The sequence below is a fragment of the Marinilactibacillus piezotolerans genome (genome assembly GCF_900114235.1).
GTDB lineage: Bacteria > Bacillota > Bacilli > Lactobacillales > Carnobacteriaceae_A > Marinilactibacillus > Marinilactibacillus piezotolerans.
Window position 1 is genome coordinate 1 of the sequence record NZ_FOSJ01000003.1, and the last position, 57,671, is coordinate 57,671.

At 36.4% G+C, this 57,671-nt stretch carries 45 protein-coding genes, 1 pseudogene and 1 other annotated feature (1 of these 47 running past the window's edge); of the genes and pseudogenes, 13 read left to right on the plus strand and 33 right to left on the minus strand.

All coding sequences use genetic code 11. The features are described 5' to 3' along the window. The first annotated feature begins 155 nt into the window (after positions 1–155). A complete protein-coding gene (locus BM212_RS12380) occupies positions 156–368 on the plus strand; it encodes a hypothetical protein (protein WP_143744887.1) in 213 nt (70 codons plus the stop codon). Positions 369–440: 72 nt separating this feature from the next. On the opposite strand, the gene BM212_RS01410 is transcribed toward BM212_RS12380, so the two are convergent. The 3 genes from BM212_RS01410 to BM212_RS01420 form a co-directional block, all read right to left on the minus strand. Further along, positions 441–941, minus strand: coding sequence for a DUF5626 family protein (locus BM212_RS01410; protein ID WP_091895542.1), 501 nt, complete (start codon positions 939–941; stop codon positions 441–443). Positions 942–1,223: 282 nt separating this feature from the next. Next, positions 1,224–1,949, minus strand: a complete 726-nt coding sequence (locus BM212_RS01415; RefSeq protein ID WP_072693878.1) for an amino acid ABC transporter ATP-binding protein — start codon at positions 1,947–1,949, stop codon at positions 1,224–1,226. Next, a complete protein-coding gene (locus BM212_RS01420) occupies positions 1,942–3,393 on the minus strand; it encodes an ABC transporter substrate-binding protein/permease (protein WP_072693876.1) in 1,452 nt (483 codons plus the stop codon). The genes BM212_RS01415 and BM212_RS01420 overlap by 8 nt, the downstream gene beginning before the upstream one ends. Positions 3,394–3,739: 346 nt before the next feature. Here BM212_RS01420 and BM212_RS01425 point away from each other — a divergent pair, with 346 nt between their 5' ends. From BM212_RS01425 to BM212_RS01435, 3 genes are all read left to right on the plus strand, one after another. Beyond that, positions 3,740–5,365 (plus strand): alpha-glucoside-specific PTS transporter subunit IIBC, encoded by a 1,626-nt coding sequence (locus BM212_RS01425; protein WP_072693874.1) that lies wholly within the window; start codon positions 3,740–3,742, stop codon positions 5,363–5,365. Positions 5,366–5,392: 27 nt separating this feature from the next. Further along, complete coding sequence (locus tag BM212_RS01430; RefSeq protein ID WP_091895604.1) at positions 5,393–6,736, plus strand: 6-phospho-alpha-glucosidase; 1,344 nt, start codon at positions 5,393–5,395, stop codon at positions 6,734–6,736. A 409-nt stretch (positions 6,737–7,145) separates the two neighbouring features. After that, entirely contained in the window at positions 7,146–7,910 is a 765-nt protein-coding gene (locus tag BM212_RS01435; protein WP_091895607.1) for a MurR/RpiR family transcriptional regulator, read from the plus strand. A 63-nt stretch (positions 7,911–7,973) separates the two neighbouring features. Here BM212_RS01435 and BM212_RS01440 read toward each other — a convergent pair whose 3' ends face one another. The 14 genes from BM212_RS01440 to gnd form a co-directional block, all read right to left on the minus strand. Further along, a complete protein-coding gene (locus tag BM212_RS01440; protein WP_143744888.1) occupies positions 7,974–9,593 on the minus strand; it encodes a glycoside hydrolase family 13 protein in 1,620 nt (539 codons plus the stop codon). 13 nt (positions 9,594–9,606) lie between these two features. Continuing rightward, complete coding sequence (gene pgmB / locus BM212_RS01445; protein ID WP_091761671.1) at positions 9,607–10,269, minus strand: beta-phosphoglucomutase; 663 nt, start codon at positions 10,267–10,269, stop codon at positions 9,607–9,609. Between the two features lie 35 nt (positions 10,270–10,304). Then, complete coding sequence (locus BM212_RS01450) at positions 10,305–12,584, minus strand: glycoside hydrolase family 65 protein (RefSeq protein ID WP_091895613.1); 2,280 nt, start codon at positions 12,582–12,584, stop codon at positions 10,305–10,307. 9 nt (positions 12,585–12,593) lie between these two features. Further along, entirely contained in the window at positions 12,594–13,418 is an 825-nt protein-coding gene (locus BM212_RS01455) for a DUF1189 family protein (protein ID WP_177206267.1), read from the minus strand. Positions 13,419–13,455: 37 nt separating this feature from the next. Next, positions 13,456–14,313, minus strand: coding sequence for a sugar ABC transporter permease (locus BM212_RS01460; RefSeq protein WP_091895618.1), 858 nt, complete (start codon positions 14,311–14,313; stop codon positions 13,456–13,458). Position 14,314: 1 nt separating this feature from the next. Continuing rightward, a complete protein-coding gene (locus tag BM212_RS01465; RefSeq protein ID WP_091895714.1) occupies positions 14,315–15,580 on the minus strand; it encodes a carbohydrate ABC transporter permease in 1,266 nt (421 codons plus the stop codon). A gap of 148 nt (positions 15,581–15,728) precedes the next feature. Further along, on the minus strand, positions 15,729–17,012 hold the full coding sequence (locus BM212_RS01470) for an extracellular solute-binding protein (RefSeq protein ID WP_091895620.1): 1,284 nt from the start codon (positions 17,010–17,012) through the stop codon (positions 15,729–15,731). A 119-nt stretch (positions 17,013–17,131) separates the two neighbouring features. Next, positions 17,132–18,886 carry a glycoside hydrolase family 13 protein gene (locus BM212_RS01475; RefSeq protein WP_143744889.1) on the minus strand — a complete coding sequence of 585 codons (1,755 nt, stop codon included), beginning with the start codon at positions 18,884–18,886 and terminating at the stop codon, positions 17,132–17,134. Positions 18,887–18,916: 30 nt separating this feature from the next. Then, positions 18,917–20,806 carry a glycoside hydrolase family 13 protein gene (locus BM212_RS01480; protein ID WP_091895624.1) on the minus strand — a complete coding sequence of 630 codons (1,890 nt, stop codon included), beginning with the start codon at positions 20,804–20,806 and terminating at the stop codon, positions 18,917–18,919. Positions 20,807–20,820: 14 nt separating this feature from the next. After that, positions 20,821–22,509, minus strand: a complete 1,689-nt coding sequence (locus tag BM212_RS01485; RefSeq protein ID WP_091895626.1) for a glycoside hydrolase family 13 protein — start codon at positions 22,507–22,509, stop codon at positions 20,821–20,823. 139 nt (positions 22,510–22,648) lie between these two features. Beyond that, the gene (locus BM212_RS01490; RefSeq protein ID WP_091895628.1) at positions 22,649–23,608 is read right to left on the minus strand and encodes a LacI family DNA-binding transcriptional regulator; all 960 of its coding nucleotides are present in this window, start codon (positions 23,606–23,608) and stop codon (positions 22,649–22,651) included. 542 nt (positions 23,609–24,150) lie between these two features. Next, positions 24,151–24,300 (minus strand): hypothetical protein, encoded by a 150-nt coding sequence (locus BM212_RS12560; protein WP_177206268.1) that lies wholly within the window; start codon positions 24,298–24,300, stop codon positions 24,151–24,153. A 186-nt stretch (positions 24,301–24,486) separates the two neighbouring features. After that, on the minus strand, positions 24,487–26,028 hold the full coding sequence (gene gntK, locus BM212_RS01495) for a gluconokinase (RefSeq protein WP_091895630.1): 1,542 nt from the start codon (positions 26,026–26,028) through the stop codon (positions 24,487–24,489). A gap of 141 nt (positions 26,029–26,169) precedes the next feature. Continuing rightward, positions 26,170–27,066, minus strand: a complete 897-nt coding sequence (gene gnd, locus BM212_RS01500) for a phosphogluconate dehydrogenase (NAD(+)-dependent, decarboxylating) (RefSeq protein WP_091895632.1) — start codon at positions 27,064–27,066, stop codon at positions 26,170–26,172. A 148-nt stretch (positions 27,067–27,214) separates the two neighbouring features. On the opposite strand from gnd, the gene BM212_RS01505 reads away from it, so the two are divergent. The 4 genes from BM212_RS01505 to BM212_RS01520 all read left to right on the plus strand — a co-directional run bounded on the left by BM212_RS01505 (position 27,215) and on the right by BM212_RS01520 (position 31,964). Beyond that, positions 27,215–28,066, plus strand: a complete 852-nt coding sequence (locus tag BM212_RS01505) for a MurR/RpiR family transcriptional regulator (RefSeq protein ID WP_091895634.1) — start codon at positions 27,215–27,217, stop codon at positions 28,064–28,066. 19 nt (positions 28,067–28,085) lie between these two features. Further along, positions 28,086–28,841 carry a MurR/RpiR family transcriptional regulator gene (locus BM212_RS01510; RefSeq protein WP_091895637.1) on the plus strand — a complete coding sequence of 252 codons (756 nt, stop codon included), beginning with the start codon at positions 28,086–28,088 and terminating at the stop codon, positions 28,839–28,841. A 161-nt stretch (positions 28,842–29,002) separates the two neighbouring features. After that, positions 29,003–30,610 (plus strand): PTS transporter subunit EIIC, encoded by a 1,608-nt coding sequence (locus BM212_RS01515; RefSeq protein ID WP_091895640.1) that lies wholly within the window; start codon positions 29,003–29,005, stop codon positions 30,608–30,610. A 25-nt stretch (positions 30,611–30,635) separates the two neighbouring features. Further along, positions 30,636–31,964 carry a 6-phospho-alpha-glucosidase gene (locus BM212_RS01520; protein ID WP_091895644.1) on the plus strand — a complete coding sequence of 443 codons (1,329 nt, stop codon included), beginning with the start codon at positions 30,636–30,638 and terminating at the stop codon, positions 31,962–31,964. 200 nt (positions 31,965–32,164) lie between these two features. Here BM212_RS01520 and BM212_RS01525 read toward each other — a convergent pair whose 3' ends face one another. The 3 genes from BM212_RS01525 to BM212_RS01535 all read right to left on the minus strand — a co-directional run bounded on the left by BM212_RS01525 (position 32,165) and on the right by BM212_RS01535 (position 37,090). Further along, on the minus strand, positions 32,165–33,985 hold the full coding sequence (locus BM212_RS01525) for an ABC transporter substrate-binding protein (protein ID WP_091895647.1): 1,821 nt from the start codon (positions 33,983–33,985) through the stop codon (positions 32,165–32,167). 60 nt (positions 33,986–34,045) lie between these two features. Then, complete coding sequence (locus BM212_RS01530) at positions 34,046–35,509, minus strand: ABC transporter permease (protein WP_072693864.1); 1,464 nt, start codon at positions 35,507–35,509, stop codon at positions 34,046–34,048. A gap of 18 nt (positions 35,510–35,527) precedes the next feature. Then, positions 35,528–37,090, minus strand: a complete 1,563-nt coding sequence (locus BM212_RS01535; RefSeq protein WP_218149674.1) for an ABC transporter permease — start codon at positions 37,088–37,090, stop codon at positions 35,528–35,530. Continuing rightward, positions 37,065–37,354 (minus strand) — a binding site (T-box leader). It overlaps the preceding gene by 26 nt. Before the next feature lie 201 nt (positions 37,355–37,555). Between BM212_RS01535 and BM212_RS12980 the strand changes: the two genes are divergently transcribed. Next, positions 37,556–39,274, plus strand: coding sequence for an ABC transporter ATP-binding protein (locus BM212_RS12980; protein ID WP_091895650.1), 1,719 nt, complete (start codon positions 37,556–37,558; stop codon positions 39,272–39,274). A gap of 159 nt (positions 39,275–39,433) precedes the next feature. Here BM212_RS12980 and BM212_RS01545 read toward each other — a convergent pair whose 3' ends face one another. From BM212_RS01545 to BM212_RS01565, 5 genes and pseudogenes are all read right to left on the minus strand, one after another. Next, positions 39,434–40,177: an amino acid ABC transporter ATP-binding protein gene (locus BM212_RS01545; RefSeq protein WP_072693861.1), complete on the minus strand. Its 744-nt coding sequence runs from the start codon at positions 40,175–40,177 to the stop codon at positions 39,434–39,436. A 15-nt stretch (positions 40,178–40,192) separates the two neighbouring features. Then, positions 40,193–40,894, minus strand: a complete 702-nt coding sequence (locus tag BM212_RS01550) for an amino acid ABC transporter permease (protein WP_072693860.1) — start codon at positions 40,892–40,894, stop codon at positions 40,193–40,195. 89 nt (positions 40,895–40,983) lie between these two features. Next, entirely contained in the window at positions 40,984–41,856 is an 873-nt protein-coding gene (locus BM212_RS01555) for a transporter substrate-binding domain-containing protein (protein WP_198033986.1), read from the minus strand. A 196-nt stretch (positions 41,857–42,052) separates the two neighbouring features. After that, positions 42,053–43,720 (minus strand): annotated as a pseudogene (locus tag BM212_RS01560) (glycoside hydrolase family 13 protein); the annotation flags it as partial. Positions 43,721–43,867: 147 nt separating this feature from the next. Beyond that, a complete protein-coding gene (locus BM212_RS01565; protein ID WP_072693854.1) occupies positions 43,868–45,172 on the minus strand; it encodes a DUF2399 domain-containing protein in 1,305 nt (434 codons plus the stop codon). 294 nt (positions 45,173–45,466) lie between these two features. Between BM212_RS01565 and BM212_RS01570 the strand changes: the two genes are divergently transcribed. Beyond that, a complete protein-coding gene (locus BM212_RS01570; protein ID WP_091895656.1) occupies positions 45,467–47,698 on the plus strand; it encodes a S8 family peptidase in 2,232 nt (743 codons plus the stop codon). Positions 47,699–47,761: 63 nt separating this feature from the next. Here BM212_RS01570 and BM212_RS01575 read toward each other — a convergent pair whose 3' ends face one another. The 3 genes from BM212_RS01575 to BM212_RS01585 form a co-directional block, all read right to left on the minus strand. Continuing rightward, positions 47,762–48,094, minus strand: a complete 333-nt coding sequence (locus tag BM212_RS01575) for a hypothetical protein (protein ID WP_091895659.1) — start codon at positions 48,092–48,094, stop codon at positions 47,762–47,764. A 115-nt stretch (positions 48,095–48,209) separates the two neighbouring features. Then, complete coding sequence (locus BM212_RS01580) at positions 48,210–48,917, minus strand: hypothetical protein (RefSeq protein WP_091895662.1); 708 nt, start codon at positions 48,915–48,917, stop codon at positions 48,210–48,212. A gap of 521 nt (positions 48,918–49,438) precedes the next feature. Beyond that, entirely contained in the window at positions 49,439–49,927 is a 489-nt protein-coding gene (locus tag BM212_RS01585; RefSeq protein ID WP_091895665.1) for a GNAT family N-acetyltransferase, read from the minus strand. Between the two features lie 122 nt (positions 49,928–50,049). Between BM212_RS01585 and BM212_RS01590 the strand changes: the two genes are divergently transcribed. From BM212_RS01590 to BM212_RS01600, 3 genes are all read left to right on the plus strand, one after another. Then, on the plus strand, positions 50,050–51,018 hold the full coding sequence (locus tag BM212_RS01590; RefSeq protein WP_091895668.1) for an ABC transporter ATP-binding protein: 969 nt from the start codon (positions 50,050–50,052) through the stop codon (positions 51,016–51,018). Further along, positions 51,018–52,538 (plus strand): ABC transporter permease/substrate-binding protein, encoded by a 1,521-nt coding sequence (locus BM212_RS01595; RefSeq protein WP_091895671.1) that lies wholly within the window; start codon positions 51,018–51,020, stop codon positions 52,536–52,538. Before BM212_RS01590 ends, BM212_RS01595 begins: the two co-directional genes overlap by 1 nt. A 284-nt stretch (positions 52,539–52,822) precedes the next feature. After that, positions 52,823–54,475 (plus strand): peptide ABC transporter substrate-binding protein, encoded by a 1,653-nt coding sequence (locus BM212_RS01600; protein WP_072693847.1) that lies wholly within the window; start codon positions 52,823–52,825, stop codon positions 54,473–54,475. 95 nt (positions 54,476–54,570) lie between these two features. On the opposite strand, the gene BM212_RS01605 is transcribed toward BM212_RS01600, so the two are convergent. The 5 genes from BM212_RS01605 to BM212_RS01625 all read right to left on the minus strand — a co-directional run. Further along, positions 54,571–55,065 (minus strand): GNAT family N-acetyltransferase, encoded by a 495-nt coding sequence (locus tag BM212_RS01605; protein WP_072693846.1) that lies wholly within the window; start codon positions 55,063–55,065, stop codon positions 54,571–54,573. 9 nt (positions 55,066–55,074) lie between these two features. Beyond that, positions 55,075–56,250, minus strand: a complete 1,176-nt coding sequence (locus tag BM212_RS01610) for a M20 family metallopeptidase (protein WP_072695956.1) — start codon at positions 56,248–56,250, stop codon at positions 55,075–55,077. 113 nt (positions 56,251–56,363) lie between these two features. After that, the gene (locus BM212_RS01615; RefSeq protein ID WP_091895674.1) at positions 56,364–56,549 is read right to left on the minus strand and encodes a hypothetical protein; all 186 of its coding nucleotides are present in this window, start codon (positions 56,547–56,549) and stop codon (positions 56,364–56,366) included. Between the two features lie 479 nt (positions 56,550–57,028). Beyond that, positions 57,029–57,481, minus strand: coding sequence for a PTS sugar transporter subunit IIA (locus BM212_RS01620; RefSeq protein ID WP_072693844.1), 453 nt, complete (start codon positions 57,479–57,481; stop codon positions 57,029–57,031). A gap of 6 nt (positions 57,482–57,487) precedes the next feature. After that, a protein-coding gene (locus BM212_RS01625) for a hypothetical protein (RefSeq protein ID WP_072693843.1) crosses the window boundary here: on the minus strand, positions 57,488–57,671 show its final stretch. It continues 698 nt past the right edge of the window; 184 of the gene's 882 nt are visible here — the last part of the coding sequence; its start codon lies beyond the right edge, outside the window — the gene reads right to left on this strand; its stop codon occupies positions 57,488–57,490.

The window sequence follows — 57,671 nt, forward strand, 5'->3', positions numbered from 1 at the left end:
CTTGTGATTAAAGTAACAATATATAAAAATCATTTATTCTAAGTTTTATGCAACACTAGTGATTAAAATTAATTAATTTTAATATTATTGCTATATTTCTGATCGCTCTATTTCCTGTTGTCTTGCATCCTGCCTTTTTACTCATTTCTTTTCCAATGGCCATTTTGGCTCTTCGTTATAGAAGAAAAAAAATATTTTACACAGTAACGGTTGTTGCATCGCTACTATTGATCACTCTTACTGCTTATGGGTACATGGGTTCGAAGTTTGGCTGGTTCACAGATGTGGAAGTCATTCCTCTTGAATCAGATTTGCCAGCTGAAGAAAAACAATCTGAGAATAGCATCCTTGAAGAACTCAATGAATGATCACGAAACTATTAAATATTAAATAGAAATAAGCTGGCCTATGATTTATTAATCATGGTCAGCTTATTTTAATTAATTATGTGTAACAATTAAATTATTTCCACTAATGGTTGAGACTAATTGAACCGTTCTGACACCACCGATCCATTGATCAATTTTGAACTCTAACGAAGCTTTTTTCTTGGTACTGAACAATTTTAATTTACTATAATAAACTCGACCTGTTGGAGATGAAGCTTTGGCATCACTTGCTTTAGTAATTAATTTATTATTTACTAAAATTTTAAAACTAGCATTCCAAATAAGAGCTTGAGAGCCTTTTATCAAATAGGATTTATTTTGTACGGTAGCAAAAGTATGAAACCCATTGCTTATATTAGTTTGAGATAAACTTGCAGGGACTTCTTCAACCGTTAATGTAACATTTGCTCCATCTGGCATTTCAATATTCCCCGATTGTTCTCCACCCTTTTCCAGATCATATGTAAAATTCTCTGCCGCTTCTGCAGATTGATTAAGTGACCAAATACCTATTCCCATTATCCATACCAATACAACAAAATATTTTTTCATATTCGTAATCTCCTTTTTATTTTTATTATAACTGTTATTTTTATTATGGCAAATAGGAACCGCTTTATTTACTTTTTCAAAATTAATTAACTACTTTTTATTAGCATTTTTACATTCTCAACTTATAGTTACTTTTAGAAAAAAAGTAAAAAGGACTAGTGAAAAGTAAAATACCACCAAATCCAGGTAATTCCAACCTTTGTTTGGCGGTATTTATATTTACTTACCCTTATATAATTTCAGCTATAAAAGGCTTACGTTCAAACTTCTCTCTTATTACACTTATAAAATTTTGGCCAAGAAATCTTGAGTTCTCTGATTTTTAGGGTGTTTAAAGATTTCTTCAGGAGTTCCTTGTTCAACAATATGCCCGTCATCCATAAAGAGTACTCTGTCTGCTACCTCTCTTGCAAATCCCATCTCATGCGTTACAACAACCATTGTCATTCCGGATTTAGCTAGTTCATTCATAACATTCAATACCTCTCCAACCATCTCTGGGTCTAATGCAGATGTCGGTTCATCAAACAGCATGACGTCTGGATCCATTGCAAGTGCACGTGCAATTGCAACACGTTGTTTCTGACCACCAGAAAGGCTAGATGGATAAGCATCCAGTTTATCCCCCAGGCCAACTTGTTGCAATAGTTGGGCAGCTTTACTATCTGCTTCGGATTGACTGATTTCTTTTGTTTGAACAGGAGAGATGGTCAAGTTTTTTTGAACAGTCATATGTGGAAAAAGGTTGAATTGCTGGAACACCATCCCCATTTTCTGACGCAGCTGATTAAGCTTTTGCTCATTCAAACCTGTTAATGATGTCCCTTCAAATACAATCTCCCCATCTGTGGGTTCTTCCAGTAAATTTAGACACCGCAGAAAAGTGGATTTCCCAGAACCAGATGGGCCAATGACAACTACAACTTCTCCTTGGCTAATTTCCTCGTTAATATCCTTTAATACTTCATTTTTTCCAAATGATTTTTTTAAATGTTTGACACTAATCATGATTCATTCTCCCTTCAAAATAATTCAATATTTTTGTCAGTGTAAAAGTCAGGAAGAAATAAACCAGCATCGTTATAAATAATGGTAGAATCCCTTTAAATGAGATCGAACGTACAACTCTTGTCTGGAAAATCAATTCTCCAACACCAATTACAGAAACAATAGAAGATTCTTTTATAACAGTAATAAATTCATTTCCTAATGCTGGCCAGATATTTTTCAACGCTTGTGGGAAAAGAATATATCTCATGGACTGACGCTTGCTCATACCCAAACTTCTTGCTGCCTCAGCCTGTCCACTATCGACAGAATTTAATCCACTACGGATAATTTCACAGATGTAAGCTCCACTATTTAAGGAAACAGCAATTATACCAGCTGTCAATGCAGGTAAATCAAAGAATACTCCTGCTCCAAAGTAAATGAACATTACTTGAATCATCAGAGGAGTACCTCTAACAAATTCTACATAAGCCGAACCCAGGAAACGAAGTAGTTTATTTTGAGTTAACCTCATAAGAGAAAGAATAAATCCAAGAACCATTCCCACTAATACACCAATAGCTGAAATCATGATTGTGACGAGCATTCCATCTAAAAAATATGACCAGTAAGTAGAAGCAAACCCGGTATCTGTCTCTTCTGCCATATACTCTCCAGCTACTGCAAGATAATCTTCTGTCAGATTATCCTGTTTAATTTCAGCAAGGCTTTCATTCACAGCTGCAACAAGAGAATCTTCCCCTGGTCTGATTGCAATTGCTGAGCCTTGGTCTTGTTCATCAAGCTCAAAATCACCTTCGAATGTATATAAGGAATTATCATTACCAGCATGAGCTTCTGCATTCGGACCCTGCATAACAATTGCTTCAATACGATTTGTCTGTAAAGCTAACAGCAGATCATTAATATTCCCTAGTTGCATCAACTCTACATCAGGAATCTGTTGTGCAAGCTCTTCTTGTAACGATCCCGTCTGCACTCCGACTGTTTGTCCAGCTAATGAATCAATAGAATTATAGATTTCCTTATCTTCTGCTCGAACCATAATATTCTGGAAAGTCTGATAGTAAATATCTGAGAAATTAACACTTTTACGACGTTCTTCAGTCGGAGTCATTCCAGCAACAATCATATCTACATTGTTTGATTCAAGCGCTGGTAATAAGCTATCAAATTCCATATCTTGAACAACTAGCTCTACTCCAAGATCATCAGCGATTTTTTCAGCAATCATAATATCCATTCCTACGACTTGCTGTTCACCATCTACCTCAGCATAAAATTCAAATGGGGGAAAATCTGCGCTTGTACCAATAACTAATTCTCCACTTTCTTGTACTCGAGCTAATGAACCATCTTCTGCGTATACGACATCAGTCGGTATAAACAACAGGATAGTAAGTATAAAAAAGGCAATAATAACTTTTAACTGTTTCTTCATTTTCTATTCTCCTTCACTTCATAATTAATAACCATTCGCATAAATAATGTATAAAGTTATTTATAATCAATTATTGCTAACGTTGAAAAATATCATACCATCATGTAGATAATTATGCAATATAATAAATAGAAATAGTTTATTTATTATATATAACTCTTTTTTATGCAATATAAATGTATATTTTTTGAGTTGCGGGAATTTTCTCGTATTCCGGGAAATCTTTCTATCAGCGAATTCTATCCCTCCTTGTTCTCAAGCTATTTACTCTTTCCCTTAACTTAATTAAGATAAAAATGTAAACGGAACCAAAATATTATAAATAGAAAAAAAGGAGTGTATAAATATGATGGAAAAACTCCAGCGATTTGGAGGTGCAATGTTCACACCCGTTTTACTATTTGCATTTAACGGGATTTTATTAGCTTTTTCAATTGCGATGCAAAGTGAATTAATATTAGGAACACTTGCAAGTGAAGGAACATTCTGGAGTAACATTTGGTCAGTAGTTGAGGCCGGTGGATGGACGATTTTTAACAATATGGAAATATTATTTGTGATCGGTCTACCAATTGGTCTTGCTAATAAAGCGAGCGCTCGTGCCGCCTTAGCTTCATTCGTTGTTTATATGACATGGAATAACTTTATTGCTGGCATTTTAGGCATTTGGGGAACCAATTTCGGTGTTGACTACTCCCAATCTGTTGGAGGGATCAGTGGATTAAAAGAAATCGGCGGAGTCAAAACGCTAGATACAAACTTGATTGGTGCATTAGCAATTGCCGGTCTTACTGTATGGATCCATAATCGCTATTTTGAAAAGAAACTGCCAGAATGGCTCGGTGTTTTCCAAGGAACATCTATGGTCGTCATCATTGGATTTTTTACTACCTTAATTCTTGCATTCTTGACTGTTTGGATCTGGCCACCAATCCAAGATCTGATTAGTCAGGCACAAGGGTTCATGGCTGGCAGTGGTTCAATTGGCGTTGGTCTGTACGTGTTTTTAGAAAGGATATTAATTCCAACAGGATTACATCACTTCATTTATCAGCCTTTTGAATATGGACCAGCTGTTGTTGAAGGAGGTCTTGTTCCATATTGGATGGAACACTTAAATGAAATTGCTTCTACTTCAGGAAATCTGAGAGATATTATTCCAGAAGCCGGATTTGGATTTCACAATGTTTCTAAAGTGTTTGCACCAATTGGCATCGGAACAGCTTTCATTGTCACTGCAAAACCCGAAAATCGAAAGAAAACCTTTGCTCTAGTTTTACCTACTGCATTAACAGCGATTATGGCTGGGATTACTGAACCATTCGAGTTCACTTTTCTTTTCTTAGCACCACAACTCTTTGCAGTACACGCCCTATTGGCAGCCTTATTAAGCTTCACCTTGTATTCATTAGGTGTATCAGCGGTTATAGGCGGGGGTTTACTCTCAAATATTTCTTATTTTATCGTACCTATGGCATCAAATCACCTAAATGCTGTTCTTCTATTCTTTGGGGTCGGTTTAGTCTTTAGTGTCATTTATTTCTTCATATTTAGATTTGCTATCTTAAAATGGAATATCAAAACACCAGGTAGAGAAGATACTGGAGAAGCAAAGATGTTTAAAAAAGCTGACTACCGTGAGAAGAGGGCAAAAGAAAAAAATAAACAATCTCATGACCAAGGCTCGAGCGATAATGACCCTATTGCTGATCTAGATCCAAATGCCCAAAAAGCAATTCATTTTTTAGAAGGATTAGGCGGGGGTAATAATATAACTAACATCAATAACTGTGCAACCCGTTTGAGAGTTAGTGTTGCGGATGAATCCCTCATTGCAGAAGATGGATTCTTCAAACAATATGGCGCACATGGTTTAGTAAAAAATGGAAAAGCACTGCAGGTTATTGTCGGACTAGATGTTCCTCAAGTTAGAGAATATTTTGAAAATGAAGTCGCAAAACAAAAAGATTAAATCTATAAAATAAAAGGAGTAGTTTATATGTCACTTAAAGAACAGTCAATATTAGTAGCCGGTGGAGGGAGTACTTTTACTCCCGGAATCGTGTTAATGCTTTTGGAAAATTTAGACAAATTCCCCATCCGTCAATTAAAATTTTATGATAATGATAAAGAAAGACAGCAGCAAATTGCCGATGCCACAGAAGTTATATTAAAAGAGCGGGCACCCCACATAAAATTCGTAGCAACCACAGATCCCGAAGAAGCATTCAGTGATATCGATTTTGTAATGGCTCATATTCGAGTGGGAAAATACGCTATGCGGGAAAAAGATGAAAAAATCCCATTAAAATATGGTGTAATCGGTCAGGAAACTTGCGGACCCGGCGGGATTGCTTATGGAATGCGTTCAATTGGAGGGGTTTTAGAATTAATTGATTATATGGAACAATACTCTCCAGAGGCGTGGATGCTGAATTATTCTAACCCGGCAGCTATTGTAGCTGAAGCGACCAGAAAATTACGTCCAAATAGTAAAATCATCAATATCTGTGACATGCCTGTCGGAATTGAAAATCGTATGAAAGATGTGCTTGGTCTAGAATCCAGAAAAGATATGACTGTAAAATATTATGGTTTAAATCATTTTGGATGGTGGACTGATATACGTGATAGAGACGGAAAAGACTTGATGCCTGAATTAAAAGAGTGGGTATCAAAAAATGGGTATATTACTCCTGATGAATTGAATGGGGCCGCTGAAGAAGAAGTCGAACCTAGCTGGTTCTATACATTTGGTAAAGCAAAAGAAGTACAATGGTTAGACCCCGATACTTTACCAAACACTTATTTAAAATATTACTTCTACCCTCAAGACGAAGTCGAGCATAGTGATCCCGAACATACTCGCGCTAATGAAGTAATGGAACACAGAGAAAAAAATACTTTTACTGAATGTAATAGAATTGCTAATATTCAAACAGCTGAAGATGCAAAACTTGAAGCTGATGAACACGCTACGTACATTGTTGATCTAGCAAGGGCGATTGCTTATAATTCAAAAGAACGTATGCTGCTGATTGTTCCTAACAAAGGTGCTATTGTCAACTTCGATGAGGATGCTATGGTAGAAGTCCCTTGTATCGTAGGTTCTCAAGGTGCTGAGCCTTTGACTCAAGGTGAAATTCCTCGATTCCAGAAAGGTCTGATGGAACAGCAAGTTGCTGTAGAAAAACTCGTTGTAGAAGCATGGACAGAAGGATCTTACCAAAAACTATGGCAGGCACTTTTCCTTTCTAAAACGATGCCAAACGCTCGAGTAGCGAAGCAGATTTTGGATGACCTGATAGAAGTAAATAAAGAATATTGGCCAGAATTAACTTAACTAAGTTTAAAAATCCATTCAAAAACCCGGTCCCTTATTTACTTAAGGAGCCGGGTTTTTATTTTATTTGAATTAAGTATTCTCAACATCTTTATATATTACAATTATAAAACTATTGGATTTTAATTTTCAAACAGAATAAATTCAAGAATATTTTAATTTAAATATCACACGCAGTCATATAGCAAACCATTTGAAATTGTTTAGCTTTTTTATTTTGCAATAAAATTCCAGTTATAAAAACTATATCTAGTATGATAAATGTAATCTTCCTATATTTGCCTTAAAAACTATTTACTAATTACATAATTTTATTAACCGATTACCTTTTGTCTAATCTTAGTATTTTATACCTTTCAAAATTGCTTAGTATGTTATACTTATACTATTATTCCAAGGGAGGTATCTGATGAATCTCGAGGCATTAATCAATCAGCATTATTCAGAATTAAATGAGAATGATTTACATATCGTACAGTATATGATGCAACATAAAGAAGCCATTAAACAAATGACGATTACTATGTTGGCGAAAGAAACATTGACCTCTAAGTCTAGTGTACTCCGACTGACAAAAAAGTTGGGATTTTCAGGATTTAGTGAATTCAAATACGCACTAAAAAGTAATGACGACACCAAATCTCTTTCGGCCACTTCTTTCTCAAGTTTACAAGAGACCGATTTAAACGGAACAGCCAAACTATTTAACCAGCAACAGATACGTCCAATCATTGAACATTTTCATTCTGCTAAAAATATATATTGTTACGGAACTGGTTGGGGGCAGCGGACAGTATTAAAGAATTTCAACCGTGGTATGATAGATTTAAAAAAATTCCCGCTATTACTAGAATCCTTAAGCGAATTTAAAGTAATCGTCCAGCGTGCTGTTCAACCAGATGATCTCATTATCATTGTCTCTTTAAGTGGTGATATAAAACAAACAGAACAAGTAACTCGACTTTTAAAAATGAAAAATATTCCTATACTTTCTATTACAAATTTATCAAACAACGTCTTAGCATCTATGGCAACCTATAACTTGTATTTTCAGAGTACCCCTGTCAACTACATGGGAGAAGACATGTACAGCCTATTGCCAATCTTCCAACTAATGGATTCTTTAAGAAGAGAATACGTAGATTATTTGATGGAATTAGACGAATCCAACTGAAAACGGACTACCTCTTAAAAAAAGGTAGTCCGTTTGTCGTATCAAACAAAAAGTATACTTATATTACTTTACGTCAACTACAAAGCATTCATAAGGCGCTAATGTACACTTTTTGGCATCCAATACTTGTCTATCATAGTTACTAAATTGTATTGTTGATTCTTTTGATATTTCCGGTAATTCGACAGTATTCTCTTCTGTAGAAAGATTTGCGATGACTAGTAACTTATTGTCAGTATATACACGCTCATACGCAAATACACTTTGATGATCTGGAAGCAATAAGTTATATGAACCCCTGACAACCGTCTCATTTTCCTTCCTATATTGGATTAAATCCTTATACAGATAGAAGACAGATTGCTCATCTGCTAATGTTTGTTCAACATTGATTTCCGTGAAATTCGGATTTACAGCTAGCCATGGTTCTCCAGTTGAAAAACCGCCATTCTCTTGATCATTCCATTGCATTGGCGTTCTTGCATTATCTCGCCCTTTATAATTGATCGCATTGAGTAAAGCTTCAGCTGTTTTACCATTCTCCATTTCTTCTTTATACATATTGATGCTCTCGATATCATTGACCTCAGAAATGTTTCCTACTGGTCGATTCGTCATGCCGATTTCTTCACCTTGATAAATATAAGGCGTTCCCTTCATCAAGTGTAAAAGAACAGCAAAACATTTAGCACTCTCTACACGAAACGCTTGGTCATTTCCCCACCTTGAAACGATTCTTGGAGTATCATGATTGTTCCAGAACAAACTATTCCAAGCCGTTTCACCCAGTGCGATCTGCCATTTGGAAAGGACTTGCTTCAGTTCAACTAAATCCAAGTCTTTCAGCGCCCACTTACTAATCGGCTCTTGGTCTAATGCGATATGTTCGAACTGAAATATCATAGATAGTTCTCCTCGATCTGAACCAGAGTAAAGTTCAGCATTCTCAGGCGTTGCACTCCATGTTTCTCCTACCGTCATTACGTCATAATGTCCAAATGTTTTTCGATTCATTTCTTGCAAAAATTCATGTAGTCTTGGACCGTTTCCTGTGATTTTTTCATCAGGCTTTTTACCAATCAAATCGATGACATCCATTCTAAATCCACCGATACCTTTTTCTAACCAGAAATTCATCACATTATAGATATCTTGACGCATCTTTTCATTTTCCCAGTTTAAATCGGGTTGTTTTTCACTGAAAAGATGCAAGTAGTACTGATCACTTGTTTTATCGTATGCCCAAGCGGAACCACTAAAAGTTGACTTCAAATCATTCGGCTCTTTACCTTTCACCGGATCTCTCCAGATATAGTAATCGCGGTAAGGTGAATCTTTCCCTTTTTTCGCTTCTTGAAACCAATGATGTTCGTCACTTGTGTGATTGACGACTAAATCCATGACGATCCGAATGGATCGTTTTTGAGCTTCAGCAATCAATTCATTCATATCCTCCATTGTTCCAAATTCTGGATGAATCGCCTCGTAATCACTGATGTCATAGCCATTATCATCATTAGGAGACTGATAGACCGGACTCAACCATATCGCATTGATTCCAAGTTTTTCCAGATAATCGAGTCGCTCAATGATCCCTCTGATATCTCCAATACCATCTCCATTTGAATCTTGGAAACTTCTTGGGTAAATTTGATAAACGACTGCTTTTTGCCACCACTTCACATTTTCACTTCCTTCACTTATTTTCTGCTTTTTCGATCATCTTTTTCAAGTCAAGCTCTTCCGTGTTTTCTACAAAGTAGTTAGCAGCTTTCATTGACTCTTTTGATCCTACACCAACAGAAAACATACCTGCATCATTGATGGCATCGATCCCTGCTTCTGCATCTTCGATGCCAATGCATTCTGCAGGTGACAAACCAAGTAGTTCAGCCCCTTTATAGAATATTTCAGGATTTGGTTTCCCATTTTTCAAACTATTTGGGTCGACAACTCCGATGAATTGATCCTTCACTTGCAGCTGTTCAAGGATGGTTGACGCATTTTTACTTGCTGAAGCAACCGACAATGCCAGGCCAGCTTCCTTTGCATCTAACAATAATTTTTTCATGCCTGGGCAAAGGTCTGCCGGCGTGATTCTCTCAATAAATGTTTTGTATTCATCATTTTTTTTACCAGCAAGCATCTCTTTTTCTTCCTCTGAGTAACTTTGATCTTTTCCTCCATGCTCTAAAATCAACTCTAGTGATTCAATACGGCTGATTCCTTTTAACTGCTCATTAAATGTTCGGTCAATATCGATACCGATTTTTTCTGCTAATGATTTCCATGCCAAGTAATGATATTCCGCTGTGTCTGTAATGACACCGTCAAGATCTAAAACTACTCCTCTAATCATGTTATCATCCTTCCAATCTTTTATACTGCTTAAATTTAATTTGAATTTTCTTCAATGGCGATCGTTAAAGTATCTTCCAATGTAACGGATTGACCGAACACTTCAAAAATCAGTGATTCTCCTACTTCTAACTGGAAGGTTACAGCAGTTTTTTCTACTGCCACGTTGAGTAATCTTTCTCGATAATTCAATTTAAATCGGTAACTATCCCATTGGTCTGGACAATATGGTGCAAATGATAATGTCCCTGTTTGTGTACGCATCCCTGCAAATCCTTGGACGATAGATAACCACCCACCACTCATCGATGTAATGTGTAGACCATCTTCCGTATCATTATTATAATTATCAAGGTCTAGTCTTGCTGTTCTTTCGTACATTTCAAATGCTTTCTCTTTTTTACCGAGTTCAGATGCCAGTATAGAGTGAACAAGCGGTGATAAAGAAGACTCATGAACAGTCATCGGTTCATAGAAGTTAAAGTTCCGTTCTTTCTCTTCTTGACTGTAGTGATGATTCAAGAAATACAGTCCTTGTAGAACATCTGCTTGTTTGATGAATGGTGATCTCAGTATCTTGTCCCATGACCAGTTCTGATTAATAGGACGTTCTGAGGGATCAAGGCTGTTAACCGGTCGCAAATCTTTATCTAAGAATGAATCGTGTTGAACAAAAACAGCTAACGCTTCATCTTTTGGTAGATACATATTGCCGCTGATGTCTGTCCATTTTTGTTGTTCTTCTTCGCTGACCTTCAATTCTCGGATTTTATCATCCGTTACTTTTTCTAATGTTTCCAACGTATATTGCAGACACCATTGTGCCATTGTATTGGTGTACCAGTTGTTGCTGACGTTATTCTCGTACTCATTAGGGCCTGTAACCCCATGAATCATATACTGTTGTTTTCTTGCAGAATAATGGACGCGATCTGCCCAAAATCTAGCAATACCAACGAGTACATCAATCCCTTGGTTCAGAAGATAATCTTCATTTCCAGTATAAGTTGTGTAATTAAAAATACCATGGGCAATCGCACCATTACGGTGAATTTCCTCAAAAGTAATTTCCCATTCGTTGTGACATTCGATCCCAGTGAAGGTTACCATTGGATATAATGCACCTTTAAGCCCTTGGTTCGCTGCATTTTCGTAAGCTTGTTCGAGTTGATTATGGCGATAGACGAGTAACTGTCTAAAAGTTCCTTCATTCGTAACCGACAAGTACATTGGCAGAATACAAGCTTCTGTATCCCAGTATGTTGCGCCGCCATATTTTTCCCCGGTGAAGCCTTTTGGACCCACGTTCAAACGAGGATCTTCTCCGTAATAGGTTGAGAATAATTGGAAGATATTAAAGCGAATCCCTTGTTGACTGGCGTCGTCTCCACTGATTTGAACATCTGCATTATTCCAGCGTGTCTCCCATTCAGCTAAGTGATCCTTCAAGACACTTTGTAGCCCTTTATCCATAGCAGATTTAACAATATTCGCAGCTTTTTCTACTTGCTGGTCTGCTGCTACATCACGGCTCGTTATGACCGCTATATATTTAGTGAGTGTTAGCTGATCCCCTGCTTTTAATGGATAGAAAAAGCGTTCGCCTACATACATGGCTTGTTCTTTTTCAGCATTTTTTTTTGCTGATTCAGACTGATTACTCATCATTGTCGTTACTGTGAAGCGCTCTGTTCCGAAGGGGTTCTCTTTTGTTTTTGTTTTTAAAAATGGAAAAGGCTCATGTCCTTTTTCCAGTTCATTCCAAAATTGTTCTTCGTAGTTACTGTCTTCATTCACAACATTTCCATCTAAGTTCGGAATCAATGTTAGTTCAGCAATCCCCGTCTGCATCTCTACTTCGATATTGACTACTGCTAGTTCTGTTGTATGAGCACTGACGAAGCGTGTGAAACGGAATAGAATAGCTACTTCTTCTTTTTTCCATACAAACGAGCGTCTCAGAACGCCTTCTTTCATGTCTAACTCTAGGTGGAACTGTTCAACCGTATCAACAGCCAAATCTACTTTATGTTCATCAACGTAGATATCAACTGGAATAAAATTGGTTGCATTAATCACTTTTCCAAAATAGTCAGGATAACCGATTTTCCACCACCCAACTTTTGTTTTGTCTGGGAACCATACGCCAGCAATATACGTCCCGATATGGGTATCCCCAGAATAGCCTTCTTCGAAATTTCCTCTTAAACCCATATATCCATTTCCTATGGCTGTAAGACTTTCTTGCAGTCTTTTATTATCGTCTATTGTATCCGATGTTAATTTCCACGGATCAATCCCAAATAATCTCTCCATTTATTATTTTCACTCCTGTACTCTAGTTTGATCTTTTTCATCGTTAAATTGTGTTTTAAAGTAAATTAACAACAGTATAATCAATAGACCTGTCGTTTGAATTGTCATCATCCAGATAATATCAAACTGAATCAATCCATATAATAAGGCAAGTATGGTTGGTAAGCCTAATCCGTAAAGAATGATCGCTACAGATTCTTTGTATGTCGTAATGGACGTTAAGTGACTCTTTTTCGTCAAGTACAAAAAGACAGCAGATCCTAGCGTTAAAGCGACTAACATAACAAGTGTCATACATGAAATCAGAAAAGTAAGTGCCGCTACGATGTAAACACGATTATTGATTCTCCATTGTCGGTTCATTTCTGTTTTTATTTCTTCTACTGATGCACCCTCTATTGTGAAGTCTTTCGTATAGTTGACAGTTAATTCAGGTTTACCATGTTCTCTAATTGTAAAAAGCGTTGGCTCAAAAACAATTGCAACGTCACTATCTACTAATGGCGCGCCCGTTTGATCAATTACTACCACACCTCCTGCTTTTGTCTGAACGGTCGATTGACCGATCGCTAACGTACCATTTTCTATAGGAATGTCAGCAAGTGTTTCAGCAACTTCATCGTCGATCAAACCAAAAGCTTCAGGATAAAACGTCTCAACACCAATTGTGTCGGTCTGCGCAAAATTCAGTGAAACGGGTATCGTGATCAATGCGTTTAAGAAAATTAACACAATCACGATTGTTGGCCACCCAATGGCCTTACGATTAAAGAAAGCACGCTTAGGTGTAAAAATATTCGCAAAGTAATTTAATGGAAAACTGTCTGTCCTCATATTCATTCCTACTTTTCAGACTCATTTATTTTATATATTATCCTTTAGTTCCACCTGCTGTTAAACCAGATACAAAGTGTTTTTGTAGATAGAAGAACAAAATACAGATAGGTAAAGCAATCAAGATTGCTCCAGAGGCGAATAAGGTCACCCGCTGTTCTCTTGGATTACTGATAAACGTTTGTAGTCCAATGGCTACCGTATACACTTCCGGTGTTCTAAGCAAGAATCTTGCTAGCATGTATTCTCCGAATGGGCCCATGAAAGCCCAAAGTGCTTGAACAGCAATCATTGGCTTAACCAACGGGAGAATGATTTGCCAGAATGATCTTAAGTGTCCTGCACCGTCTAATTTAGCTGATTCATCTAACTCAAGTGGTACAGTATCGAAGTACCCTTTCATGAGCCAGGTATTCATGGGTATACCCCCACCAATATAAATAACCGTTAAAAACCAGTGCGTATTCAATCCTCCAACGAGAAGTGCCATAACATAGAACGCTGTCAAAGCAGCGGTTGTTGGAACCATTTGAATGATCAAGAAAAATTTGATACTTTGTTTTCTTCCAATAAAACGGTACCGACTATAAGCGTATCCGGCTAGCGTGATTGCCGCTACTTGAATGACCATCGTCGTTCCCGCAACTTTCAAGGTGTTCAAATACCATGTGCCATAAAGCGTATTATTGAATAATCGAGAAAAATTCGCTAGAGACCAAGGCCCTGTAAAGTTTAAATCGAAGGCCATAATATTGCCCGTTCTGAAAGCAGAAGTAACTGTGATCAAAAGAGGATAAATAATGACGATCGATAGACCGATCAGATAAGCGTAAGAAAAGAGTTTGTTCCAGAAACGAGAATTTTTCTGTGTTTTGATTCGTTTTGGTTTATTCATGTTAATCCTCCATTTCAAAAGCGCGTGTCCGGCTGAAAATAATCATTGAAATCGTAATGACGATTGCAGAAATAATCAGTGTGACGGCTGCTGATATGTTGTATTGCGGTGATGTTCCGGTCGTTAGTTTATAAATCCATGAAATCAGGATATCTGTCGATCCTGCACCACTTCCTACACTTCCGGGACCCCCTTCGTTAAATAGATAAATCAAGTTGAAGTTATTAAAGTTACCGGTATATTGTGTAATAAAAATAGGTGCTGCTACTGCAAAAATATGTGGCATAGTGATATGTTTGAATTTTTGTATCGCTGTTGCTCCATCAATAACAGAAGCTTCGTACCAGTCATTTGGTATAGACTGTAAAATACCTGAAGTTAATACATAGATGTACGGATATCCCACCCATCCTTGAATCATAATGATGGCAATTTTCGTCCAGAAAGGATCTGTTTTCCAAGATATCGCTGGGATTTCAAGGAATGGAATAATCTGATTGAAGAAGGGAATCACTTGCGTATTGATTGCACCCACACTGGGGTTAAAGATATTTGAAAAAGTCAGAATCGTTATGAATGCCGGAACTGCCCAAGGCAACAACATAATCACTCCGAAGAACCGATTGAATCGAATATGCGGCTGATTAAGCACTAATGCTGTGAATACACCAATGATCAGCTGCAAAGTCGTTGCAGCTAGCGTCCAGATAATCGTCCAAGAGAAAACGGCAAAAAATGTATCTCGATAAGCGGTCAGCGTAAAAATGCTGCTGAACGTTTCAAATCCTACCCAGTCTATTAAGTTTGCTGGTGGGACATTTTGAAAATTATAGTTTGTAAAAGCAATGAATATCGTTACCAGTACTGGGAATACAATGGCAAAGATCATAACCAAGTAAGCGGGTATCGTTAATAAGTAAGGAAAGCCATTTTCAAAAACACTAACGGCTGTGGCTTTAACAGTGTAATTGACTGCGTTTGGGTTAACGATTCTTTTCTTCGCCACACGGTTAGCATCCATCATAACGGCTGCCATAAAGACAAGATAAATCAATATAATCAAAATTTGAATCGTACCTTCAATCAGTAAGAACAAAGAGTGATCTTCTCTAGGAACCGTACCTAGTGTAATCAGACCCTGAACTGCGCCGGCGCCAAATAGTATTAATTCAATGACGAATCCAGCAAATATAACAAGAAATAATGCACCTTTTACAAGCTGCTTATTGTAAAGTTGACCTAGCCCGGGAATAATAGAGAGCAGCATTGCAGTACGGACTTTTTTCTGATCTTTATCAGATAAAAGTGAATGATCATTGTTTTTAGTTTCCAACCGTAACACATCCTTTCAATGATAAAAACGGCAGAGATCATCCTACTATCTCTGCCGAATCATCTAGTCTTCTATTTAAAGATTAATATTTTTGTTCGATGTTTTCTTTGATGATTTGTACAGAATCATTTGCTGCCTCTTCAGCTTTTTTATTTCCAGATCCTGCATCAAACATCATTGATTCAGCGCCTGTCCAAACTTCCGCCATTTCTGGAATATTGGGCATTGGAACGGCATTATTGTATTGTTCGATAACAGCTACAGCTAATTCGTCCTCTCCTGCTTCGTTGATGGCATTTCGTGCATTCTGGTTAGCAGGAATTTCATTTGTGTAGTCTTCGTATAGCATCATCATATTTTCTTCGTTAGTTACGAAATCAACAAATGCTGCTGCAGTTTCATAGTTTTCAGTGTAGGAAGGAACCACCCAGCCTTTACCACCAGCAAAAGGTGCATATTCGTTTCCATTAGGTAGGGTAGGGATTGCTGCTACGCCAAGATTCACACCACTATCTCTGTAGTTGGCTGCGCCCCAAGGACCGTTGATAACAGCTGCTGCATTTCCTTGAATGAATTGATCATCAATGAAGTCACCGGCACTTGTTACATCAAGCATCCCTTCTGGCCATACATCATTGAACCACTTTTGGGCATATTCAATGCCTTCAATTGCTTCAGGTGAATTCAAACCAATGTCAGATGTATCTTCACCGTCTTCTCCGAATACATATCCGCCGAAACCAGAAATCAATCCATAAGAATTATAGAAATCGACCCAGTTTGCTAGGAAAGCTGTACTCGTGTCTGCTTGTCCTGAAAATGCATACTGCTCATCTTCTGTAAGAGCTTCCAATTCATCAAAAGTTTCTGGTGGTGTATCCATCAAATCTTTATTATAGAAAAGAACCAACGATTCAATCACGAATGGTGTACCATAAACTGTATCATCTACTGTTACTTGCTGTTTATCTGTTTCATCATATCGACCATCATCAACAAGTGTCATTTCAGATAAATGACCTTGTTGACCCATACCACCAATTCGATCATATGGAGATAGCAGAACATCTGGAGATAATCCTGCTGGACCATCTAAAGGTACAGCTTCTAATGTATCAAACATATCTCTTTCAGATACGGTGACGTCAACATCGTATTCTTCTTCAAATGCAGGAACGATCGCTTCAACGAACTCTACGTAATCTTCACCAACACCTACTTCAATCGAACCACCGATTTCACCCGTGGCTGCGCCATCATTTTCTGTTTCACCTTCTGAACCAGAACTATTATCTGATCCATTCCCACATGCTGCGAGTAGAAGTGCTGCTGAACCTGCCATTGCTAATTTGTAAAATTTTATCATTTGTTTTTTCCTCCTCTAACTTTCTTTCCCTGTCTTCATTTTCAATTATATTTTATTACCATAACATTGCAATCGTTTTCTTTATGTTACCGGTATCAGTATTTTATATCCGTTTTTTTCTAGTTATTTTCAAACTTGTAAAGTTTATAAGATGCAGAAGCCAACACTATCGCGTTTCCTATAAGAATAGGCTGTTGCTCTAATAGGTCTCTTCCTTTTCTATTTTTCAATTCCGTGATCTCGATGCGCTCCTGTTCCTGAGATTGATTGATCAAAAGATACAGCGCTTGAGTCTTTGTCTTCTTTTTCAAGACCAGTAAATATTCTTGAACTGCTAAAAACTCAAATTGGTTTCCTGCAAACAAGGCCAGATCGGATCGTCTCAGACTAGATAGCCGTTTAATGAGTGTTTTAAAATCTACACTAAACTCGTCAGTCCATTGCATCGGTTTTCTATTAGTTGGATCTTCTCCACCATCCATACCGATTTCAGTGCCGTAATATAAGCAAATCGATCCTGGCAATAAGTAAAGCATGACCAGACATAGTCCTGTTTTTTCACGGTCATAACCAGCGTATTCGTATAGCCTTGGTGCATCGTGGCTGTCCAACAGCGTCAGCATACCTTGATTAACATTTTCTGAGTATTGTAAAAGTGCCTGTACAAATTGTTCCTGAAATTCAAGCGTAGATAATCGATTCGCTGCAATCCATTCAAGAATCGGTTTCCCTAAAGGATAGTTCATTACGCCATCCAGTTGATCTCCATGTAACCAAGCATCAGCTTGATGCCAGATTTCTCCCACGATGTAACAGTCTGGACGTACATCTTTCAAACGCGCACGCAGTATTCTTAAAAAGGCATGATCGATTTCATTGACCACATCTAGTCGCCATCCATCAATGTTATATTCCTCTATCCAGTATAATGCGACTTTTATTAAATAGGTTTGAACGTCTTTATTAAGTGTATTCAACTTTGGCATATTGGGTGTAAAATGTCGATAATGGTCAACCATTCGAGTATCCTCTTCATCTTCAAGTGGAAACTGTTCGATATAAAACCAGTCTTTATAAATAGACTGCTCCCCATGTTTCAGTACATCTTGAAAAAAAACTGACTGGTCTCCGATGTGGTTAAATACGCCATCAAGCAAGACTCTTATACCAAGCGCATGTGCCGCATCCACCAGTGATTTGAAACTTTCTTTAGTCCCAAAACTCGGATCTATTTCCATATAGTCCTCAGTATCATATTTGTGTGCTGTTGGACTTTTAAAAATCGGTGTAAGATAAATACCGGAGATACCTAAGTTCTTTAAGTAGGGTAATTTCTCTCTTATACCATCTAGTTTCCCGCCATGAAAATCATATTGACCAAAATGTTTTGAGCTTCCCCATGAAAGATTTCCGGGATCATAGAAACGGTCTGGCATCACTTGATACCAGATCGTCTTATTAACCCAACTTGGTGCTTGAATGACTTCGGATTCGTGCATATACGGAAAAGCAAAGTAACTATTGATATCATTTTCAATAAAGCGATCTTCTGGTGAGAACCAACCTCTTTCGATATATAACAAACTCTCCTGTTCTGCTTCTAGTAAGAACCCGTATCGCATCTGATGGTTTGACGGATGATGCTCAACCTGCCAGTAAATGTAGAGAGCTGTTTGATAGATCTTTTTCATACCTATTTTCGTTTTTTTCCAGTAATAGCTCTTTTCATCCTTTACCCATCCATCCGGATGATCCGTCAATAATGCGGCACTCTCAACATCATGTGCTGTCCGAAGTGTCAGACACATGGTTTGCGCATCTTTCATATATGCATAAGCACTATTCGCTTTGTGGTAAACCGCTTGTTGATTCAATCCATTCACCCTTTATTCTCTCGGCTTGATTTAATTTCTGACTAAATGCGAAGACTGAACTTTCATGCGTTTCATTCTTTCTTTTGTTCGTTGACGTTTTTGTTCGGTCCGCATGCGTTTTTCTGCTTCTGTATCCACATGATAATAAACCACGAAACCATTCTCATGAAGAACCGCTTGATTGTCATAATGAACTGTTGCTGCCTCCAAAGATAATACGGCATCCCTCGGGAGCATATCTAAAAAGGCATCGTCTTTGTCTTGATTGAAATAAAAAATCAATGATTCATTTCCTAATGTTCGTTTGAATCCAATTAATTGTTCATCGTCTCGAACATCATGCCATTCGACTTCTCCATAGGTCAGAATCTTCTGATAATGTTTTCTAAAAGCAATTAGGTTCTTTGTAAAATCCAACATCTCTTGGTCTTGTAGCTCTTCCTCCCATATCATACATTTTCTACAATCAGGATCCATTTCTCCATAAAGACCGATTTCCGTTCCATAAAAAATACACGGTGTTCCTTTTTGTGCAAACATAAAAGCAAGTGCTGATTTAACCAGTTCTTTATCGCCTTTAGCTTTTGTCAATAAACGAGGTGTATCATGCGAATCTAATAAATTAAACATCACTTCCGATGTTTGCTGTCTGTATAACATCATTTGAGCATTCAAGCCAGATACCATTCTTGATGGTGTGATGATTTTTTTCAAAAAGTAGTTTTCAATGTTGTCATTAAACGCATAGTTCATGACTGCATGAAACTCGTCTCCGTTCAACCATTTTTGTGACGAATGCCAGATTTCACCAAGAATATAGATATCCTCTTTCACTGCAGTTGTTTCTTTGAAGAACTTTTTCCAAAAGAAATGATCCACTTCATTGGCAACATCCAAGCGCCATCCGTCAATATCAAAGGCTTCTATCCAGTATTTTGCAATAGCCAATAGATAGTCCTGTACTTCTTGGTTTTCTGTATTCAATTTCGGCATATGTCCAGTAAATGCAAAGGTTTCATAGTTAACTCGTCCAACATCTTCTAACTCCTCTGTCGTCAAGTCACCAAGATTATCGACAGGGAAGCTGTGTATATAAAACCAATCTTTATATTTAGACGCTTCTTGATGCTTCAATACATCTTGCCATTGTGGTGAATGCCAGCCTAGATGGTTGAAGACAGCATCCAGCATAATCTTGATGCCCCTTTCGTGTGCTTTATCAACTAACTCTTTAAAGGTTTCCTTGTCTCCAAATCCAGGATCAACCTCGTAATAATCGATTGTATCGTATTTATGATTAGAAGAGGCTTTGAAGATCGGACAGAGATAGATCCCATTGATCCCTAGATCTTCTAAATAGTCCAATCTGTTAATCAAACCTCTTAAATCTCCACCATAAAAGTCATCACGCGATGGGTTCTCTTTATCTCCCCACGGTAATGTTCCTTCAGGATCAATAGAGGCATCGCCATTTTCAAAACGATCCGGAAATACTTGATACCAGATTGTATTCTTCACCCATTCAGGTGCTTTGAATGCATCGATTTCGTGGATATAGGGAATTCTAAAATAAAAACTAGCCTCTTGTAAAAAGGCTTCATCATAGGGATAAACACCTTGATCCGAATAGAATACTTCAATCCCATCTCGACCAGTTACGTGGAATCCATAAGACATACGATTGGTTTGCTCATGTGTATCAATTAGCCAGTAATCATGTAAATTCGTACTCGCAATTTTTCGCATTTCTTTTCCATTCTCATACCATTTGTCACCTTCAATTGTGTATGGATCTCCACTTAACAGTTCGACTTGTGCAACGTCGCCTGCTTGTGTTCTTAGACGGATATGGAAGTGATCTTTTTCGTATAAATAGGCATGTTCACTTTCTGTTCGATGGTACAGTGCTGCTGTATTCATTGTATTGACTCCCTTTATAATGTAGTTTTGATAACAAGCGAAGCGTAAGGTGATAGCCTAATTGTTCCTTCACCATAGCTGTACTTTCCGACGATCAGTACGGCATCTTGATCAGAAAACAACGGTAAGTCGATTTCACTTTCTTGAGTTTCACCGCTTAAATTGGACAAAACGAAGGCTTGTTCATTTTCATAGACTCGTCTATAAGACATGATCGGACTTTTAGAAACTAGCATTTCATAGGCTCCATGGGTAAATAATGCCTTTTTTTTCACTTGAATTAGCCGCTTGTAAAATGTCAGAATACTTGAAGGGTCTACTTCTTGTACAGCAACGTTGTACATTCTTTCTTGATTCACGCCACTCCAAGGCTCTACGGTAGAAAATCCAGCAAATCGTTCATCATTCCACTGCATGGCACCTCTACTTGCATTGATACTGATCGAACTTAAATAATTTCGCGCTTCCTCTTTGGAAATTCCTCTATCCAGTAACGTTGTATACACTTCATGAATGCGTTCGATGCGCGTATTTTCCCAGCGTTTCAATTCGAGGTTCTTCATACCAATTTCTTCTCCATTCAGCATAACTGGTACGCCACGTTGAAGATACATAACTACTGCAAGTGTTTTGGCACTTTCTTCTCTAAACTCCGTTGGATCCCCTAGTCGAGAAACAGCTCGCTGCATATCATGATTGTTCAAGTAAAGTGTCATTTCACTGACTTCTCCAACCTTACGCTGCCACTCATCCATCACTTGTTTAAAAGCTGTGACATTTAATTTACCTTCTTGACTTTCTAACGGAAAACGGTTATCCTTCTTCTTTTCATCCATTGGAAAGTATTTGAAGGATACGATAGAGTCACACGCTTTACCTTTTGGAAACGTATAGTTTACGGCTCTTTCTGGAACTGCGGATGCGGCTTCTCCTAAGAGATAAGCATTTGGATATGTTTCCCGAATGCGCGCAGAAAACTCTCTCAGGTAGTTATCTACCTGAGGCAAATTAGCAAAAAATTCTTCTGCACTAACTAATTTACCAGGATCTGCATAGCGAGCATCAGGATAGCCAGCCGCTTTTTCCATATGGATAAAAGCATCCAGTCTATATCCGTCAATGCCCTTATCGAGCCAAAATTCCGCTACTTTAATCATTTCTTTTCGCACGGCTTCATTCTGCCAATTCAAATCTGGCATCTCTTTATCAAAAAGATGGAAATAATAAGCACCTGTTTCAGATTCTTTCTCCCATACCGATCCCCCAAAAAAAGATTTCCAATTATTTGGCAACTTTTCTTTTTCCTCTTCTTCCTTCCATATGTAATAGTCCCTGTAGGGATTATCTGGTCCTTTAAGTGCTTCTTGAAACCAGTAATGTTTAGAAGAAGTATGATTTAGTACAAGATCAAATAAAATTTTAAGTCCTCTTTTATGTGCTTCATCAATTAATCTTGCAACTAAGGTCATATTGCCATATTGTGGATCAACCGTATAATAATCAGATATATCATACCCGTTATCCACATGTGGAGAAGTGAAAATTGGATTCAGCCAAATCGCCGTTACACCCAATTCTTTTATATAATCGAGTCGCTGAATTACTCCATTTAAATCCCCAATGCCATCATGATTTGTATCCAAAAAACTTTTCGGATAAATCTGATAAATAATTTCTTCACTATTTATCTGTGTATTTCCCATCAAATCCCTCCTGTTGAAGCGGTTTCAATATTATTCTAGCATCTACTTTAAAAGAAACAAGGTAATCTTTGTTGTTACCGTTAACAGAAAAAACCAGCGCTTATGAGCGCTGGTTTCATTTGACCATTTTTATAACCATTTAAACAAAGGGGTCTCTAGTGGTGCCACCCAGTTTTAATTCCGTTTCAAAAATGGCGTTTTCTTGTGGAAGACCAGCTGCATTGACTTTATTTAGTACCAATTGAGCAGCTGCAACACCCATTTCATCAAGTGACTGCTTGAGTGTGGTGAGAAATGGATAAGCAATTTGATCTAGAAAGACACCATCGTGTCCAATAATACCAAACTCTTCTGGAATTTCCCCACCTCTTTCTTTCAGTTCTCTACTGATCCCTAAAGCAAGTCGATCTGAAGCACAAATAAATAATGTATTCGGCTCGAAATTTGTCCAGTTTTCCTTAATAAATATTGCTGCATAACGAGATCGATTTTCCAGTTTAACCACTTGCTGCTCTAAGCCGAAACGCGCCATCGCAAGTCGATAACCTTTCTCTCTGGAACGAGCAAAAGGCTCTGCAACATCCATCCCCACAAAGATAATCGTTTCGTAATTGAGCATCACCCCGTACTCTACAGCTCTTTCAATACTTTTTTGATTATTACTGTCTACAAAATCATAACCATGCGTATTCTCTCCAAACAGCACCATAGGCTTATCAAGTGTATTCAACCATTCATAGTCTGCTTCTCTCATACCACAGACAATGTAACCATCAGAATCTCCTATTTTCGTATTTCGTTTCGTAACCAATTGCAGACCATATGAATGCTTATCTAATTCATTGGCGATTCCGACAAGTAGCTGCATATAATAAGGCTCAACATAATCCATTTCCTCTAAAATCAATAATTTAATGATTTGAGTACGATTGTTTGCCAACGCTTTGGCCATCACATTGGGTTTATAATTCAATTCTTTCATCGCGGCATGAACCATTAGTTTCAGTTCATCGGTTACTTGATCAGGATGGTTGATCACTCTAGAAACTGTCATTTTAGAAACATTGGCTTTTTTTGCCACATCATTTAGTGTTGGCAATAAGATCATCTCCTTTCTAATAATTCATCATCGTATAATTAGTGAATACTGATTTTTGTCTAATCTTTTCGTCCAATTAATTCTAGCACATCAGAATTAAGGTCGCTATAACTTGTAACATACTGACTCTTTATTCTCAGAATATTTTAAAGGAATCATTTTCATTACTACTTGATTTTTCATCACAAGTACTTTATAACAAAACTAATATATTGACAAGTTATACTATCAGATGTCCCTTAGCGAATGAAGAACATTGGTTAAAGTCGAACGTACGTAAAAGTATTTATTTTATCCAAAAAGAGAGCTAGAATACTTGTTTCAAAACATAAAAACACCTTTAAAATAGTATAATCAAAAATACACCATCTCAAAAATCGGTTCTCTGTCAAACAACGTTGATAGAGAACAAAGTCAAACAGTAATAGATTTTGGAAGAGGATGTACAACGAGCTTACGCTGCTGTATGTTCTCTTTCTTTTTCTATCATTTTGATTTTATTTCTGATTGTTTTTAAATTGAAGTGCAGGATAATGCGATTTTTATAGTGAATAAAGTTCCCATAGCCATAGGCTACCCGGTTCAATACCTTTCTTTTGTTTATGTATGCCGTAAGACACGCAGTTATCTTCGAAAATCATATTTTTGTCTTGAATATCCAGTACTTTTTGCATATCATTTGATGTAGGCAAGTGAGTTCCTCCTAAGGATGTTTGGTTTTGGTCAACTATTATTCTACAGGAGAGCTCACTTGTTTTCTATTTTCTGAGACAAAAAAAGACGCCAGTGATTTCTCACCAACGTCATATATTATAGAACCCTTTTATATAAGAAAATAACTAGATATAAAGTATACTCGCCTTTTTGACGTATATCCTTTAAATTCTGTTTGTATACTGATTCTGAAAATCTACTACAGCTTCATATTCTTGTTCATATAATCGACTCAAACGAATAAAGATCGGCAGCAGTTCTTTATATACTAATCCTTTTTCTTTATCTGGGTGATTAATGGTTCTTGTTTTGACCATCTTTTTAACTTCAGATAAGTCATCAATTTCTCCCATTGCATACAAGCCTAAGATTGCTGCGCCTAGACAGGCACTTTCGACAGTTTCAGGTACGTGGACTTCCTGTCCAAAAATATCTGCGACCATTTGTCTCCAGACAGCCGAATGTGCAAATCCTCCGGTTGCTCGGACTTCTTTTGGAGTACCGATCAACTCTTCTAACGCTAAAAGAACCATATATATATTCATATTGATTCCTTCAAGCACAGCACGCATCATATGTTCGCGCTTATGATGCATGGCCAGTCCAAAGAATGATCCTCTAGCATTAGCATTCCAAGATGGCGCTCTTTCTCCAGATAAATACGGATGAAACAGCAATCCTTCAGATCCGGCTGCTACTTGATCTATGCGGTCAGTGATTAGGTCGTAGGGGTTCTGATTTTGTTCTTTTGCTATCTTGACTTCCTCAGAACAAAATTCATCTCTCAACCATCTTAGTACCATTCCCCCATTATTAACGGGACCACCAATGACCCAGTGGTTTTCAGTTAGAGCATAGCAAAATGTTCGTCCCTTTTCGTCGGTGACTGGTTTATCTGTTACTGTTCTAATCGCACCACTTGTGCCGATTGTTATCGCTACTTCACCAGGCATCACAGCATCTACACCGAGATTAGCTAGACATCCATCATTCGCTCCTATAATAAAAGGAACTTCTGAACTTATACCCATTTCATCAGCAAGTATTGGGGCTATACCTTTATATTGAGATGTAGTAGGTACCAGCTTAGAAAGCTGATCTGGACCAATTCCCGCAATTTCTAACGCTTCAGCATCCCACTCCATTGTGTAGATATTTAAAAGCCCAGTTGCCGAAGCGATGGAATGATCTACTACGTACTCATTAAAAAATGCTTTAAATACATATTCTTTAATTCCTATAAATTTAGCAGTTTGTTTGAATATATTCGGCTTTTCTTCTCTAATCCAGCTAATGTTAGTCAAAGGAGACATAGGATGGATTGGTGTCCCCGTTTTTTTATATAATTCTAATCCTGTTTGTTTTTTTATTTTCTCTGCATATGGTTCGCTTCTTTGATCTGCCCAAGTAATGGAAGGTGTCAATGGATTTCCTTCTTTATCCACTGCAATCACACTGTGCATAGCTGCACTAAATGAAATTAATTTCAAAGCATTTTTATCGATTTCACTTCTTTTCATTACAGTTCTGATTGATTCTTTTACTGCCTCAAGTATTTCTTTCGGATCTTGTTCAGCAGCCCCTGGTTCTGGTACATTCAGTGGATACTCTACTGAAGATTGCTGAAATGCATTCCCTTTAAGATCAAATAAAACAGCTTTCGTACTAGTCGTTCCTATATCTACACCAAGCATGTAAGATTTCACATTGATTTTCCTCTCTAGTAACGATATTTTATAATCGCACTATCAATTCACTTTTCTTTATTTAATTCTTATTTAAGCTTAACTCTAATATCGATTTCTGTCCATGCAAAATATGCGGACTATGGCTTATACCAAGTAGTCTCACTGCTTTTCAACTGCATGTCCTCCAAACTGATTTCTTAAAGAGGCAACAACTTTTCCACTAAAAGAATTGCTTTCTAAAGAGCGATTTCTCATCATCAAAGATAAAGCAATAACAGGCGCAGCAGTCTCTAATTCCAATGCTGTTTCTACTGTCCATTTTCCTTCTCCGGAAGCATGAACGATTCCTCTAATTTTATCTAATTTAGGATCTTCAGAAAAAGCAGACTCCATAAGTTCCATCAACCAAGACCGTATAACCGAACCATTATTCCAGACTCGCGCTACTTTTTCGTGATCAAAATCATACGTACTCTTTTCCAGAATATCGAACCCTTCGCTCATTGCTTGCATCATCCCATATTCTACTCCATTATGAACCATCTTCAAGAAATGACCACTTCCAGATTCACCTGTATACAAATATCCATTTTCTACAGAAATGTCTTTGAAAATAGGTTCTATCTGATCGAATACTTCTTTATCTCCACCAATCATGGTACAAGCCCCTTCTCTTGCTCCTTCCATTCCCCCACTTGTACCAACATCAATATAAGATATACCTTTATTTTTTAAATCATGATATCGTTTAACAGTATCTTTATAGTTACTGTTTCCACCGTCTATCAGAATATCTTCTTCAGATAGATACGGTTTCAAATCAACTATCAATTTTTCGGTAATTTCTCCTGCAGGAACCATCATCCAAATAATTTTTTTGCCATCCAATTGTTTAAATACTTTTTGAATACTCGTTGCACCTTTTGCACCTACTGCTTCAGCTTGCTCAACTAAATTATGATCAATATCAAAAGCTACCACTTCATGTTTGTGGTCTAACAAATTCTGCATTAGATTAAATCCCATTTTTCCAAGTCCTAAAATTGCTAATTTCATTTTAGCTACCTCCTGTAAAATTTTATTTCGTACACTCAGTATATAAAAGAATATTATTTCTTACAAGTGATTTATAGAAAAATATTTTCTTTTGTTTCTTTTCAATCTATAATTAGGGTAATCCCTAACAAAGGAGTTCGTTTAGACGATGGAAAATAAACAAACCTGTAAAATGAGAATTCGATCTATTTATAGAACATTTAGTGAGAAAGAAAAGAAATTAGCTGATTATATTACCGCTTCTCCTGAAAAAATTATTCATGGAACGATTAATCAGATTGCCGATGATACTGGTCTAGCAGATTCTACTGTATTTAGATTTTGTAAACGTCTTGGTTATAAAGGATTTCAAGACATGAAAATTGCTTTAGCCTCTGAACAAGTAAAAGAATTACACGATATTCATGAACATCTATCTTCCGAAGATAATGAAAGAACTGTTTTAAAGAAAGTTTTCCAATCAAATATCAAAACATTGGAAGATACGTTAACAGTTATTGATGAAGATCACTTTAAAGGCGCAGTTAATGCAATGCTAAAAGCAGATAGAATTGAATTATTTGGATTTGGTGGTTCTAACGTTATTGCTCTGGACGGATATCATAAGTTTATCCGAACCGGATTGCCTGTTTCCGCTCAAATCGATGCGCATATGCAGTTAATGTCTGCTTCTCAGATGACTGATTCCAGTGTCGCTGTTCTTATTTCTCATACTGGTCATTCTAAAGATATTCTCGGATTATTAGATACTCTAAAACAAAATAATGTATTCACTATAGGAATCACTAGTTATATGCAATCCCCTTTTAGTCAACAAGTTGATATTCCACTTTACACTTTATCAGAAGAAACAGATTTCCGATCTGAGGCACTAGCTTCAAGAATAGCTCAACTCAGTCTGCTTGATGCTATTTATGTTAATATCATGATGAGATTAGACGAAAAAGGAAAAAAATCTATCACCAAGGTCAGAAATGCTATTCAAAACCGTAGAATTTAACTAGTAAAGGAGCATACATTTGATAGACTTAAGCAAATTAACGGCTGGAAAAAAATTAACTTCTTTAGAAAAAGCGATTCTTCAGTATTTTGTAGCACATATTGATACAGTCCAGGACATGGGCGTACGTGCTGTAGCAAGCGCAACCTACACATCTCCCGCTTCTGTTATAAGATTATCTAAAAAACTAGGCTACGCTGGTTTTACTGATATGTATTATTCATTACTTCCCATGATCAAAAAAGCAGAGAATAATTCAAATACTGAGAACGAAACCATATTAAGTACTGATTTTAAATCATTAATCAAAAATTGTTCTTACGAAAATACCCAACAGTTCATTGATAATGTACTGCTACTAAAACAAAAATATATCTTTATTTATGCTACTGGTTTCTCTCAGATTGCAGCAGAGTATATTTACAAGAAATTATTGGTTCTAGGAAGAAAAGCGATTTTAGCTAGTGGCTCTGATTCAGTGGGTGTGTTTGAAAATAACTTAGATGATATTGGTGCAATGATCGTTGTCTCAAAATCCGGTGAAACTGAACAAGTTTACCGCAAACTGAAAAAAGCTGTCGATGCTGAAATCTACACAGTTGCTTTCACGAAAGAAACGGATAATCGAATCGGATCAATCTCTGATTTAAATATTCAGATTCTAGATGTACATCAACTAGATGATCGCAATATGCTTCCTAATCTCTTTTTCCCCGGGGTTTTACTATCCTTTGAATCCATTGTCGAACAATATTTAACCCAATTAGAATCTTAATCTTTTTTATGCGAAACGTGTTTCTTAATCAAGAAACACGTTTCTACTATTTTAAAACGCTAACATTAGAACCGCTTACACGCTATACTAATTCTAGATCAATCATTCTTATTACGAAAAACGGTTAAAAAGGAATGAAAAATTGAATTGGAGGAAAGAAGATGAAAGATAAGTTAATGAACGGAATGCAGCGTTTTGCAAAAGCGATGTTTATTCCTGTACTAATTCTGCCTATTGCAGGTTTGTTAATTGCAATAGGAAATTTATTTACAAACGCTCGATTGATTGAGTTGCTTCCCTTTTTAGATAATCCGATCACTATGGGATTTGGATCAATCTTATCAGGATCACTCGTTTCTATCTTAACAAACTTAGGACTCATATTCTGTGTGGGTATTGCTGTGGGCTTATCCAACAAGAAAAAAGCAGAAGCTGGCTTTACCGCACTTTTAGGATTCTTGGTATTTATATATGCAATGAATAACTTCCTGTCTTTTAATGAAATGCTCGTAGATCCTGCGTCTCTACAAGGAACAGGTCAATCTATGGTGTTAGGTGTGCAGGTATTAGACATGGGGGTATTTTTAGGAATTATTCTAGGAGTCGTTGTTGCACTTGTTCATAATAAATTTGCTGAAATTGAATTTGATAATGCCTTCCAAATTTATGGTGGTTCTCGTTTTGTATTTATCGTATTGATCCCAATCGTTGTCATCTTCGCAATTCTGATGAGTTATATCTGGCCCGTTGTTCAATCTGGAATTGATGCGACCGGATCATTTATTAACCAAACAGGCAACTTTGGCTTATTCTTATACGGCACACTTGAACGTTTACTCATTCCAACTGGTTTACATCACTTGGTGTATACACCTTTCTTATATACTTCTCTGGGTGGTGTTGCGGAAGTCGGTGGTGAAGTCTTTGAAGGAGCTCGTAACATCTACTTTGCTGAAATAGCAGACCCATCTGGTGGTCTATTAAACCAAAGTGTTATCTGGGATGCTCGAGGAATTTCAAAAATGTTTGGTTTACTCGGTGCCTGCTTAGCAATGTACCATACAGCTAAACCAGAAAACAAAGCAAGAGCAAAAGCTATTTTAATTCCAGCGGTCTTTACTTCATTTGTTGCAGGCGTTACTGAACCAATCGAGTTTTCATTTATGTTTATTGCCCCTGTACTATTCGTCATTCACTCCGTATTTAGTGGTTTTAGTATGGTCGTCTTAAATTTACTAAATGTTCGTGCAATTGGTCCAAATGGTTTTATAGATTTCTTACTGTACAACGTTCCTTTAGGTTTTGAACGGACAAGGTGGCCAATCTTTATTTTAGTCGGGATAGCCTTCTTCATCATTTACTATCTTACATTTAGATTTTTAATCACAAAATTCAAATTTAAAACAATTGGTCGAGAAGATTCTGTTCAAGATACAAAATTATATTCTAAAAAAGATTATCAAGCTGCTAAATCTGGCCAACTGGTTGAAACAGTTACTGGAGACAGAGAAGCTGAAACAGGCTCTGCGCCCGTTATTGTACAAGCTTTAGGAGGACCGGAAAATATTGATACCATTACAAACTGTTATACTCGTTTGCGCTTAACCTTAAAAGATCCTGCATTAGTCGATGAACAGACTTTACGGACAGATACCGGCGCTAGCGGCGTCATCGTAAAAGATCAGAACGTACAGGTCGTCTACGGACTGCAGGTTAATAGCGTACGGAGATCAGTGGAAAAATATCTTGGTCGAGATCCAGAAGAATAATTTAAATAAGAAGGGAAAGAATTAAATGAATAAGAAATTTTCAGTTGTTATCGCAGGTGGAGGAAGTACCTTCACTCCAGGAATCGTTCGTATGTTATTAGAAAATTTAGATCGTTTCCCCTTACGTACTTTAAAACTTTATGACAATGATGAGGAAAGACAAGGTATCTTAGGAGAAGCACTAGCTATTTTAATGAAAGAACAGGCTCCAGAAATCGACTTTTCATACACCACAGATCCAGAAGAAGCTTTCACGGATGTAGACTTCTGTATGGCTCATATTAGAGTCGGAAAATATGCTATGCGTGAGCAAGATGAAAAAATCCCATTGAATCACGGTGTCATTGGACAAGAAACTTGTGGACCTGGTGGAATTGCTTATGGTCTAAGAAGTATTGGTGGTATGATCGAATTAATCGATTATATGGAAAAATATTCTCCAGAATGCTGGATGCTGAACTATTCCAATCCGGCCGCAATCGTCGCAGAGGCTTGTCGCGTACTCCGTCCAGACTCAAAAGTCTTGAATATCTGCGATATGCCGGTAGGAACACTCAGAAGAATGTCTCAAATCGTCGGGAAGACACCTGACGAATTAGAAGTCCGTTACTTTGGTTTGAACCATTTTGGCTGGTGGACAAGTATCAAAGACAAAGAAGGTCATGAATATCTTGATCAGATTCGTGAGTATGTAGCAGAAAATGGTTACCTTACAACGGTCGAAGTGGAAACACAGCACACAGATCCAAGCTGGCAGCAGACACATAAAAAGGCAAAAGATCTGTTAGCTGTCAATCCAAGATATCTACCGAATACGTATCTCAAATATTATCTCTATCCAGATGATGAAGTCAGTCACTCAGACTGCTCCTATACTCGTGCCAATGAAGTCATGAATGGTCGAGAAAAAGAAGTGTTTGATGCTGCTCGTACAATTACAGAAAAAGGAACAGCAGCCGGTGATGAATTCCACATCGACAGTCACGCTTCCTTTATCGTTGACTTAGCTCGTGCCATTGCTTTTAATACTCACGAAAGAATGCTCATGATCGTCGAGAATAACGGAGCCATTGCGAACTTTCCAGATGATGCCATGGTAGAAGTGCCTTGTATTGTAGGAAACGACGGACCAGAACCACTTGCTCAAGGTAAGATTCCAGATTTTGAAAAAACCTTGATGTACCAGCAAGTCATGGTTGAGAAAATGGTTGTAGAAGCTTACGTTGAAGGAAGCTACCAGAAACTATGGCAAGCTCTCACACTTTCTAAAACCATTCCAAGTGCCGGCGTTGCTAAAAACTTGCTTGATGATCTGATCGAAGCAAATAAAGATTTCTGGCCAGAGTTAAACTAACTCATTTCTTAGTATATGTCTAAATAAACAACCACTCCCCTAGAAAATCGGGGAGTGGTTATTTTTAATAATACAATAATTTTTTTCCATAGAAAGAGCTTATCAATAATGTAAATACTACGAATACTGAACAAACTCCTATGAAATCATTAAACTTTAGTTTATGACTATATAAAAACTACACTTACTCTCTTAGAAAATTACTCTGCTGACTGTTCCAAGTAGTTAGCTAAGTGATCTTGGACTAAATCAGCATCCGCTTCTAACTCATTTCCAGTGTCTACTAAAGGTGATACTGGAGTGAATGCTTTATTTTTCTGCCCGTCATAAGATTGAATGAAATCGTCTTGATTGATTGAGTACAGAATCGCTTTACGCAAATCTTCACTCTGAGCAGTTTTGCTTTCTTCATTTGTCGTATTGATAATCAAATATTCTACAGCGTTACTTGGACCAGTTTGTAGTTCAAGAGAATCTTCACCTTCAACTACCTCATATTGAGTTTCTTCCAATCCATAAAGCAAGTGCACTTCTCCACTTCTCAAAGCAGACAATGCGCTATCCATATCTCCAATAAAGCGAACTGTTACATTTTCAATTTGGGCAGCATTTTCAGAATCTGGCATATAAGCAGGGTTCTTCTGGAAAGTTGCTTCGTAATCGTTTTTAGCAATCATGATATAAGGACCACTGGCATATAAGTGATTGTCGTAAGTGTCCCCTTCTGTTACTGCACGTTGATCACCATAAGGAATATCTGTATTAATATCAAAATTCTCAATATCATATGTGTTGACACTCTCAACTTGTTCTTTTGAAACAATTCCAGCAGATTGATGTGCCAAGTAATTTAAGACTTGCGGAAATGGCTCGGTAGTGGTTAGTTTGACTACCTGATAGTTTCCTGCACTACTGTCAGATTGCGTTTTATCTGTCACTAAACTATTGATAGGAGTATCTAATCCAGCTTCCAGTGCTTCTTTTATACTTGTATTTTCACCAGCGACTGTTGCCTCTTCCAATTCGCTCATATCTTCTACAACCGTTACATCATCAATATATTCATGCAAACTATACGTTCTATGGTCTGGGACTGATTCAGGATCACTAGCACGTTCTAGAGAGAATTCAACATCATCTGCTCCAACTCGCTCCCCTGTGTCTACAGCTTGACCATCTTCTACACTTGCAAAATTAATATCATCACGCAAAATAAAATAGTAATCAGAATTACCTTCAGCAATAGCATGATTGTAACTCAATGAAGCTTCAGAAGTTACAGTATCATCTTCTGTCAAGTTTACCAAACGCACATACATATTCGTATTCAATTGATTGATAGATCCGTCGTTTCCTTTGATTGGATCTAAAGATGTTAAATCAGATTCCGTCTGAGTCAGAATTAAAGGCTCTGAGGAATTGAGCGAAGTATCATTAAACTGAACAGTATCCCAAGCAAAAGCTCGTGATTTATAAAGATTAACTGTATCCGGATTAATTAATTCCTTATTAAATGCTTGTGCTTTTAATGAGTTATAAAGACCGACGGCATAAGCATTTTCTGTAACGATGACATTTTCCATTTCACTATACGTATCAACATATTCTGATTCGTTCTCCGTAGCTGCTTGATTGATCAGTTCGTCTACTTCTGAGTCAGGAGCAATAACTCGGCTATCTCCATCACTCGTGAATAATGAACGAACTGCATAATCCGGATTCCCTGTTACAGTGGTCCAGCTCGCAACAGAAATATCAAAGTTTCCTGCATCTCTTTGAGCTCTATAGCTGGCATAATCAGGTTGCTGGTTAACGTTGACTTCAAAACCATTTCTAGTCAACTGGTCACGTAAAATATTCAAGTCTTTTTCGTCCGCAGCAGCACCTAACAAATCGATTTGTACTGCTTCTTGATCACTGTTTGAATTGCCTGTTGCAGCTTCATCTTCTGTAGTTACATCACAAGCAGATAAAGCCAGTGTTCCAAGCAATACAGCTGTACTTATTAATTTCTTTTTCATACATTTTTCCTCTTTTCCTTTTGATTTTATTTTATTTAAGTCTATTAAACTTTTTAAACATTAAGATAACCTTGGATCTGTTGCATCTCTTAAACCATCACCCAAAAAGTTAAATGATAAAACTAATGCAATGATCGCTAATCCTGGATAAATAGCTAAGTGAGGCTCCGTTTCCAGATATTCACTACCAGTCCGCAGTATATTCCCCCATTCTGGAATATAATTTTCTACTCCTAGTCCAAGGTAACTCAGACTACTCGTCGCGATAATCGCTGATCCAATGGTTAACGTTGCTCTAACAATCATCGGTGCCAGAGAATTGGGAATAACATGTTTACGAATGATATTCGTATGATTGTTTCCAATTGCTCTTGACGCCTCTACATATTCCAGATTCGTTACCTGGATTACGTTTGCTCGCATTGTCCGAGCATAACTTGGGATATACCCGACACTTAAAGCAATAATTAAATTTGTAGTAGAAGCTCCAAAAGCTGCGACAATTGTTATAGCTAACAGAATTCCTGGAATAGCGTATAAGATGTCTAAAAATCGCATAATTAAATTATCTGTATGTCGACCATAATATCCAGAAACAGCACCGAGCGCCCCTCCAAATATCAGCGGAATAACCGTTGCCAGTACTCCAACAGTCAATGATATCCGTGCTCCAAACACAATTCTAGAAAACACATCTCGACCAAAATTGTCTGTTCCAAAAGGGTAAGTCAGACTTGGTGGTTGTAGAATACTGCTATAATCATTTGTCACTGCAAACCCATAATTAAAAGTCCAATAACTACAAATAGAAATAGCAACAAGAAATACGATAAATAGCATACCTATCATAGAAGCTTGATTTCGTATGATTTTTTCACGGATACCCTTCCGTCGAGTCATTGTTGTTTCGTTATCTGTCTTTTGGATCATTGAAATTATTACAAAAAGCACAAAAAGATTCCCAACTAAAACAGTTGCTGCAAAAAATAGAAGAAAAACTTTTTTTACTATACCAGACATTGCTGCAAATCTATTGTACCCGACTAACACAACAATATGAAAAATAAGAATAAAAAGCAGTAAAAACATAAACGGTATAAAAGTATTGGTTACATAAGCTTTAAATAAGTTTAATGCAGATACTCCAATTACCAGAAAATCTGTCAATACCATATATACAGAATAAATATAACCAGTGCTTACTTTATTTTTCAATAAATATAAAGACGAAAGCACTATAAATAAGTTTCCCGCTAACAAGGAGATTAATAATACTCCAGCCAACTGCCGGCTTGTTGAGTTAATGACAAGTGATTTATTACTATCTTTTCTGATTTTAAGTACTAATAATGCCTGAACAGCAGTTACCAATCCATTGATACCTGCCAGAATCAAAATAAACGGACGAATAGCAAATGGGCTGAAATCAAAAGATGCAAAGCCGATAATCAGCGTATATAACAGTGAAAGCCCCATAGAAAACTCCGCTTGCTTATAAACCAGCGTATCTTTATAAGATTTCAAAGAACTTTTCCCTCCCTTCTAGTATCTTTTAAGATTGGTCCGAATTCTCGGATCAATAAAGGCATAGAGCATATCAATAAACACATTTACAACTGATAACACAATGGCTATATAAATGACACCACCTAGAACACTTGGTATGTCAGGAATAAATTGACGTTCTACAATATAATTCCCGATCCCATTGATATTGAAGACTTGTTCAGTTACAGCTGCGCCTCCAAGTACTCCTCCGAATTGAAGACCTATGATCGTTACAATTGGAATTAATGCATTTGGTACCGCATGTCTCAACATTACTCTTCTATTCGATAATCCTTTTGAGCGAGCTGTTAGAATATAATCTTCATTAACTACTTCTAGAGTAGATGAACGCGTCATTCTTGCTACTGAAGCCATCAGCAATGTACCAAGTACCACTGCCGGCATAATCAGCGAAGCAAAGTTATCTGCATTATAAGTTGCCGGCAACCATCCCAGTTCAATTGAAAATCCTAATATGAAAATAAGGCCTTGCCAGAAACTTGGAATGGATAACCCAATTAATGCAATAAACATAAAAACATGATCAAACATCGTATTAGCTTTCACTGCCGAATATATTCCAGCAGGCAATGCCACTATAAGAGCAATTATTAAAGCAAATACTGAAAGTTCCAACGTAACTGGGAATCGTCGCATAATGGTCGAAACAACTGCCTGATTGCCCGAATAGGCATTCCCTAAATCAAAAGTGAAAACACCTTTAATCGTTCTCCATAATTGAACAATATATGGATCATCTAGTCCGTACATCGCACGAAAATTATCAACCTGGGCTTGCGTAGCGGTCTCTCCAATAATATTTCTGGCCGGGTCAGAGGGAGAAAAATATAATAAAGTAAAGACGATGATCGTTACTCCCAATATGACAAAGAGCATCATGAGCAACCGTTCAAATAAATACTTCATAAATGGAAAGGAATGTATGACCAGCAATACATACATAGGAAATCCTAGAACTGCTGATAAGACAAAATATTTTGGATTTAAAATAAAGGCAAGTGATTGTCCTAAAAAGGTTACTTTTTCTCTATTAGATTGTTCATAGATTTCCTGCGCTTTTTCATTTACAGCTTGCTGGAATTGAGTAGAAAATAATCTTTCAACATTTTTATTCGTTTCTTTCTCATTTAATAGTTTATTGAAAAAAGCTTGTTTATTTTCTTCTTGCTTTTTCAATTTTGCTTTTAATTTCTGATCATATCCAATTTGTATTAAAGCTTCCTTTGCTTCGCTGTTAATTTTTCCATTTTGCTTTTTGACATATTTCTTGTATAGAAAGACTATAAGAATAAGCAGCTGAAAAGGAAGACCAAAAATCAGCAAACCTATACGGTAATAAGGGCTCAAAAATGCTTTTCCGTATTGTCGAGAAACCATTTGAAAGAAATTCTGATCTTGTTTGATAATCGTTTCAACTTTCATTTCCATACCTCCATTCTCTTTATTAAGAATGTATTTTTCATTTGCATCATACGTACAAAAAAAGCCCTTAAACACAGATACATCTGTATTCAAGGGCAAAATAATCAATTCCACGGTTCCACCTTAAAAAATGTACAGTTTCAACCTTGTTAAACCTCCGGCTGTACTATACACTATCTTAACTACAGTACTCAGACGCATCTGTCTGTAATACTGCGCCGCTGTAACGGGCATACCCGGCATCATCTAATCTTCCAAGAAAATTCAACGATACGACTCCAAGACGCACTTCCAGATATCACTCTTTATCCCTTCTCAGCAAACAGGGACTCTCTATAAAATCGCAATGATCTGTACTCTTCTTTTCATTGTCTTTTAACTTATTTTTTAAAAGTAGTCTTAATTGAAGATAAATATACCAAATATAAAAAGTACAGTCAAGGCTAAACATTTAATTTTTAGGATAGATTTTTGATTGACTTTATCACTGTAACTTTCTGCAAAATGATATTTTTTTCTATCTCGATTGACAAACATGCTATAATCAAATTATTCTAGACAAATTTGAGGAGCGGAACTATGGAAAAATTACTGGATGTCCAGAAGTTATCTATTATATTTGAACAAGGCGACTCTTCAAATGAAGTTGCAACAGATATTCATTTTGAAGTATCAAAAGGCGAGACTTTAGGGATTGTTGGAGAATCAGGAAGTGGAAAAAGTGTCACTGCACGTTCTATTATGCGTCTTCTTCCTCCCAATGCCCAAAATAATGAAAACAGTAAAATTGTATTTATGGGTAAAGATTTAACTCAGTTAAGTGAAAAAGAAATGCGGAAAATCCGTGGTAAAGATATTGGAATGATTTTTCAAGATCCAATGACCTCACTCAATCCCACTATGCGAATAGGAGATCAAATCACCGAAAGCATACAGTTTCATCAGAAACTACGTAAAAAAGCTGCAAAAGAAGAAGCACTTAATATAATGGAATTGGTTGGTATCAAAGATATTGAGTTTCGTTACAAGCAATACCCTCATGAATTTTCAGGTGGTATGCGCCAGCGAATGATGATTGCTATCGCCTTAGCATGTAATCCTGCTCTTTTGATTGCGGATGAACCAACTACAGCGTTGGATGTTACGATTCAAGCTCAAATTTTGGATCTATTAAAAGACATTCAAAAGAAATTTGGAACCTCCATTATTTTAATTACCCATGACTTTGGAGTAGTGGCTAATATGTGTGACCGTGTTATTGTTATGAAAGATGGCGAGATTGTGGAAAGCGGCACAACCAAGAATATATTTGACCATCCAAAACATACCTATACCAAAAAACTATTAGAGGCTGTGCCAAACCTTCAAAATGAACAGAAAGCATTCTCAAATGTAAACAGATCTAAAAAGCCTTTACTCTCTATCAGAAACCTTCAGAAACATTTTGATTTAGGAAAAGGTTCAGTTTTAAAAGCTGTTGATGGTGTTTCTTTTGACATATATGAAAAAGAAACATTAGGATTGGTTGGTGAATCTGGTTCTGGAAAATCTACTACTGGTCGTACGATACTGCGACTTCATGAAGCAACAAGTGGAGAGGTTCTTTATGAAGGATTCAACTTAAATAATTTAACAGCTAGCGAAATGAAAGATATGCGAAAACATATGCAGATTATTTTTCAAGATCCCTACGCTTCACTTGATCCACGAATGAAAGTTGTCGATATCATTGGAGAAGCACTTGATGTTCATAAACTGGCTGAAAACAAACAGGATCGCTTTAATAAAGTGATCGATTTGCTTGAACTAGTCGGCTTAGATCCATCCTTTGCCATGAGGTATCCTCATGAGTTCTCTGGAGGACAGCGCCAACGGATTGGAATAGCACGGGCACTAGCTGTAAATCCGAAGTTTATCGTCTGTGACGAGCCTTTATCTTCTCTAGATGCATCTATCCAATCGCAAATTGTGGAACTGCTAGAAGATTTACAAAAAAAATTAGGATTAACGTATATGTTTATTGCACATGACTTATCTATGGTGAAACGTATCAGTGACAGAGTAGCTGTGATGTATAATGGAAATATAGTAGAGCTAGCAAAATCAGAGGAGCTTTTTGCTAACCCTCTTCACCCTTATACAAAAAAACTTTTATCTGCTATACCGGTTCCAGATCCAACTTATGAAGCTACTCGTAAAAAACAGAAAAGTGATGAAGAAACACTTTCATTCGATTTATCTGCATCTGTTTTTCAAGAAGTTTCTCCTGAACATTGGGTAGCTCTTCCAAAAGTATAGTCTCTAGCTATTGAACGATTATTGCGTATTTCCCAGCATATTTTTATCCCAAAAATTATAAGTCTTATAAAAAGACTATTAAAAGATCTATCATTAATCAGAAAACAGAAAAAGGATGAACACTCTTGATTAAGTGTTCATCCTTTTTCAATATATATACTATTCATCTTCCAGTAAAGCCAGAAATTCTCTCGTGCGTGCTTCTTTTGGATTAGTCAGTACTTTTTCAGCTGGTCCTTCTTCAAGAATATAGCCTGCATCCATAAATAAAGCTCTATTAGCTATACGTCTGGCAAAGTTCATTTCATGTGTGACAATCACCATGGTTTGTCCCTCTTTAGCCAGTTCTTCAATCACTTTCAACACTTCTCGCACTAGCTGCGGGTCTAAAGCTGAAGTAGGTTCATCGAATAATAATACTTCTGGATGCATCATCAATGAGCGGGCAATAGCAGCTCTTTGCTGTTGTCCTCCTGACAATGCATCAGGATATTTATCTTTATGTTCAAGGAGGCCGACTTTTTCGAGTATTTCATTTGCCTCGACAAGCACTTCTTTTTTATTTCTCTTTTGTACAGTAATTGGAGCTTCAATAATGTTGTCCATCAATGTTTTATGTGGAAACAGATTGAAACTTTGAAATACCATACCTGAGTACTGGCGAATTTCTTTTATGTCTTCTTTAGTAAGTTTTTGTTTTCCAAATTCTACCTTTTTGTCTCCGATTTTCAGTGTACCTTCACTGGGTTCCTCTAGTAAATTCAAGCATCTCAGCAAAGTTGTTTTCCCTGAACCTGAAGCGCCAACTAAACAGACTACTTCACCTTTATTTACACTGAAATTGATAGATTCTAAAACGACTTGATCTCCAAATTTCTTTTTCAAGTTTTCTACTGTAATCATAGTCAGGATGCTCCTTTATCCTTTTGCTAAATAGCGGTTATAACGAACTTCAAGTCTACTTTGAATTGCACCAATCACAATACTGACTAGCCAATAAATAATTGCAACCGTTATATACATTGTCATACTATCATATGTTCTTCCTGCTATTAATCGACCACTATATAATAATTCCTGTACAGTAATAACAGAAGCAAGCGAGGTTCCTTTTAATACATCCATAAAAATATTAAAAGTAGGCGGAACCGCGATACGTGTCGCCTGAGGAATGATGATTCTTCTTAATGTTTGAAAGTAACTCATTTGAAGCGTTTCAGCTGCTTCCCACTGTCCTTTAGGCACAGATGATATCGCAGAACGCACAACTTCAGCAAGGTAGGCAGCAAAGTTGAAACTTACTCCCACAATTGCTGCAACGATTGAGCTTTCAAATTCTATTCCTATTACTGGAAGTCCATAATAAAGAATAAATACAAAAACAAGTAATGGTGTACCACGCATAAAGGAAATATAAAACTTAGCAGGTAATCTAAAAATAGCAAGTTTAGACATACGTGCAATCCCAACTATAATTCCTATAATAAGGGCAAAAACCATACTGAATCCTGCTATAATCATTGTTACACGTAAACCTTCTAACAAGAATGGTATAGATTCAATTGCAAGATCAAAATCATACAAATATTCCCATCTTATTTCAGAAAAAAACTCAAACATATTAAACTCCTTTCTTTCTATATACTAGAAAAGAACATACAAGAAGCTTGTAATGGCTTCTTGTATGTTACGATTTTTTTGTATTTAACTTACTCTGCGTCTAAACTGACAACTTCAGATTGATCAACTGGTTGAGTTGAGTCCGCACCTAAAAATTCTATCGACAATTCTGAAACTCTTCCTTCATCTTTCAAAACAGCTAATGCTTCACTTAACTTATCGCGTAATTCAGTATTCCCTTTTAATACTGCTAAAGCACTTTCTGAAGAATGATATTTTATATCTTCATCTACCATTAAACCATCATCACCAAATTCTTCTACATTTCTTTGCAATACTAACCGGTCATTTAAATAAGCATCTTGGTTTCCATTAAGAATGTCTCGCATGATTGTATCTACACCAGCGTCATATGCTGTTGTTTCCCCACCAATGTTTTCTGCAAAGGTAGCATAGTTACTTGTTAGAGAACCCAGTCCTATTTTTACACCTTCTAAATCATAAGCAGATTCGAACTTTCCATCATCTTCTGTACGAATAATGGCTGAACCGTAAGAATATTTGTGAGAATCCACAAAATCAAAAATCTCTTTACGCTCTTCTGTAATTGCAAAGTCATTTGCGGCTACGTCAATTTGTCCATTACGCAATGCTGGAAGTAATCCGTCAAACTGCATCGTTTCGAATTCCACTTCTACTCCTAATTCTTCTCCAAGTTCACGTACTAACTCTACCTCAAATCCTGTTAGTTCATTCTCGTCATTCAAGAAAGTAATCGGCGCATATGTTCCAGATGTTCCTACAGTCAATACGCCTTCTTCTTCAATTGATGACCATGAGATATCTTCTGTGGTTTCTTCTGATGCATTTTCAGCTTCTTCATTGTTGTCACTTGTTGTACAAGCAGTCAGTAATAGCCCTGCCGTTAATAATGTAGTTAAGCTTATTGTTTTATTAATCATTTAAAAATCTCCTTATGCACTTTTTCAATATTCTTACAATAAAATAATTATTTTGAAAAAATCATCATTTTTTTATACACAGGAGCTAATATAGCATGTTTTTTTGTTTATGTCACGAATTCTACCTTACTTTTTGTTAGTTTTTAATCAACTTATAACTATTTCACTTGATATAATGTATCCTAAAAACACTTTTTTATTCTATTTTTTCTACTTCATACACTCTTGCTTCATAAGGTTGTAACTTTAAAATAGTCCCGGATTGTTCTTTTTCAGAATAATTAGACAGTAATTTTTCACCTAACTTCCATTCATCAGGTAAATTAAATGTTGTTTCTTCTGCAAATAAATTAACCATTATCAAAAATTGTTTGCTCTGATCTTCTCTTATATAAGCAAAAACTTGCGGATGCTGTGCTTCTAATAACGTATAAGTTCCATATATAAGTGTTTCTTCTTTTTTTCTTAATTGAATCATTGAACGATAATAGTGATAGATAGAATCCGGGTCTTCCCTGGATTCCTCAACATTGATTTCTCTATAATTAGGATTCACTTTCATCCAAGGTTCGTTATCTGAAAAGCCAGCATATGCTGCATCACTCCATTGCATCGGTGTACGTGAATTATCACGACCACTAGACCAGATATAAGTCATGACTTCTTCATATGCTCTGCCTTTAGCCACCTCACCTTGGTAATAATTTCTAGATGCAACATCACGGTAGTCGTCTATAGTTTCATACTTCACATTCGTCATCCCAATTTCTTGCCCCTGATAAATAAATGGGGTTCCCTGCATGAAGAAATAAACAGTTGCCAATGCTTTGGCAGATTTTTTTCGGTAAGTTGTATCGTTTCCCCATACCGAAACAACTCTTGCTAAATCATGATTCTCAATAAATAAAGCATTCCACCCTTTCGCATCCAACGCATTCTGCCATCTGGACAGAGTAGTTTTCAGTCGGCTTAAATCTAACCCCGTTCCCTTAGATCCCCAAAGATCAACATGCTCAAACTGAAAAATCATATTAAAATAGCCTGTATCTTCATTAGCCCAGTCTTCTGCATCTTCAACTGTCACCCCATTTGCTTCACCGACTGTCAGCGCATCAAACTTATTGATCGTATTTTCTACAAATTCATTTAGAAATTGATCAATTCCTTTCTGATTGAGATGACCATCAAATGATTCTACAAATGCTTCTCCTTTTGGATTAGGTAAATCAGGTAAGCCTTCTTTCTTTTTAATGTGTGAGATTGCATCAATTCTAAAACCGTCGATTCCTTTATCTAACCACCAGTTGACCATATCATATAGCCTGTCTCTTACTTTTTTATTCTCCCAATTTAAATCTGGTTGTTTTTTAGAAAAAATATGCAAGTAATATTCATTTGTATCTGAATCATGTTCCCATGCTGAACCGCCGAATATAGAGGCCCAGTTATTAGGAGGAAGCTCCTTGTCAGCTCCTTCTTTCCAGATATAAAAATCTCTATATTCATTGTCTTTAGAAGATTTAGACTCAATAAACCACTCATGTTCGTCAGAGGTATGATTGATGACCAGGTCCATGATCAACTTCATTCCCCGTTTATGAACGGCTGACAGTAATTCTTCAAAATCTTCCATGGTTCCAAAGTCAGACAAAATAGCTTTGTAGTCGCTAATATCATATCCATTATCATCATTAGGAGACTGATAAATTGGACAAACCCAAATAATATCAATCCCAAGTTCTTGTAAATAATCTAATTTTTCAATAATTCCTTGTATATCCCCTATACCATCTCCATTTGAATCTTTAAAACTTCTTGGATAAATTTCATATGCAACGGCTTCTTTCCACCACTTTCGTTTCTCCTTTTATCCACACCAAATGTAAGTGCATTCATTTTAATTATTGCTAAATACTTTAATTTATTTTACCTAATATTCATATGAATAAACAACAAGGACCCTTCATTATCGAAAAGGATCCTTATATAATAATTTTACTATTATTAAGTTTTACTGATAATAATATTTTAACTCGCTAATCATATCACTAAGCAATGCTTCTTGATAGGCCGGTTTTTTCCTATCTCTCATTTCATCTTTTAGGCAAGCAAAAATATCCAATGCAAATTGATTTAGTTTTTTCATATCATTTTGATTAATCACTTCTTCGTCAGAACGTGCATTAAGATAAGAAGGGATATCCATTTTCCATGGTTGAGAATTCTCTGGATATCGCATCAATATTCGCTCAGCTCTTCTGATCCCGTCTGGTGTGATATCGCCAGCATACTTAATATTACATTCTTCTTCTACTAATCTATCGAGTAACTCTAATGTAGCTAAGTTAAATTCTCCATGTGTACAAATCATAGGTACATTTGGAACTTCATCTAGAATACTGGAAAAAACGACAGGATTCTCAACAATCCATACCGTCTGATCTTCATTAGCAGGGTAAGCTGTTACGATATTGATCAGTTCCCGCATGGGTACATTCATTACACTGTGTGAATGTGCCGCAGATTCCCACATCGGATGATAACCTTCAATCGTCTCTGCATAAACATTAACGACTGTTGCATAATTAGTTATATCATCTCTTAAAATATTAAATTTCAGGAGCAGGCGATTGATCGCTTCATTGCTTTCAGGTAATTTAACGGGTTCAATTGCATGAAACCTTGTATCTTCAGCAAAAACATGCAGCAGAAGTTTACCTAATGTCGTATGTCGATCAAAAGCATGGGTTTCTCCTACGACAATTTGACTGAATAGAGACAATCGAAGTGGCCTATCAGGTAGCAGCCTTACTGCTTCTGAAAGGTGTAATACATAATCTTCAAAAATAGTTGGCGATTCAGAGACCAACTGATAGATCCACTGACTATCAGATGTTCCTCTTTTCAGATACTGAAACCATCCTGTTAGCAATGCATACTCTTTTTCTAAATATTCAAAGAAATTTTTCATATCTTGATGTGGATAAATAGATTCTTCACTATCAATTTTTAATATATTATGAAAATAAGCTGTTAGGAAATCAGAAAGTGACATATCTAAACCGAAAGTCGTCTGCAGTTTTTCCTCAAACTCACTCAATTCAATAAATTTATTTTCAGCAAAAATAGAAGGATCCATTTCTAAAAATGTTACTACAGGATTTAACTCTTCATCTGTAAACTCAGATACATCTATACGGTCACTTTGTTTTTTAGAAAAATCAAAATTATTTTTAAATAATAGAAATAAGTGAAAAAAAAAATTATTTTCTTTAAAATAATATAGTGCCTTTTCAATTGGGGTACGATTTTTCATTAGATTTTACTTCCTTTTTATATTAATTAATGTTTACTTTAGCTATAAGTGACTATGGATTTAACTCTCTATTTTTATTTTACACTTGATATTTGTATTTAAATTATCAGGAAAGTCGCTCAAGAGCGTTCGAATATTAACAAAATTTGACAACTGATTAAAAAATTCATAAAACAGAGGGATTTCTCTCTAATATTATAACACGTCTATGATAAGATACTTTTATCAGTATATATATTTATATCAAAATTTTTAATTACTTACCTTATTTTGTATTCTAAAGGAGATTTATTATTGAAGAAATCACTACTTAAATTCGGATCGCTATTCTTACTTTCCTTACTTGTATTCACCTTTGTTTTTCCTTCTTCTACTATATTAGCACAAGAAGAATCTAGAGATGAAGAAGAAATGGTCGATATCATCGTTAGATACAATGATACAGTTCCTGACGAAAATGAATTAGATCCTGCTTATAAAAATGTACGATCATTAGATATTCTCCCTATCCAAGCAATGACCGTTCCGAAATCAGCAGTCAAAATAATCAGTAGCCAGAAAAATGTTAAAAGGGTCACATATAACCAAGAGGTAGTGACTCCCTCTGAGACTGATACTAGTCGAACGCTTTCTGAATATGACTGGAATAACAACTCAGTTGGTTCTTTTGATGCCTGGGATGAGGGCCTTACTGGAAAAGATATTAAAATAGCTGTTATTGATACAGGATTTTATGATCATGGTGATATAGAATATGCTGGTGGATTCAGTGTGTTTGATGATGATCATCCGTTGGGAGCTGATCCGTGGACTAACGATCATGATGGTCATGGTACTCATGTTGCTGGTATATTAGGGGCTTCTCAACAATCTCCAGCCCACGGTATAGCACCCGACGCTTTAATTTACGGAGTGAAAGTTTACCATCAATCTTTAGGTACTAAAACTTCTTATATGGACTTGTCGTCAGGAATTGACTGGGCAATTAGAAATAATATGGATATTATTAATATTAGTTCAGGATTCCCAAATCATGATTCAACCGTTTCTAAATCTATTGATGTAGCAGTTGATGCTGGTATACTGGTAGTTGCAGCTAACGGAAATTCAACGAGTAGAACTTCTCCCGATTATCCTGCTGCTTATGAAAATGTAATTGGGGTTTCAAATATTAACAGTAATAAAGAACTTGCATTTGATTCTATACCTGCCGGTTTGGAAGGTTTTTCCGCTCCTGGACAGGCGATTTATGGATTATCCAATTCTGGAGGATACGAGAACCGTTCCGGTACTTCTCAAGCTACTCCTCATGTTTCTGGAGTAGCAGCACTTTTAATGCAAAAATATCCGAATGCATCAAGCTCAACTATTAAAGCAATGCTGCAAAGCAATGCTTGGGATCTCGGAGACCCTGGACAGGACAAGCGCTACGGATACGGTCTAGTCCAATATGTCTCTGAAGGAGATTCACAAGACTCTGATGATTCCCAAACTGATAACTCCGGAAATGAATCAGAAGAGCCGAGTGAAACTGATAAAGGCAGTGAGGAAGAAGAACCCGCATCAGATACTCCAGATGATAACGCAGAGAATGAAAATAATAACGAAGACCCTGAAACTGAGAAACCTAGCGAAGAAGAACCCGATAAAGATGACGAGTCTGAAGGTTCTTCAGAAACTGAAGAACCAGCTGATGATTCCGACTCTAGTAATGATCAAGAAGTTGATGTTTCTGAGAATGCTGTATGGATCCGTCCAGACGTAAATGGGAAGTCTGCTATTTTCACGAATGAAGACCTTGAGTCTGTTGCGGATAATGGTGTTCTGGCTGTTTCATTTGATTATGCGATGGATGACATAGAACAACTAGACTTATCAAAAGAGCAGATCAACGAGATCAGAGAACGCAACATCAGCATACTGATTGCTAGACCAGATATCGAATGGTTAATTCCAGCTAATAATTTCCAGCAAGGATACGGTAGTGTTCGCTTTACAAAATCACTTGCTACCAAGCCAGCTCAACAAGATCTGGCTAAAAGTGATCTATATCAATTTGAACTGCTTATCAACGACCAACCCGTTCAGGATTTCGAAGAAGTAATGACTTATCGATTTTTCTCAGATTTAGCAGAAGTTGATCAAGATATGTTGTATCTCTGGAACAAAGAAAAAGAGGCATGGACTGAACTTGGAGATACTTATGTAAACGGTGCTTTAGTTGGTAAAATGAGCCAAGTAGGTATACTAGGAGTATTTAGCCCTTCTGCTTTCGATGGCAGTACTAAAGATGAAGAAAAAGAGGAAGAAAAAGAAAATTCTGAAGAAAAAGAAGAAATCACCGCTACGGAATCAGAATCTGATCCAAGTGGAAGTTCAGATGATCAGGAACAAGAAGTAGATTCTACTCAAGCTGGTCTTTCAGAAACTTCAGACATCCCTTCTCCACTGATTGTGGGAGCTGTCGTTGTTTTACTTTCATTCGGCGGAGGATTTTACTACTTTGGTGGAAAATCAAAATCTTAATAACCTGAAAAAAGTCTTCCAAGAAATATATTTCTTGGAAGACTTTTTTCTATATGGTATTCATTATCTAAAATTATAAGAATTTCTACGTTTCTTTTTATTTCTAAGGAAAAATACAATTGGGTTCAATATACTCAATACAAGAATAGCGAGATAAATATAAAACGTAATCGAATCTCCTTTTAAAGAGAACTCTTCCAAAAACCAATTTTCTGTTACAAGTAATGAACTTGCGAATACTAAATGTGTAACTGAAATCATCAAGATTAAAAACATATTTATTTTTGAATCTCTTCCTCTAGGAATCAGTGACAGAATCAAAAATAGCACTAAAAACCCTAAAACAATATAAAAAATCGGACGTAATTGTGTAAAGACTTCTATATTCGTACCCATTTTCCAGCTCCTTCATTCTTTCAATATTTCCATATTCTCTATTTTACAGAGGAGCGGCAGGAAACACAACATACGTTTCGTACTCTTAAGTTATTAGAGTACAAACCATTCAACTTTATTGTTCTGAACTTGTCCCGCTAGTACTTTGGAACCCTAAATTCCATTCCGGAAAAACTTCTGAAGGATGGATAATTGTGTCAGGGAATTTATTTGATGCTTTATCTGCCTCTTCTCTATTAATATAGAACGTTTCAAGGTAATTTGTGGACTGAGAAGTAAACCCAAGTTCTTCAAATTTTGGATCAACTAGTCTAAAAGACGCTCCCGCCAAGCGACTGGGACCTTCTGTGAATTCTACCTCACCGGTATATCGAAAAGCATATTTATCCCCAATAGCGAAATAATGATTATTCCCTGTTGATCCTAGGTAACGATTTCCGATTTCCTGACTGATTTCTTGTCTTTCATACATATCCAGCTTTTCAAAATCCTCAAGTAAATTCATTCCACGGTATGACTTAACCAATTCTGGGTCTTCCATTATATCTGATCCAAAGATTACCGTTCGATCTCTTATACCTGGATTGATTACCCCAGAGTGAGTGATCCAGGATGCATACATAGTATGCTGAAAATATGAGTATCCAAATATGCCTAACATTAAAATAAGGGTGGTAGACAATCCGATTTTTCTATTTTTATTTTTTTTGTCTGTATAGTAAAACACAAAAATCATACTTGTGAATATGAGTAATGCCAGCACCACAAGAATCGGTAAAACCATTGTATAAAATCGTTCACCACTTATCCAAAAATCATACATTGCTTCTTCTCCTATCTAATTCTTGGCTGATAACTTTTCCTTCCAATAATTAGTCAATAATCTACTTCTACGTATTGCTTTGTATCTTCTTCTTTCAAATCTACAAATAATAACTTTAGATTAACAAATCTATTTACTACCACTTCTTGTATGTAGGAGTTCCTGTAAAAGAAGATGGAACTGTTCCACTTTGAAGATAGATTATCTTTAAACATCTGTCGTTCGCAAGCGTTTCTCTTTCCAGCTGAACGATATCTACTTCATTTAACCCTTGGGTATTTAGCAGAATAAAGAGCAAGCAAAACAACAGATACAACCATATATAATCAATTCTTCTTACTACACTACCTATATTTTGATTTTTTCAATTATCAGTTCTTTTATCATTCAAAGGAATCTTTCGATCAACTAAATGGAAAAATTCCCAATCAATTTATAATTACTACATATTTCTGATAATTTTTATTTTTTTCCTTCTTTCTTAACAATATTCGAGGAGCTTTAATGATTAAATTGTATGACTATTCTGATAGTTTTTTTAATAACCAAGTGTTACAAGCACTATGTTCCGTTCCTTCCAGTGGCTGATTTATTTTGTTAAATCCATATTTCATATAAAGTTTATTTGCTTTATCTAATGATGCAAAAGTTTCAATATACAGCTTCTCATAGTATTGTTTAGCGAATTCCAATGCCTTTTCCATAATTAAATGCGCATACCCATGGCCCTGCTCCGATTCTATAATATACAGCTTTTGTAATTCTCCAATATTTTTATCAGAAGCGAATGGGCCAACCCCACCTCCACCAATGACTTTCCCGTCTTTTTCAAGTACCCAATAGCAAGCATTCGGCTTTTGGTAGACCTCAAATAGATCAAACAAGTAAGGATCATAATAGGCGGTCCCTTTAACTGCTAGACCTTTAAATTCCAGACTCGCTTGCACGATCTCTCCCACTATCTGATTATCTTTCTTTTCGATTTTTCTGATTTTTACTGAAATTGTCACCCACTCCTTTAATTAATGATTATAGGCGACTAATTTTACATGCTCAAGACATATTTTTATAGATAAATGTCTCACTTTGATATACTAATGAATAACAATAACTATCCTACGGGAGGATAAAGATGATTAAATTCGAAAAAGTTTATAAGCGTTATGACGATAAAGCAGTCGTTTCAGACTTTACTTTAGACATTAAAGAAGGTGAATTCTTTGTACTGATTGGCCCTAGCGGCAGCGGAAAAACTACTACATTAAAAATGATCAATCAACTGATTGACTTGTCCGAAGGTTACATACGAATCCAAGGGAAACCGATAAGTGATTTCGATTTACAAGAATTAAGATGGAATATCGGATATGTTTTACAACAAATTGCACTTTTTCCTAATATGACCGTTGAAGAAAACATTTTAATTGTTCCAGAAATGAAAAAGTGGACAAAAGAAGATATGGAAAATCGAGTTGTAGAATTACTGGAAAGTGTAAATATGGATCCAGATAAATACCGGCACAGACATATTTCGGAACTATCCGGAGGGGAACAACAGCGAATTGGTGTTATTCGTGCGTTGACTGCTGACCCTGACATTATCCTGATGGACGAGCCTTTTAGTGCATTAGATCCTATTACTAGAAATAATCTTCAAAAAGATGTACTTAAACTACAACAAAAACTGAAAAAAACTGTCGTTTTTGTTACTCACGACATGCAGGAAGCAATCAGCCTAGGAGACCGAATTTGCCTGATGAATAATGGAAAAATTGAACAAGTCGGCACAGCTGATGAAATTCTCAAAAACCCAGCAAACGATTTTGTTCGTCAATTCCTGCAAACTGGACTTCCTCATTATCAAGAGAAAAAGATAGTTCAGCATTTAATTGAAGAAAACTATTATAGCACTGAAGATATTGTTACTACAGGTATAATTTCTGCATCAGACCCTGTAAATGATTTGATTATTTTGCTTTCAAAACAGGATGCAGTACATGTAGAAACCTCTAATAAACACGCAAAAATTATAATCACCAAAAATAATTTACTCGACTTTCTTGCTTCCGAAGCAGCTTCTTCAAAGGAGGTTGAGGCATAATGAATAATCTGATAGAAACTTTTCAACAGCGTAGTGGTGATTTCTGGACTGCATTAATCGAACATATGCAGCTTTCATTCATTTCCTTGTTAATTGCAGTACTAATCGCAGTTCCTCTAGGAATCGTACTGATTGAACATAAGAGATTAGCAGAACCGATCATTCAAGTTACAGCTATTTTCCAGACAATTCCTTCTCTGGCATTACTGGGCTTGCTAATTCCATTGCTCGGAATTGGAACCGTCCCAGCAGTCATAGCTTTAGTCGTCTACGCTTTGTTGCCCATTTTAAGAAATACGTATACAGGGCTAGTTGAAATTGATCCTGCACTGAACGAAGCAGCAGATGCTATGGGAATGAGTCGCTTCAAAAAACTTCGTAAGGTTCAGATCCCAATTGCTCTACCTGTTATTATGGCAGGAATCAGAACAGGCATGGTACTTATTATTGGTACAGCTACAGTAGCTGCTCTAATTGGTGCTGGTGGATTAGGTAGTTTGATTCTTTTAGGAATCGACCGTGGAAATAACGCATTAATTATTTTAGGGGCGGTTCCAGCAGCTTTATTAGCAGTCTTTTTTGACTGGTTACTCAGTTATCTTCAAAAGACATCTTTCAAAAAAACAATTATTCTACTAAGTTCAGCCCTCTTGCTTTTTTCTGGCATTGTATTTATTCCAATGCTGCTTAATGAAGAAGAGGATATCGTGGTTGCCGGAAAACTAGGACCTGAACCAGAAATTTTAATGAATATGTATAAATTATTGATAGAAAATCAGTCTGATTTAAACGTTAGAGTAGAACCGAACTTTGGTAAAACAACTTTTGTATTTAATGCACTGCAATCTGATGAAATCGATATTTATCCTGAATTTACTGGAACTGTCTTAGCTACTTTCCTTGATGAAATCCCAGAACCTGGCACTACAGAAGAAGATGTGTATGAAAAAGCGAGGACTGGGCTTGATGAAGAATATGATATGCGATTTTTAGAACCGATGGAATATAATAATACTTATGCTTTAGCTGTTCCAAGAGAATTTGCTGAAGAAAATAATTTAGAAACCATTTCCGATCTGGCTCCGATAGCAGATGAAATGAATGCTGGATTTACGATAGAATTTAATGACCGTGAAGATGGATACCAAGGAATACAGGATCTATATGGTCTATCGTTTGGCAATGTACAAACTATGGAACCGCAATTACGTTATACCGCTATCGAACAAGGCGACATAAACGTTATTGATGCGTATAGTACAGATAGTGAACTTGAGCAGTTTGATTTAACCGTACTTGAAGATGATCAGGATCTGTTCCCACCTTATCAAGGTGCACCTCTAATGAAAAACAGCTTATTAGAACAACACCCTGAAGTTGAAGACATCCTCTCCGTTTTAAGTGGTCAAATTACTGATGATCAGATGCGTTCTATGAATTATCAAGTAAACGTTGAAGACCGAACAGCTGAAGATGTGGCTAGAGAGTTTCTGGTTGAAGAAGGATTATTAGAAGAATAAAAGAGAGAACCTTCTCTATCAAACCTAGTGTTGGCGAATATACGTCCCACTAGGTTTTTCCTTTTTATTAGCCAACTTATATCTATTACTTAACCATAAATGAATCTTAATAGATTTCTTCAAAAAACAAGACTGTTCTTTTCGTAAATATATACAATTCAAGAATTATTATTCTAGCTTAAAAAAATATATCAAAAATTTCACAAACAAATCTGGACTTGAATATATAAAAGATGTATCATGTTAAAATAAGATTAGATAAATTAGAATAGGAAGTGTTTAACATGAGGATACATTATAAATCATTAGTTTCAATGAGTGCAGTATTTCTATTAAGTGCCTGCGGCGGAAATGATGAATCTGCAAATTCATCAAATAGTGATTCAGAAGGAGATACACCTTCTGAACAGGTCGTTCATTATACTGCTCCAACAGAGTTATCTACAATGGATACGGTAATGATTACTGATATTAATAGCTCAAACTATTTAGGACAGGTAGTTGAAGGATTATTAAAAATTGATGAAGAAGGAGATCCTGTCCCAGCTATTGCTGCTGATGAAGGAACTGTTTCTGAAGATGGGCTTACTTATACATATACACTTCGTGACGATGTTGTATGGTCTAATGGTGATCCTGTTACGGCTAACGATTTCGTTTTCGCAATGCAGAAGCTTGTCAATCCAGAAACTGGGGCATCATATAGTTATTTAGCAGAAACGATTGAAAACGCGCCAGAAATCATGGCTGGAGAAAAAGACGTCAGTGAATTAGGTGTTACAGCCAATGGTGATCATGAGATCACTTTCAAGCTGACTCAGCCTACTCCTTACTTTAAATATCTATTAGCCTTTACCGCTTTCTTCCCTCAGAATCAAACTTTTGTTGAAGAACAAGGTGATAGATATGGAACTTCTAGCGATACAGTACTAGCAAATGGACCATTTACATTAGAAAACTGGGATGGAACTGGTTTAACTTGGGACTTAGAAAAGAACGAAGATTATTATGCAGCTGATGAAATAATGTTAGATACGATTAATGTCCAAGTTATTAAAGAAACCAGCACGGCAGTTAACTTATTTGAAGCTGGTGAAGTTGATAACGCTCAGCTGACTGGTGATATTGTACAACAGTATGCTGATGATGAAAATGTTGTCGTCCAGAAGAAAGCGAGAACTTCTTATCTAGAATTTAACTGGGACAATGAATATCTTCAAAACGATAAACTAAGAGAAGCAATAGGATTAGTAATCAATACAGATGATTTAGTTAATACTTTATTGGGTGATGGCTCAACTGAAATCGGCGGATTCTTACCAGCTGACTTTGTAACAAATCCATCTACTGGTGAAGATTTCTCTGAAGAAGCAGGATCTTTCCTATCCTATGATCCTGAACGCGCTAAGGAGTTATGGGAAGAAGCAAAATCAGAACTAGGTGTTGACAGCATTTCTCTTTCTTTCCTAGGAGACGATGATGAAAAAAGCAAGAAACTAAGCCAATATATTCAAGGTCAAATCCAAAATAATTTATCAGGTGTTTCTGTTGAATTACGAAATGTACCAAAGAAAAATCGCCTTGAAATATCAGATAATGGAGATTTCGATCTTCTGTTAACTGGCTGGGGAGCTGATTTCTCTGATGCAATTAACTTTATGGATCTAAAGTATAGTGATTCTCCGTACAATAGAGGTAGATATGCAAACTCAGAGTTTGATGCTTTGATTGATAAAGCAAAAACAACAGATGCTAATGATGAGGATAAACGTTGGGAAGATCTTCAACAAGCTCATCAAATTTTGACAGATGACTTTGCCTTTGTTCCTTTGTATCAAGAAGCTGAAACACAACTACGTAACCCCGCTGTTGAAGGAATTATCTTCAACTCAGTTGGTGTCGAGTTTGACCTAAGTCGCGCAAGTATTAAAGACTAATAAACTAAAAAAGATTACAGAAAGTTTCCTTATAAGGAAATTTCTCTGTAATCTTTTTTAATGGTTCACCTATAAATTTTCTACTTAGCAAATTATTAAAGTTCAATCCAATATTTTCCATAAGATTTCTGTTCTTTTTTTCCTGTTTCATAAAGTTTTCCACCACATGAAAGAATCGTTTTGACACTTCCTTGGTTCTCATCGTCGGCCGTAAGCATTACTCTATCAAAGTTTTTTTCTCGGTAACTATCCAATACTAATCTTAACATTGTGGTTGCTATACCTTGGTTTCTGTAATTAGGAGATACACCGTATCCGATATGCCCACCGATTTCTCTCAGATGTTCATTTAGGGCATATCGACAATTGATTGCACCAGCTATTTCTCCATTTTTCATAAATAGAAAATAGGTTTCGGAAGGAACTCTTCCGTTGTTTTCAATTTCATCGGATTTCAACTTTTTCAAAAAGTCATTAAATGCTTTTCCTTTATTATCAGAAGATGTGGGAACGATTTTTTCAGTTTTCCAGCTTTTTATATACTCAATATAGTTAGCTTCCTCTGTTTTTTCTAGTTTCCTAAGTTCCAATTAACCACCTCAAATACTTTGATTAAATTCATCTTTTACAGCTTCCAATAAAGTTGAATCAGTAATTAAATCAATAGCTGTTTGCGTGAAAGCCGCGATGGTTTTTTCCATACCTTCATATGCTTCTTCAGTTTTTGTGCATTCTCTAAATTCTACAGTATGCGCTGATACAGTTTTCCCATTTGTGATTTCAAAATACGGATTGATAGCCGGAACGACTTGGCTTACATTTCCCATATCCATAGAGCCCATTGAGTCCCGCTCTTCTTCTTGCATTTCAACTCCCAGCAGTTTCATATTCTGATTATACCGCTTGGAAAGTGTCTCATTCGTGATCATATTATGGTAGCTTGCCTCGTAGTGGCCCCACTCCATTGTACAGCCTGCAGCCATTGCACCAGCTTCTGCACACTTAATGACTTTTTCTCTTAGTTCATTCAGATAGGGCATATCCATTGCCCGGACATAAAACTCTGCTCTAGTATAGTCAGGAATGATGTTCGCTGCTTCCCCTCCATCCTTAATGACGCCGTGAACACGTGCTGAGGGGTGCATCTGTTGTCTAAATGAGTTGATATTATTAAACGTATTCAAACAAGCATCTAGTGCATTTTTGCCTTCGAATGGAGCAGCTGCTGCATGAGCGGTTTTTCCATAAAAACGAAATTCGATTGCTTCCATTGCCATAGATGTACCACTAGTATAGTACCCGTCTGAAGGATGTGTACAGAATGCCACGTCAATATCATCAAATGTATCTGCTGCTGCCATTGTTACTTTATCTCCATTGGTTTCTTCAGCAGGCGTCCCTAAAACAACAACTGTTCCGCCAATTTCATCCACTAATTTAGATAAAGCAATTCCTGCTCCCGTATCAGTAGATCCTAATAAGTTGTGCCCGCATCCATGACCAATGCCAGGAAGCGCATCGTATTCAGAAAGATATGCAATGGCCGGTCCTTCTTTTTCTCCTTTATAGATAGCTCTAAAGGCTGTCTCTACTCCTAAATAAGGGTATTCGACTTCAAATCCATGATTTTTCAGAAGTTCTACATGGGCTTTTGATGAAAGGAATTCTTCATGACCCAACTCTGGATGTTCATATATGTATTCACTTAATTCTTGTAGTTCTGGTCGTAAATCCCTAATTATATTTTGAATTTTTTCTGTATATTTTTCAGCCATTTGATCCACACCGTTTCCTATAATTTATTAATCATTCTAGACTTAACAAACCTAATAGTCAATATACAATTATTCTATCTTTAACCTATATTGAAAATTTATACAATTTTTAATCAGAAAACAAATAGATATAGCTTTACTAGAAAAATCTGCAGAAATATTATCAAAAATCCAGTAACAATGATCATACCTACTGTTGCATCATGATTCAGTGGTTTAAAGGTCTTGTTACTAAAGAAATAAAATGTTCCGATTGTAGCGGGCCAAGTCGTAATGACTTGTAACAGAAATTTCATCATTTCAAAACTTCCCATCAACTGAGCAACAATCGTTCTGATAACGATCCATAATGTAAATAGTACAAGAGCCAGCCATAACGTGAACTTTATATTTTTTATTACCTTAATCCTCTTAAAAAATTTTATACCATTACTGATTACTATGTTTTTATTATAAAAACCACTATACTGAATATCGCATTAATTTATATTGTTTCTAGAAACTCGCCCACCGTAAGTTACTTAGAATGAATTATGCACTTTAAACTAGCACTTTAATTTCTTAATAAGTTTTTGCTTTTTCATCATTATAATTAAAACTTACCATAAATGGATATAATTGTTAATCAAGTCTATTCAAGGTTATTATGTATATTGCATAGTAATTCATTTATTTTCAATTCATTATTTTCGTATTTAATACTAAAGTTATTAACAAAAAGTACAGCGACCCAGCTGCTGCTTTTGGATCACTGTACTTCATTATATTTTATTATCAGTTAAAACTCGTCTTCTTCATCTATTTCCAAATCATCTTCTTCATCTTTCAAAGACCATTCTATAGTACTTTGTTTACTAGTATCTAATATTGCAGTTATGGCACTTTCAATTGAGGAATCAATCATTTTCTGATTAATGGCTTCCAGCAACATTGGTAAATTAACACCGGTTATAATCGTGGTTTTATTTTGAATTTCTATTGGTAAAGAGCGAATTGCAAGTGTAGATTGATTATACGGACTCGCTCCAAATAAGTCAGTAAAAATAATCACACCTTCATTTTTATTTACCTTATTAATTCCTTTTGTTATCTTCTCTTGTAGTATTGAAACGTCATCTTGTTGTTCTAGACTTATAGGTACTATATCATCAGTACCCCCTATTATCAGTTCTGCAGCATCTATTATCCCTTTACTCATTTTTCCATGCGCAGCCACAACTATTCCAATCATAAATAATTACCTCCTTATTATTTTTTCTAAAAAATCAAATGCCATATTCATATTCGCTTCATTTATTTCTTTCTGTTTTAGACTATCTCTTTCTAACTGAAAAGATTGATCATTTTTTTTCATACTGGTTAAAATCAGTACATTTTTAACATCAGTAATCTTTTTCTCAACTTGAATAATAGGACTATCT

Coding starts and splice junctions, on each gene's coding strand:
- BM212_RS12380 (WP_143744887.1), top strand. CDS start 156: ATGGCCATTTTGGCTCTTCGTTATAGAAGAAAAAAAATATTTTACACA.
- BM212_RS01410 (WP_091895542.1), bottom strand. CDS start 941: ATGAAAAAATATTTTGTTGTATTGGTATGGATAATGGGAATAGGTATT.
- BM212_RS01415 (WP_072693878.1), bottom strand. CDS start 1,949: ATGATTAGTGTCAAACATTTAAAAAAATCATTTGGAAAAAATGAAGTA.
- BM212_RS01420 (WP_072693876.1), bottom strand. CDS start 3,393: ATGAAGAAACAGTTAAAAGTTATTATTGCCTTTTTTATACTTACTATC.
- BM212_RS01425 (WP_072693874.1), top strand. CDS start 3,740: ATGATGGAAAAACTCCAGCGATTTGGAGGTGCAATGTTCACACCCGTT.
- BM212_RS01430 (WP_091895604.1), top strand. CDS start 5,393: ATGTCACTTAAAGAACAGTCAATATTAGTAGCCGGTGGAGGGAGTACT.
- BM212_RS01435 (WP_091895607.1), top strand. CDS start 7,146: ATGAATCTCGAGGCATTAATCAATCAGCATTATTCAGAATTAAATGAG.
- pgmB (WP_091761671.1), bottom strand. CDS start 10,269: ATGATTAGAGGAGTAGTTTTAGATCTTGACGGTGTCATTACAGACACA.
- BM212_RS01450 (WP_091895613.1), bottom strand. CDS start 12,584: ATGGAGAGATTATTTGGGATTGATCCGTGGAAATTAACATCGGATACA.
- BM212_RS01455 (WP_177206267.1), bottom strand. CDS start 13,418: ATGAGGACAGACAGTTTTCCATTAAATTACTTTGCGAATATTTTTACA.
- BM212_RS01460 (WP_091895618.1), bottom strand. CDS start 14,313: ATGAATAAACCAAAACGAATCAAAACACAGAAAAATTCTCGTTTCTGG.
- BM212_RS01465 (WP_091895714.1), bottom strand. CDS start 15,580: ATGCTGCTCTCTATTATTCCCGGGCTAGGTCAACTTTACAATAAGCAG.
- BM212_RS01470 (WP_091895620.1), bottom strand. CDS start 17,012: ATGATAAAATTTTACAAATTAGCAATGGCAGGTTCAGCAGCACTTCTA.
- BM212_RS01480 (WP_091895624.1), bottom strand. CDS start 20,806: ATGAATACAGCAGCACTGTACCATCGAACAGAAAGTGAACATGCCTAT.
- BM212_RS01485 (WP_091895626.1), bottom strand. CDS start 22,509: ATGGGAAATACACAGATAAATAGTGAAGAAATTATTTATCAGATTTAT.
- gnd (WP_091895632.1), bottom strand. CDS start 27,066: ATGAAATTAGCAATTTTAGGACTTGGAAAAATGGGATTTAATCTAATG.
- BM212_RS01505 (WP_091895634.1), top strand. CDS start 27,215: ATGGAAAATAAACAAACCTGTAAAATGAGAATTCGATCTATTTATAGA.
- BM212_RS01515 (WP_091895640.1), top strand. CDS start 29,003: ATGAAAGATAAGTTAATGAACGGAATGCAGCGTTTTGCAAAAGCGATG.
- BM212_RS01520 (WP_091895644.1), top strand. CDS start 30,636: ATGAATAAGAAATTTTCAGTTGTTATCGCAGGTGGAGGAAGTACCTTC.
- BM212_RS01525 (WP_091895647.1), bottom strand. CDS start 33,985: ATGAAAAAGAAATTAATAAGTACAGCTGTATTGCTTGGAACACTGGCT.
- BM212_RS12980 (WP_091895650.1), top strand. CDS start 37,556: ATGGAAAAATTACTGGATGTCCAGAAGTTATCTATTATATTTGAACAA.
- BM212_RS01545 (WP_072693861.1), bottom strand. CDS start 40,177: ATGATTACAGTAGAAAACTTGAAAAAGAAATTTGGAGATCAAGTCGTT.
- BM212_RS01550 (WP_072693860.1), bottom strand. CDS start 40,894: ATGTTTGAGTTTTTTTCTGAAATAAGATGGGAATATTTGTATGATTTT.
- BM212_RS01555 (WP_198033986.1), bottom strand. CDS start 41,856: ATGATTAATAAAACAATAAGCTTAACTACATTATTAACGGCAGGGCTA.
- BM212_RS01565 (WP_072693854.1), bottom strand. CDS start 45,172: ATGAAAAATCGTACCCCAATTGAAAAGGCACTATATTATTTTAAAGAA.
- BM212_RS01575 (WP_091895659.1), bottom strand. CDS start 48,094: ATGGGTACGAATATAGAAGTCTTTACACAATTACGTCCGATTTTTTAT.
- BM212_RS01580 (WP_091895662.1), bottom strand. CDS start 48,917: ATGTATGATTTTTGGATAAGTGGTGAACGATTTTATACAATGGTTTTA.
- BM212_RS01590 (WP_091895668.1), top strand. CDS start 50,050: ATGATTAAATTCGAAAAAGTTTATAAGCGTTATGACGATAAAGCAGTC.
- BM212_RS01595 (WP_091895671.1), top strand. CDS start 51,018: ATGAATAATCTGATAGAAACTTTTCAACAGCGTAGTGGTGATTTCTGG.
- BM212_RS01600 (WP_072693847.1), top strand. CDS start 52,823: ATGAGGATACATTATAAATCATTAGTTTCAATGAGTGCAGTATTTCTA.
- BM212_RS01610 (WP_072695956.1), bottom strand. CDS start 56,250: ATGGCTGAAAAATATACAGAAAAAATTCAAAATATAATTAGGGATTTA.
- BM212_RS01615 (WP_091895674.1), bottom strand. CDS start 56,549: ATGATGAAATTTCTGTTACAAGTCATTACGACTTGGCCCGCTACAATC.
- BM212_RS01620 (WP_072693844.1), bottom strand. CDS start 57,481: ATGATTGGAATAGTTGTGGCTGCGCATGGAAAAATGAGTAAAGGGATA.